The following is a 55,208-nucleotide window of genomic DNA, read 5'->3' as shown; positions in this document are numbered from 1 at the left end:
GCGACGCCGACGCCGCCCGATCCATCACCACCCTCCTCAGCCAGCTCCCCGACACCGAACCCGCCGCGCCCGTCGGCGACTCCACCTCGCTGATCGACACCCTGGCCCGGCTCGCCGCCGAGTCCCTGGACGAACTGCCCGAGGTGGTCCTGGTCCACGAGCGGATCGGACCCGTCCCCGCCCTGGAACTCGTCCGCGAGGTCGCCCTGCGCTTCCCCGCGGTCGGCGTCGTCCTCGTCACCGCCGACGCCGCCCCCGGCCTCTACTCCGCCGCCATGGACTCCGGCGCCCGCGGCCTCATCGGCATGCCCCTGTCGTACGAGGAGCTCGCCCAGCGCGTCCAGTCCGCGGCCGCCTGGTCCGCGGGCGTACGGCGCCACCTCGGACAGGGCGGCGACGTCTTCACCGGGCCGGGCGGCCGGGTCGTCACCGTCAGCGGTGCCAAGGGCGGCGTCGGCACCACCGTCACCGCGGTCCAGCTCGCCCTCGCCGCGCGGGCGTCGGGGCTGAGCGTGGCGCTCGCGGACCTGGACCTCCAGTCCGGCGACGTCGCCTCCTACCTGGACGTGCAGTTCCGCCGGTCCGTCGTGGACCTCGCCGCCATCCAGGACATATCGCCCCGGGTGCTCCAGGACGCGCTGTACGCCCACCAGTCCGGCATCGCCCTGCTGCTCGCGCCGGGCGAGGGCGAGCGCGGCGAGGACGTCACCGACCGGTCGGTCCGCCAGATCGTCAGCGCCCTGCGCAACCGCTACGAGGTCGTCGTCGTCGACTGCGGAACCCAGCTCAACAGCGCCAACGCCGCCGCCATCGAGATGGCCGACACCACGCTGCTGCTGGTCACCCCCGACGTGGTGGCCGTGCGCGCCGCCAAGCGGATGGTCCGGCTCTGGGACCGGCTCCAGATCCGCAAGGCGGAGGAGACCGTGTCGGTGGTCAACCGGCACATCCGCAACTCCGAGATCCAGCCGCCGCTCGTCGAGAAGATCACCGGCACGCGCGTCGCACGGACCGCCGTACCCGCGAATTTCAAGGAGCTCCAGTCGGTCGTCGACGCCGGCCGGATGCAGGACCTGGAAGCCAAGTCCTCCGTCAAGCAGGCCCTGTGGGCGCTCGCCGGCGAACTGGGCATCGTGAAGGCGCCCGAGGGGGAGAACAGGCACGGGAAGTTCCGCGGCGACCGGGGCTCGGTGGGCCTCCGGCGAGCGCGCGGCAAGTAGCCGGAGGGGGCGGGGGTGGGTCATGGAACGCCGTTACGGAAGTGACCGTGGGCAGGTCGCGGTCGAGTTCACCGGGATGGTCCCGGTCGTCCTCGGCGTGATCGTCCTGCTCTGGCAGGCCGCCCTCGTCGGCTACGCCTGGTCGCTGGCCGGCAACGCGGCGGACGAGGCGGCCCGGGCCGGGACGGTCGGCGGGGCCGGCGCGTGCGCCGCGGCCGCGCAGGGCAGCGTGTCCGGGGCGTGGTCGGTCGCGGCCGAGTGCGGCGAGGGCGGCGACCTGTACACGGCCTCGGTCAAGGTGAACATCCCCGTCCTCTTCCCCGGCTTCGACGTCCCCGTACCGGTGACCGGCACGGCGGCCGTGGCGAGGGAGGGCGACGAATGACCCGGTACGCGAGGCGGCGGCGGTCCGTGGCGGGGAAGGGGCGCCGCCCCGGTGACGCCGGCCAGTCGGCTGTGGAGTTCGTCGGCTGGGTCACGGTCCTGCTGATCGCCGCCCTCGCCGCCGTGCAGCTCGGGTTCGTGGCCTACGCCGTCCAGCAGGCGGGTACGGCGTCCAGGGCGGCGGCCCGGGTGGCGTCGCAGGACCCGACAGCGGACGCGGGGGCCGCCGGAGCGGCGGCGACGAGCGACTGGCTCGGCACCGGCGTCACCGTCTCCGGGGCCGGCGGCGAACAGGTCACCGCCACCGCCACCGTCCCCATCCCCTCCGTCATCCCGCTCTTCGGCTTCCCGGACGCGCGGAGGTCCACGACCATGCCCGTCACCACGCCCGCCACCGACTGAGGAGACGAGAGCGACATGAGTCTGCGGGCGCGCATCAGCAGTCCCGAGCCGGCGGGCGGCAAGGGCGAGGACAACCACCTCGTCGGCGTCTACCGCGTCAAGCTCCTGGAGGAGATCGACCTCGCGGAGATGTCCGCCCTCGCGGCGGCCGAGCGCCGCGCCCGGCTGGAACGGGTCCTCGGCCACATCATCAGCCGTGAGGGCCCCGTCCTGTCCTCCACCGAACGCTCCCAGCTCATCCGCCGGGTCGTCGACGAGGCCCTCGGGCTCGGCATCCTCGAACCGCTCCTGGAGGACGCGTCCATCAGCGAGATCATGGTCAACGGCCCGGAACAGGTCTTCGTCGAGCGGCGCGGACGCCTCGAACAGCTGCCGATGCGGTTCTCGTCCACCGAGCAGCTGATGCAGACCATCGAGCGGATCGTCTCCACCGTCAACCGCCGCGTCGACGAGTCAAACCCCATGGTCGACGCCCGGCTCCCCTCCGGCGAACGCGTCAACGTCGTCATCCCGCCGCTGTCCCTCTCCGGCCCCGTCCTCACCATCCGCCGCTTCCCGCGCGCCTTCACGCTCCAGGAGCTGGTCGCCCTCGGCTCGCTCGACGAGCACATGGTGATGCTGCTCGCCGCGCTCGTCCGCGCCAAGTTCAACGTGATCGTCTCCGGCGCCACCGGCACCGGGAAGACCACCCTCCTGAACTCGCTGTCCGGGCTCATCCCCGAGGGCGAACGCATCGTCACCATCGAGGACTCCGCCGAACTCCAGCTCCAGCAGTCCCACGTCATCACCCTCGAAGCCCGCCCGCCCAACGTCGAGGGCAAGGGCCGCGTCACCATCCGCGACCTCGTCCGCAACTCCCTGCGCATGCGCCCCGACCGGATCATCGTCGGTGAGGTCCGCGGCGGCGAGACCCTCGACATGCTCCAGGCCATGTCCACCGGCCACGACGGCTCCCTCGCCACCGTCCACGCCAACAGCGCCGAGGACGCCCTGATGCGGCTCCAGACCCTCGGCTCCATGTCGGAGGTCGAGGTGCCGTTCGTCGCCATCAAGGACCAGATCAACAGCGCGGTCGACGTCATCGTCCAGCTCACCCGGCACGCCGACGGGACGCGCAGGATCACCGAGATCGCGATCGTGGACTCGCACGGCCGGGAGGAGTACCGGATCGCCACCGTCTGCCACTTCGCCGCCCAGCCGATGGCCGCCGACGGGCGCGTCCACGGCCACTTCGTCCACCACCCGCTCCCGCTGCGCGTCGCCGAACGCCTCTACCTCAAGAGCGAGGCGGTACCGGCGGCGTTCGGCGTGGCGCGGACCGACGAACACCTCGCGCTCCGCCGCGCGACGACCATCTGACCGCCTGACCGACCCCTACCTGCCTGACCGCCCGCCCGACCCCTACCCGACCGACCGCCCCGGACTGGACCCGCCACCATGGACAACCTTCCGCTCCTGACGCTCGGCGTCACGCTCCTCGCCTGCGTGCTGGGCGTCGCCGGCGTGCGCGTGTACGCGTCCGGCAAGGCGCAGCGCCAGGCCCTCGTCGCCCGGATGACCCAGACGGGGCAGCTCCCCGCCGGCGGCCGGCGCCGCCGCTTCGTACGCCTCGACCGGCGCCTGCGCGCCACCCGCCCCGGCCGCCGCCTCGAGCGCAGGATCGCCGCCACCGGCCTGGACCTCACGCCCGGCGAGTACGCCGTGTACGCGGCCGTCGCCCTGCTCGGCGTGTACGCCGTCGCCGCCGCCGTGTTCGCCCCCTTCTTCGGCGTCCTCGCCGCCCTCACCGGCCTGTGGGGCGCCGCCGCGTTCCTCAACTGGCAGCGCCAGAAACGCACCGAGGCGTTCATCGGCCAGCTCCCCGAACTGACCCGCGTCCTCGCCAACGCCACCCAGGCCGGGCTCGCGCTGCGTACCGCCATCGCCATGGCCGCCGAGGAACTCGACGACCCGGCCGGCGAGGAGCTGCGCAAGGTCGCCGACCAGCTCGCGATCGGCCACAGCCTGGACGACGCGCTCGGCGACCTCGCCGACCGCCTGCCCTCCCGCGAGCTGGTCGTCCTCGTCTCGACGCTCGTGCTGTCCAACCGGGCCGGCGGCCAGGTCGTCACCTCGCTGCGCAACCTCACCAGCACCCTGGAGGAGCGCAAGGAGACCCGCCGCGAGGTCGTCACCCTGCTCTCCCAGGTCAAGGTCACGGCCTTCGCCCTGCCCCTGCTGGGCCTCGGCTTCCTGCTGATGATCAACGGCATGGCACCCGGCGCCCTCGACCGGATGACCGGCTCCGCCGCCGGCCAGATCGGCTCCGTCCTCGCCTTCGGCCTCTACGCCGTCGGCTTCGTCCTCATCCGCCGCCTCTCCCGCATCCGAGTCTGAGGAAGGAGACACCACATGGGCCTGTTGTACGCGGCCGTCATCGGCCTGTCCGTGTACGGCGTCTTCCACGGCGTCCGCATGTACCGGGCCGACGCCAGACTCCCCGGCGACCTCGTCCTCGCCCTGGAGGTCGGCGCCACCCGCACCACCGCCGTCGGCTCCGGCGTCGACCGGCTCGGCATGCGCTGGGCGCCCGCCGTCCTCGGGATGATGGGCGCCAAGCGGGTCGACGCGCTGCGCCGCCGCCTCGACATGGCCGGCAACCCCGGCGGCATGACCGTCGACCGGTACGCCGCCCGCCGCGCCGTCTACGGCCTCCTCGGCATCCTCGCCGCCCTCGCCATGCTGGCGCGCGGCCAGACCGTCGTCGCCGTGGTCGTGCTGCTGTACGGCCTCACCTGGACCGACGTCCTGCTCCGGCTCGCCATCCGCCGCCGCAAGGACGACATCGAGCGCACCCTGCCCGACTTCCTGGACGTCCTCGCCGTCGTCGTCTCCGCCGGGCTCGGCTTCCGCCAGGCCCTGGAACGCGTCGCCGACAAGTACTCCGGGCCGTGGGCCGACGAACTGCGCATCACCCTGCGCCAGATGGACATGGGCGTCAGCCGCCGCGACGCCTTCGACCAGCTGCGCAGGCGCAACGCCTCCGAGCAGGTCTCCATGTTCGTCACCGCCCTCCAGCAGGGCGAGGAGCTGGGCGCCCCGATCGTCGACACCCTGATCCAGATCGCCAACGACATGCGCCGCACCGACGCGCAGAACGCCCGCCGCAGCGCCGCCAAGGCCGTACCGAAGACCACGCTCGTCGTGACGATGGTGATGCTGCCCGCGACCATGATCCTGATCGCGCTGAGCTTCTACTACGGCTCCGGCGTGGACTTCGCGGACCTCATCGGCGGGTGACGCCATGACCCTGCGGACATCGGATCCGCCGTCCCTGCCCCTGCAGGTCAACGCCCTCCAGGCGCTGTGCCGCCAGGTGTTCGGCTTCCGCCTCGCGATGATCGTGCTGGCGTCGCCGTTCGCCCTCGACGGCGCGGCTCCCGGCATCGGCACCTGGCTGGTGGGTGCCGCCGTCCTCATCACCTTCATGGTGTCGTACGTCGTGCTGCGCGACTGGGAGCGCTTCGGCCGCATCCTGCTGCGCCACCCGGTCGTTCTGGTCGGTGACATGCTGTTCGGCGCCCTGCTGCTGGCCACCGCGTCACCCGAGTCGACGCTGGCGTACGTCACCATCTGCACGCCGCTGCTCGCCGGCCTGCTGTACGGCTGGCGCGGGGCGGCGTTCTTCGCCGTCCTCCAGTCGCTGCTCCTGCTGCTCGCGTACGGCGTCAGCAGGGAGGTGGCGGTGGAGCCGTCCTCGCTCCTCTTCCCCGGCCTGTGCGTGATCGCCGGGGCGGCCGGCTCCGCCCTGCGCGGCCTGATCCTCGACTTCGGCGCCGCGAGCCAGGCCCTGACCGAGGCGCGGGCCCGGCTCGCCGCCGGCGGGGCGGTGGAGGCCGAACGGGCGCGGCTCGCCCGCGAGATGCACGACTCGGTCGCCAAGACCCTGCACGGCCTGGCGCTGGCCGCCGACGGCCTGGCGGCGGGCGCGGGTCACCGCGACCCGGAGACGATCCGCGACCAGGCGCAGCTCGTCGCCCGTTCCGCCCGCCGCGCCGCCGCCGAGTCCCGTGAGCTGCTGGCCGACCTGCGGCGCGAGTCGGGCCTGGACGCGGGGGTGGACGTGGCCGCCGAACTGGCCGCCCGCGCCGACGGCTTCGCTCGCCGCCATGGCGTACGCACCGCCTTCCACCCGCTCGGCTCCACCCCGCCCCGCCTCCCGTACGCGGTGGCCCGCCACCTCCTCGCCATCGCCTCGGAGGCCATGGACAACGCCCACCGGCACGGCCGGCCCACGTCCATCACCGTGTCGGCGGGCGTGACCGGCGACGTCCTGACGCTGCGCGTGTACGACGACGGCCGGGGCCTGCCCGCCGGCACGACGCTCGACGACCTGAAACGGGCGGGCCACTTCGGCCTCGTCGGCATGGTGGAGCGCGCCGCCTCGATCGGCGCCCGCCTGCGCGTCGGACGCGGCCGGGCCGCGAAGGGCACCGAGGTCCGCCTGGAACTGCCGCTCCGGGCGCTGGAGAGGGAGGGTGCACCGCCGTGCCTGAGCAGCTGCGAGTGATCGTCGCCGACGACAACCCCGTGGTCCGGGCCGGGCTGGCCGCGCTGCTGTCCGGCCGCGGGGACATCGAGGTCGCCGCCCAGGCGGCGGACGGCCGCGAGGCGTACGAGGCGGCGGTACGCCACCGCCCGGACGTCATCCTCCTCGACGTCCGCATGCCGAACGTCGACGGCCTGGCCGCCCTGCCCCACCTGGCCGGCCTGGCCCCGGTCCTGATGACCACGTACAGCCGTGAGAGCGCCATCGTCCACGAAGCGCTCGCCCTCGGCGCCCGCGGCTACCTCGTCCACGGCGAGTTCACCGCCGACCAGCTCGTCGACGCGGTCCGCGACGCCCACCTGGGCCGCCCGCACTTCACTTACACGGCCTCGAACGCCCTGCTGGCCACGGTACGGGCGCAATATGCGTCTGCAATGTCTGCCAGGTCGGCAACTTCCTTCGGGATGCGGGACTTCCCCCAAACCCCTTCGCAGCAGCAAGCGAGTGTGGCACATTCATTACTGAGCCAACGGGAGGTGGAGGTGATGGACCTGATCGCGTCGGGCATGACCAATCAGCAGATCGCCGCCACGTGCTTCATCAGCCAGAAGACGGTGAAGAACCACATCAACCGCATCTTCACCAAGCTCAACGCCGAAAGCCGAGGGCAGGCCATCGCCATCTGGCACGGCCTGTCCCACTCCCAGGGAGGCCCCACCCATGGCTGACCACCTCCCCGACCTCCCCGATTGGGCCCCCCATTGGGCCCCCAGGCCCACGCCCACCCCACTCCCCGCGCCGTACGTTCGCCCCAACGACCCGTACCAGCCCGGAGGAGACCACCATGCCGAGCACCATCCTGAAGGCCGCTACCCAGGCCAAGGTGTACGTGGGCACGTGGGCCAACACCACCGCCACGGCCCTCAAGCGCCGCGGCGACCGGGGACAGGGAGCGGTGGAGTACGTCGGGATCATCATTTTGGTGGGCGTGATCATCGCGGCGGTGGTGGGGTCGGGCGTGGGGGACACGATCGCCGCGGGGCTGCTCGCGCGCGTTACCGCGATCGTCGGTGGCGGCTGACACCGGCTTTCCCAGGGACGCGCGACTCAGGGCAGGCTTCGCCCCTCTACATTTTCGTAGTGGCGAGCCTGCTCTTTCTCGCGCTCGCGTTCTTCGCGGTGGGCCAGGCGGGTGCGACGCGCAATGGCGCTCAATCGGCGGCGGACGCCGCAGCGCTTGCGGCGGCCCGGGAGCAACGGGACAGCTTCGACCTGACCATCGATGATCTGGATGACCTACTGAACGGCGTCCTGATTCCCGGAGGCTCGGGTTGCGGAGCCAGTCAGGGCTATGCCGGGCAGAACGGCGCCGATGTGACGGGCTGCGCGCCTCTGTACGACGGCCGCTGGGGCTCGACGGTGAGCGTGTCGTCACAGAAGCCGGTGGGGGACACCATTCTTCCGGGCACCGACAACCTGACTGCCAGCGCACAGGCAACGGCGATCGTCGTGCCCCGGTGCAGTTTCGAGCCCACCGAGGATGCCGATTCGCCCTCGCCGGGGTCGCTGGACTGCGAGGGTGATGTGACGGATCTGGATCCGACGCTCCTCCCGGACATGTCCGACCTCTTCGACGTCCGGCTCGCCGAGGACTGACCGCGAATGAACGTAAGGAATGGCACTCATGAGTAATCGGTACGGGACGGCCGCCCGCAGAGCGGCGGCCGGGGCGACCGCCGTCGCCCTGGCGGTGCTCCTTTCGGGCTGCGGCGGTGATGGCGGCCAGGGCGGTGATGAAGGGGCGAAGGCACCGGAGAGCGCGGGCCGCTCCTCCTCGTCGCCGGCTGGCCAGGACACGCCCACGGCGGATGGCGGGTCCACCGTTCCGGACACCAGCACCACTCTGACCACCATCAACGGCAGCAATGGGTTCCAGTTCGTCATCCACACCGCTGTCAGGGACCAGGGCGGCTTTCTCACCGTCACGGGAAGTCTGAAGAACACCTCGTCCAAGATGCTGATCGCTCCACCACAGTGGAGCGGGCAGGAAGTGAACGTCAAGCAGACGGGCCCGTCCCTCGCCGGGATGACCCTCTTGGACAAGACGGAGAAGAAGCGCTACTACGTACTGCGCGACACCGAGGGCTACCCGTTGACAACCACCGGCGTGACCTCGGTAAAGGCTGGCGAGACCATCGCGATGTTCGCCCAGTTCCCCGCACCGCCTGCCAACGTCACCCAGGTGGACATCCAGATTCCGCAAATGCCGGTCGCGACGATCGAGATCTCCTGATGCGCACCCCCCACCGCACCCCCGCCGCCTCCCTGCTCGCCGTCGTCGTACTGCTCACCGGTGCCCAGCTCACCGCCGCCCCCGGGGCGTACGCCGACGACATCCCCAGCACTCCGCCGGGCACCGAGTCGACGCTGCCGCCGCCGGAGGTGGACGGGAACTCGCCCGGCCTGAAGATGCGTGACGGGGCCACCCTCGCGCCCGCGAAGGTGTTGCCGCTCATCTCGATCGTCGAGTCCGAGGGCGGCGAGGAGCGGCGCGAGGAGACGAGCTCGAACCTGAAGTTCGCCCTGCAGGCGGAGGTCCTGTTCGGCAAGGACAGCGCCAAGCTGACCCCCGAGGCCAACTCCCGTATCGCCACCATCGCCGAGGAGATCAAGAAGCAGAACGCCACGAAGATCCGCGTCTTCGGCTTCACCGACAACCTCGGCTCGTCCGCGCACGGCGACGTGCTGTCCAAGCAGCGCGCGGACGCCGTGCACAAGGTGCTGGCGCCGCTGCTGACCTCGCCCGGATCGGGCGGGATCACGTACGAGATCCGGGGTTACGGCGAGCAGTACCCGATCGCCGACAACAGCACCGAGGAAGGCCGTAAGAAGAACCGCCGAGTGGAGGTGTCCTTCCCGCGCGGCTGAGCCGGCGCGCCCCGGGCGAGGGCGGGCCGAGGTCGTCCACCACCGCAGCAGCCGTTGTCAGACCCGACTGGCAGGGTGCCCCACCATGGACACCTCTGCGTTCTGGACCATCATTGAGGCCGCCCGCTCGGCCGGCGGGCCGGACCGGCCTTTCGGCGAAGCCCTGGTCGATGAGCTGGCCGCCCTCACGAAGGACGGCATCCTCCGCTACCAGGAGCGCTTCGACGAGGTTCATGACGCGGTGTACCGATGGGACGTGTGGGCCGCCGCCTATCTCATCGGCGGCGGCTGCTCGGACGACAGCTTCATGGATTTCCGCGCCGGCCTGATCGCGCTGGGCCGTGACTGGTACGAGAGGGCGGCGGCTTGTCCGGACAGTCTTGCCGAGCACCCGGCAGTGATCGCCGCTGCCGATGTGTACCGCGACGAGGCCCTTTTCTATGAGGAGGTCAACTACGCCGCCAGTGAGGCGTTCGAGCGCATCGCCGGCGATGGTGAGGACTTCTACGAGGCATGGGACGCGTACAGAGCCTCACAGGGCAGTGCCGAAGAGGACTCCGACTCTGAGGACATGGGCGAAGACTTCGACTTCGATGACCCTGACGAGATGCGGCGTCGACTCCCGCGGCTCAGCGCTCTCTACCTTCGTGAGACGTCGTCGCCATGCACCGCATCGGCGGGGGACAGAGGTGGTGAGGGCTGGGGCCAGCCCCCGCATTGAACCGGGTGTCAGCAGGATGGGCGAGGGGTGCGGTGGACCGGCACGCTGGAGCAGGAAGGGCACAGGCGGCAGAAACAGGAGCGACCGGTGAATGCACGTGCGAGGGCTGCGGCGTTGTGGGCGGGGATCCTCGCGGTAGCGGTGTCAGGGATCTTCCCGGCAGCCGCGGCCGCGCCCCCGGCGGAGCGGGCGTCGGCCGCGCCGCCCGCCGGTCTCCAGGAGGCCGTCGAGCAGACGGTCGCGGACGGATTCCCGGGTGTCGTGGCCTATGCCAGGCGCGGAGAGAGGGAGTCACGGGTGGCGGCCGGGCTCGCGGACACGGCGAACGGCCGGCGCGCCCGGCCGGACCAGCGGTTCCGTATCGCCAGTAACACCAAGTCGTTCGTGTCGACAGTGCTTCTGCAATTGGAGGGCGAAGGACGGCTTTCCCTCGACGACAGCGTGGAGAAATGGCTGCCCGGCGTGGTCCGGGGGAACGGCAACTCCGGCAGGGCCATCACCATCCGGCAGCTGCTCAACCACACCTCGGGCGTCTACGACCCCACCGACGAGCCGAACTTCTTCGCCCCATACCTGGAGCGCCACGAATGGGGTTACGTCTACACCCCTCGGGAGGTGATCGCCCGCGCCGTCCGGCACAAGCCGCTCTTCGCGCCCGGCAGTGGCTGGTCGTACTCCAATACCAACTATCTGCTCGCCGGTCTGGTGATCGAGGCGGTCACACGTCACAGCGCGCCCTCCGAAATCCATCGGCGGATTCTCGCCCCTCTCGGCCTGAAGGACACGTCCTTCCCGCTGACCGACCCGGCCATTCACGGCCCTCATCTGCACGGGTACGACCTCACGGGGCGCGATGTGACCCGATTCAGCCCGTCGTACGACTGGACCGCCGGCGCCATGATCTCCACGGTCGACGACCTGGCGCGCTTCCACCGGGCCCTGTTCACCGGCAAGCTGCTGCGCCCCGCCCAGCAGCGTGAACTCCTGACCACGGTGCGGTACCCCGGCGCGCCGGCGTACGGACTCGGCGTGCAGCGCAGGGACGTGCCATGCGGCTCGGAGCCGGAGACCGAGCCGATCAGTACCTGGGCGACCGACGGTGGCGGACCCGGCTTCATCAGCGTGTCTCTCACCACCGCGGACGGTGACCGACAGCTGGTCCTCGCCGGCAACGTCTACGACCTTGGCGCGGACCTGAGGGATGAGCCGCCCGTCCCGCGAAGCAAGGGGCTGATGGAGGCGCAGACGGCAGCCCTGTGTGACTGAGGCGGTGCCACAGGGGCGGCAGGGGCGGCAGGGGGCGGGAGGCAGGACCGGACCGCGTGCGTGTGCCAGTCCCGCCCCGTCCCGCCCCATCCCGCCCCGTCGAGGTCAGTTCTTGACCGGCCACTCCAGAGGCTCCGCGTGGAAGCCCTGCATCAGTTCCACCGCGGCGGCCTTCTGGCCCTCCGGGATGAGGAACGCGGTGCAGATCTTCTCCGACTGGCCCGCGTTCAGCTTCTTCTCGGAGTCCGGCTCCTGGCAGTTCGGCCACTTGGCCTCGCCCATGAGGACGAGGAGGGCGCGGGTGCGCTGCCCCTTGTCCGTCCGGACGACCAGGTCGTCGTCCATGTCGCCGACCTCCATGGCCTTGCCGCTCTTGTGCGTGAGCGTCGACCACACGTAGACCGGCACCTGGGGGCCGTCCTCCTTGTCCTCCTCCAGGCCCGAGCCGGCCATGTCGGCCTTGGTGCCCGTCTGCACCTTGGTCGGCGTGACCGTGTACGTGGCACCGGACGAGGCCTTCATGTCGCTCTCCTGCGCGGGGCTGGCCTCCCCCAGGACGAACGTCCGCTTGCCCTCGTCCGAGGCGCCCTGGGAGGACCCCTCGGAACCGGCACCGCCGCTCCGGTCCTTCCTGCCACCGGAGCCGGAATCGTTGCAGCCGGTCAGGGCCAGTGCCAGGGCCAGGGCGCCGGCCGCCACCGGCACGGTGCGCGTCCACGTTCGCATGTCTTGCTCGCTTTCCCGTTGGGTGTTACGCCCCCGATCCTGTCAGGTCCCTGGCAAGGGTCGGCCCCTGGGTTCCGGTGCGGCGAAGCCCGGCGGGTGACACCGGCGGATGACCCCGGGCCCCCAGGATTCGGCACCTAGGATCCGGAAAAGGGGGAGGGGAGCAGGGGAGCCGGCAGAGAGGACGGACCATGAGGCGCGTCGTGCGGGGCTTCTGGGGGCCCAGGCCCGAGTCGGAAGAGGAGCTGGCCGTCCGCTGGAGCATGTTCCTGACGCGGCTGCGCGAGATCGCCGCTGACGTCTTCGACGCCTGGGAGCCGATCGGGGAGGCGACCGACCCGGAGTCCCTCGCCGCGTACCTGCGTGAACGCAATGCGGGTGACGACTGGTCGGACCGCGAGGGCTACGCCCTGGCCCTGTCCACACCCGCCGAGAACCCCGCCCCGCACCCCGTCGAGGTGACCGTGAGCGGCACCGGGGGAGGGGTGTCGGAAGACCTCCCGATGAGCGTGGTGGTCACGATCACCGGCCCCGGGACGGCGTCCGTCCCGTACGCCGAGGTGCTGCGCGCCCTCGCCGAGTCGTGGGACGCCGACTGGGGGGAGGTGACGGAGACCGAGCTCCAGCTCGCCCTGGGGGAGGACGGCCGCGAGCCGGGACAGCCGTGCGTCGGCTGGGCGGGCTACCTGTCCGAGCATCGCGCCACGATCCTGACCCAGGCGCAGGCGCAGGCGCAGGCGCAGGCGCAGGCGCAGGCGCAGGCACAGGCACAGACCCAGGCGCAGCAACCCGGGACGGGAGCCCCCGCGGTGCACGCCCTGCCGGGCAAGGCGGAGCCGACGGAGCACGGCGGGCTGCTGCTGGACCTGACCGGAACCGCCGCGGACGTGGCCGGGCTGGTCGCCGTCAACCGGGTCGTCCGCGCCACCGGCGCCCTGGAGGCGCTGCCCCGCCCCATGGACAGGGCCAAGCTGTGACGGCCACGGGCACCCCCTTCGACGTGTCCGCGGTCCTCGCCGCCGTCGACGACCTGCTGGGCATGTCCGTGCCGTCGAGCGGGCCCACGGCATGGGAACCGGGACAGGCGGAGGGCTGGAGCGCCAGCCACGGTGACGGGTTCCGGCTGCGACTGCTCTGGAAGAGCCGCGCCTACACGGAGGTCCCCGGCTCCGAGCGGGACGCCGCGCGGGAGGAGGCCGCGGAGTACCTCGCCGCCCTCAAGGAAACCCTCGACGAGCGGTGGGGCGAGCACCGGGTGGTCGGCATGGGAGCGTTCGCGCGCGGCGAGGTCGACGAGGAGTCGGTGCCCCCGCTCTTCGACGAGCTGCGCACCTTCGCCCTGTACGAGGACCTGTTGGTGTGGGGCCCGGTCGGGTCGGATCACGGGCCGCGCTGGGTGGCCGTGACCGTCGGGCAGTGCGACGAGGGAGCGCCCCACCTGATGGTCGCGGGCGTCAGCGCCGTGCCGATCGAGGAGCTGCCCGGCGGCTGACTGTCGGTGGCGACCGCGATAATCGAGCGCATGTCCCCGCACGACGATCGTCCCGCCACCGCAGCCCCCGCCCTCTGGGGGTACGCCGCGGTGCGTGCCGTGGGGCTGGTGGTCCTCGTGGTCGCCGCCGCCGTGGCGGGCGAGGACGCGTGGCACCGGCTGAATGGCCGCTGGGACTCCGTCTGGTACGCGCGGATCGCCGGGCACGGGTATGGGCACGAGGTCACGCTCGCCGACGGCAGCGTCCACTCCGACCTGGCGTTCTTCCCGCTGCTGCCCGCCCTGGAGCGGGGACTGTCGGTGGTCCTGCCGATCGACGTCGCGACGGCCGGGCTGATCGTGTCCTGGGCGGCGTCGCTCGGCGCCGCCTGGGGGATCTACGCGGTGGGGGCGCGGGTCGCCGGGCAGCGCGCCGGGGTGGTGCTGGCCGTGCTGTGGGGCGTGTACCCGACGGCGTTCGTGCAGTCGATGGCGTACACGGAGACGCTGTTCACGGCGTTCGCCGCCTGGTCGTTGTACGCGGTGCTGCGCGAGCGGTGGGTGGCGGCGGGCGTGCTGTGCGTGTGCGCGGGTCTGACGCGGCCGTCGGCAGCGGCGCTGATCGCGGCGATCGGCATCACCGCGGTCATGAGCGTCGTCCGGGAGCGGCGGATCGACGTCAGGACGGCCGCGGGCGTGCTGATCGCGCCGCTGGGCTGGCTGGGGTACGTGGTGTACGTCGCCGTGCGGCGGGGCAGCGCGACCGCGTACTTCGAGGTGCAGGCCGCGTGGGGCAACAACATCGACGGGGGCGTGGCCCTCGCCCGGTTCGTGTGGGAGAACCTCACCGGCCCGGTGCCGCTCGCCGGGGTGGGCCTGCTGGCGGCGCTCGCGCTGGTGGGCTGGCTGGTGTGGCTGTGCGTCAGGCAGCGCCAGCCGCTGCCGGTCCTGGTGTACGGGATCGCGATCGTCGTCATCGGGCTGGTCGGCGCCGCGTACTTCGGGTCCCGGCCACGGCTGATGATGCCGGCGTTCCCGCTGCTGCTCCCGGCGGCGGTGGCCCTCGCGCGGCTGCGGGACCGGCCCCTGGTCGTGGTGCTGGCGGCACTGGCGCTGGCGTCGGGGGCGTACGGGGCGTTCACCCTGCTGGGACCGGGCCCGCCGTGATCGTCAGGAGGGTGCCGGGCCGGACGCCCCAGCTCCGCATCGCCCCCGCCTCGGCCTCCAGGACGTGACGGGCGCGCGGGCGGGGCATCCCGAGGCGGCCGGGCACCATGGTGACCACGTCCACGACGCGCAAGTCCCGGTCCAGGTACGCCACGTCGATGGCGAACCGCATCCGGAAGGTGTGGACGCTGTTGCACGGGCTGAGCAGCAGCGCGCCCGCGATGCCGTCCCGGCCCAGCAGGCCACGTCTGCGGGTGCCGTAGGACGCGGCGATCTCGACGGGCACGGAGACGTCCCGACAGGTCAGCAGGCCGGTGCCGTTGCGCCAGGTGCGCGGGTTCCCCATGGGGGACGACCGTAGCGTGGGCCCGGGCGCGGCGGCAGTGGGCCCGTGGGCCCATGACCGGCCCGGCCGGCCCGCCTAGGGTCGGGCGCGTGTACGCCACGCTGATCGCCGTCGCCGCCCTGTGGGGCGCCGTCACCGGCCTGCTGGTCCCGCGCGCCGCGTACCGCCTGTCCGTGGAGCCGGACGAGCCGTGGCGGGACGCCTGCCCCGCCGGCCACCCGTTCACGGGCCCCGCCCGCGGCTGGCTCGGCCCCCCGCGCTGCGCCCGCTGCACGGCGCCCGCACCGGCGGCACCCCCTCGCCCGCCCGCCGACCCGCCGACACGGCCACCGGCCGACGCGGCGACACGGCCACCGGCCGCCCCGCCCGCCCAACCACCCGCCGGCGTCCAGCCGCCGCACCCGATCGCGTTGCCGCCCACCCCGGTGACGGCCGCGACAGCGACCGTCACCGCGACGGTGCCGACGGTCACCGCTCTGGTCTGCGGGGCGCTCGCCGCCGCGACGGGGCCGCGCCCGGAGTTGGCGGTGTGGCTGGCGGCGGCCCCGGTCGCGGTGCTGCTGGCCCTGGTCGACCGGGCCGTCCACCGGCTGCCGGACCGGCTGACCCTGCCGCTCGCCGCCGGGACGGCCGCCCTGCTCGGGGTGGCCGCGTCGGTGCCCGGGAGCGCGGGCGCCTGGCCGTCCGCGCTGCTGGGCGGTCTCGCGCTGGGCGCGGGCTACTTCGGGCTGTTCCTCCTGAACCCGAGCGGCATGGGCTTCGGCGACGTGAAGCTCGCCCTGGCGCTGGGCGTCGCCCTCGGCTGGTACGGCTGGGGCGTGCTGTTCCTGGGCGCCTTCGCCGGTTTCCTGCTGGGGGCGGCGTACGGCTTCGGCCTGGTCGCGCTGCGCCGGGCCACCCGCAAGAGCACGATCCCGTTCGGCCCCTTCATGATCGTCGGCGCCCTGGCCGGGGTACTGCTGGGCGCCCTCTCCACGACCTCCGCCTCCTGAGCAACCACCCCCGAACCGCCGCGGGTGACCGCCAGGAGGGGGAGATTCCGTACCCCGCCGACAGCACCACGGGCCACGACCGGAGCCGCGCCGGGCCCGCGGCCTAGCATGCGGGCGCATGCGGACATTTCCTGACAATAGTCCCCAATCCGGTGACGGAGCCCTCCGGAGCGCCCCACCCGCCGCCCCTCCCACGCCGCCGGAGGCCTCCGACCCGGCGGCCGCGACGGCCGGCGCGACGGCCGACCGCACCGCGCCGGGGCGCGGCCCGCGGGGTCGGCTGCCGGCGGCGCTGCTTCCCTGGGGCTGGGCCGCGGTGCTCTTCGCGCTGTACGCGACGGTCGCCGTGCGCCGCCACCTCCTGCTCCGCACCACCGGCTACGACCTCGGCATCTTCGAGCAGGCGGTACGCGCCTACGCCGAACTCCGCGCCCCCGTCGTCCCGTTGCGCGGCGAGGGGTTCAACCTCCTCGGCGACCACTTCCACCCCCTGCTCGCCGCGCTCGCGCCGTTCTACCGGCTCTGGCCCTCCCCGCTGTGCCTGCTCGTCGCCCAGTCCGCGCTGCTCGCCGTCGCCGTCGTCCCGCTCGCCCGCTGGGCCGCCCGCGCGCTCGGCCGCCGCCCGGCCCACGCCGTCGCCGTCGCGTACGGGCTGAGCTGGGGCATCGCGTCGGCCGCCGCCTTCGACTTCCACGAGGTCGCCCTCGCCGTACCGCTCCTCGCCTGCTCGCTCGAAGCGCTGGCCCACCGGCGCTGGCGCGCCGCGGTCGCCTGGGCCGCGCCGCTGCTCCTGGTGAAGGAGGACCTGGGGCTCACCCTCGCCGCCGTCGGCGGGTACATCGCGCTGAAGGGCGGGAGCGGCGCCCGCCGCCTCGGGCTCGTCACCGCCGCCGCCGGGGCCGTCGGCTCCTTCGTCGAGATCAAGCTCCTGATGCCCGCCTTCCACCCCCACGGCGGGTACGCGCACGGCGGCAACCTCTCCGAGGGCTACGGTTCGCTGCTCAGCACCCTCGCCCACGCCCCGCTCGACGCGCTGCGCCCCGACGTCAAGGCCATGACCCTGGTCCTGGTGTTCGCGCCGTCCGCCCTGCTCGCGCTGCGCTCGCCGCTCTCGCTGATCGCCGTGCCGACGCTCGCCTGGCGGATGATGTCGGACAACGGTTTCCACTGGGGCACCGCGTTCCACTACAGCGCCGTCCTGATGCCGGTCGTCGTCGCCGGGCTGATCGACGCGCTGACCGTCTGGCGCCGCACCGGCCACCCGCTCGCCTCCCGCCACGTCCGCGCCTCGCTCGCCACCGTCCTCGCGGTGACCCTGGTGATGCTGCCGTCCTTCCCGCTCGCCCAGCTGGCCCAGCGCGCCACCTGGCGCGGCACCCCGCACGTCGGGGCCGCCCGCGCGCTGCTCGCGCGAATCCCGGACGGCGCGACCGTGGCCGCCTCGAACCGGCTGGTCCCGCAGCTCACTTCCCGCTGCACGGTCGTCGTCTTCCCGACGTTCCCGGTGGAGGGGAAGCTCTACCAGTACGACAACAAGCGCCTCCCGCCGCCCACCGCGCAGTGGATCGTCCACGACCGGCGCGCCCCGGAGGCCTGGCCGTACAAGACGGGGCACTGGCCCTACCCCATCGAGCGGCAGGAGGCCGAGCTGGCCGCCGCGCAGGAGCGCCACGGCTACCGGAAGGTCGCCGAGCGTGACGGCATCACCCTGCTGCGGCGGGGCTGAACGCCACCGGCGCGGCCCGTCCGCCCTCCCTCCGGCGGGCCGTCAACGCGGCGCCCTTCCGGCGGGGTCCCCCTTGGGAAGTACACGGCGGCCGCCGGGGCCTGGTGCGGGCACGGGCCGGATTCCCTGCTCCGGGCCCGGTCCCGGCCGGGGCCCGGCCCGGTCACGACCCGGGCTCCGCGAGGCCCCGTTCTTTCGGAGCGCATGTGCGGCATGTCGTGGCACGCAGCATCACTTACGAAGGGTTATGGTGGAAACCCCCCCCTCGGGCCGGTCCGTATCCCCCCCACGGACCGGCCCGTTTTCTTTTCCACCCGTCAGGGCCCCTCGTCAGGCCCGCCCGTCGGGCCCCGCCAGGACCCCGGCAGACCCGTCGGGGCGCGCGGTCCGTCAGCTCCGCGCGGCCCAGATGTTGGTGCCGGCGGTGTCGACCGCGTACGAGTCGATCTCCTTCAGCTCCTCGTCCGTCAGCGGCGGACCGGCCAGCGCGGCGATGTTCTCCTCGAGCTGCTTCACGCTCGACGCGCCGATCAGCGCCGACGTCATCCGCTCGTCCCGCAGCACCCACGTCAGCGCCAGCTGCGCCAGCGACTGGCCGCGCCGCCGGGCGATCTCGTCGAGGCCGCGCAGCCGCCGGACGACCTCCTCGGAGAGCAGGCCCGGGTCCAGGGACTTGCCCTGGGTGGCGCGCGAGCCCTCGGGGATGCCTTGGAGGTACTTGCCCGTGAGCAGGCCCTGCGCGAGCGGCGCGAAGGAGATGCAGCCCATGCCCTGCTCCTCCAGGGTGTCGAGGAGCCCGTCCTCCTCGGTCCAGCGGTTGATCATCGAGTACGAGGGCTGGTGGATCAGCGCCGGGACGCCCATCTCCCGCAGCAGCCGGGCCGCCTCGGCGGTCTGCGCGCCGCTGTACGAGGAGACGCCCGCGTACAGCGCCTTGCCCTGCTGGACGGCGGACGCGAGGGCGCCCATCGTCTCCTCCAGCGGGGTGTCCTTGTCGAAGCGGTGCGAGTAGAAGATGTCCACGTAGTCGACGCCCATCCGCTTCAGCGAGGCGTCCAGTGACGACAGCAGGTACTTGCGGGAGCCCCACTCGCCGTACGGCCCGGGGTGCATCAGGTAACCGGCTTTGGTGGACAGGACCAGTTCGTCCCGGTACGGCGCGAGGTCCTGGGCGAAGATCTTGCCGAAGTTGGACTCGGCCGACCCGGGCGGCGGCCCGTAGTTGTTCGCCAGGTCGAAGTGCGTCACGCCCAGGTCGAAGGCGCGGCGGAGGATCGCGCGCTGCGAGGCGAGGGTGCGGTCGTCGCCGAAGTTGTGCCACAGGCCCAGCGAGACGGCGGGGAGTTTGAGCCCGCTGCGACCGGTACGGCGGTATTCCATGGCGTCGTAGCGGTTGCCGGCGGGGCGGTATGCGGGGGAATCAGTCACGCCTCTCTCCTTATCACGGACTTGTGACAGACCGGGTTGGGCCGCCGTGACCCCCGCGCAGTAATGTGGCGGCTTCGGGGACAGCCGCGGTGCGCCGGGAGCGAGCGGTGCCGCTTCCCCCTGTCTCCCTGGGCCGACGCCGTGGCGGGCCCGTCAGCAATCGAGAGGTGAAATCGGTGAACTTGCGCGACCTGGTGTACAGGCTCTACGCACGCCGGGTGGAGGGCCGCCTCGACCACGCCCAGGTGCCCAAGCACATCGGCGTCATCCTCGATGGGAACCGCCGCTGGGCGAAGGCGTCCGGAGGCACTCCGGAGCAGGGGCACAAGGCCGGCGCGAGCAAGATCCAGGAGCTGCTGGGCTGGTGCGCCGAGACGGACGTCGAGGTCGTCACGCTCTGGATGCTGTCCACCGACAACCTCAACCGGCCCGAGGAGCAGCTGGTGCCGCTCCTCGGCATCATCGAGAACGCGGTCCGCGACCTCGCCGCCGACGGCCGGTGGCGCGTCCACCACGTCGGCACGATGGACCTGCTGCCCGCCCGTACGCAGGCGGTGCTGAAGGAGGCCCAGGAGGCCACCCGCGACCGCACCGGGATACTGGTGAACGTCGCCGTCGGCTACGGCGGCCGCCAGGAGATCGCGGACGCGGTCCGCTCGCTGCTGCTGGAGCACGCCGACAAGGGCACGAGCTTCGAGGAGCTCGCCGAGATCGTCGACGTCGAGCACATCTCGGAGCACCTGTACACGCGCGGGCAGCCCGACCCGGACCTGGTGATCCGCACCAGCGGCGAGCAGCGCCTGTCGGGCTTCATGCTCTGGCAGAGCGCCCACTCGGAGTACTACTTCTGCGAGGTCCACTGGCCGGCCTTCCGCAAGGTCGACTTCCTCCGCGCGTTGCGCGACTACGCCGCCCGCCACCGGCGCTACGGCACCTGACGGGCCGTTCCCCGGAGGTCCGGGGAAGACGCGCCGAGGCGGGTGGACGGCCCCGTCACCCCACGTTCACCCACCCGTCGTCATATGCCATGGCATGGCGGCGGGCGTTCGAGGGAATACCCCTTCCAGTGCGAGCGGCACGCCAGCCCGCTCGCCCGGGAGGCCCTTTGCACCAGGACGACCGTGCAGGACACGCACGGACGACGCGGAGGGCCGGAGCTCGGCCCGCGCATCGTGGCCAGAGCCCGGTCCCATCCCCCCGCGACGCCGTCGAAGTCGCACCCGACCTCACCTGAGGGGGTAGGTCCTTCCGTGGTGAACAGCACAAAGCGCCGCAACGACAGGCGCACCTACGTTCTCGACACCAGCGTCCTGCTGGCCGATCCCGGCGCCATGGCCCGCTTCGAGGAGCACGAAGTCGTGCTCCCGATCGTGGTCGTCACGGAGCTGGAGGCCAAGAGGCACCACCCGGAGCTGGGCTACTTCGCCCGGCAGGCGCTGCGCCTGCTGGACGACTTCCGGATCCGGCACGGCCGCCTCGACGCCCCGCTCCCCGTCGGGGACTTCGGCGGGACCCTGCGGGTCGAGCTCAACCACTCGGATCCCGGCGTGCTCCCGGCCGGCTACCGCCTCGGTGACAACGACTCACGGATCCTGGCCGTCGCGCGCAACCTCCAGGCCGAGGGGTACGACGTCACCGTCGTGTCGAAGGACCTGCCCCTGCGCATCAAGGCGTCCTCCGTGGGCCTCCTCGCCGAGGAGTACCGGGCGGAGCTCGCCATCACGGACTCCGGCTGGACCGGAATGTCCGAACTGACCCTGTCCGCCGAGCAGGTCGACCTGCTGTTCACGGAGGAGAGGCTGTACGTCCCGGAGGCGGCCGAGCTGCCCGTGCACACCGGGCTGGTCCTCCAGTCCGAGCGGGGCAAGGCGCTCGGCAGGGTCACCGCGGAGGGGAACGTCCGCCTGGTCAGGGGCGACCGGGAGGCGTTCGGCATCCGCGGCCGCAGCGCCGAGCAGCGGATCGCGCTCGACCTGCTCCTGGACCCGGACGTCGGCATCCTCTCGATGGGCGGCCGGGCGGGCACCGGCAAGTCGGCGCTCGCGCTGTGCGCCGGCCTGGAGGCGGTCCTGGAGCGCCGGCAGCACCAGAAGGTGATGGTCTTCCGGCCGCTGTACGCGGTCGGCGGCCAGGAACTCGGCTACCTCCCGGGCACCGAGGCCGAGAAGATGAGCCCCTGGGCGCAGGCGGTGTTCGACACGCTGTCGGCGGTGGCGGGGCGCGAGGTCATCGAGGAGGTGCTGAGCCGGGGCATGCTGGAGGTCCTCCCGCTCACCCACATCCGGGGCCGCTCGCTGCACGACGCGTTCGTCATCGTCGACGAGGCGCAGTCCCTCGAACGCAACGTCCTGCTGACCGTGTTGTCCCGTATCGGGGCGAATTCCCGAGTCGTACTGACGCACGACGTGGCGCAGCGCGACAACCTCCGGGTCGGCCGGTACGACGGAGTCGTCGCCGTGGTCGAGAAACTGAAGGGGCATCCGCTCTTCGCGCACGTCACCCTGACCCGCTCGGAGCGTTCGCAGATCGCCGCCCTCGTGACCGAAATGCTGGAGGACGGTCAGATTTAACGCCCCAAATCCGACATGGAATTGGCGCCGCCCGGCAAAGCGCGAGAGCTTAGCCGGGCGGCGCCGTGCTGTGCGACGCAATCCGCAAAACTCCTGGGACGGCTGGGGTGTGAGCTTTCACACGCAGCGAAGAATTGCCTTGCGGTATCGGCTTCCGGCAGAGTCTTGCTTCCGTCAGGCCCCGCATACGGCACACCTGTCATCACATGACACAACTCAACAGTCGCTCGCCGTATGCCGCCCGCAGCACCACGCGGCTCTCCCGCAAGGGAGTTGCCCACCGGGCCCGCGTCCCCCGTGACCCAGCAGTGGGGGGACCAGTGTCAGGGGCAAGATTTTCGCCCGTGAGGTCACCTAAGCGGGCGATGCTGGAAGGAAACCGTGTGAGCCGGATCTCGGTCCGGGGATTCGCGGTGGCTTCGGCCACTGCGGTCACCACCGTCGGCGCCGTCGTGGGCGTCGCTTCGGGCGACACCCAGCCCTCGAACGACAACATCGAGGCCGCTGCCGCCGACGCGACCCTCCTCGCGGACATCCCTGTCGGCCAGCAGGCCCAGGTACAGGTCTCGTCGCTGACGCAGCAGGCAGAGGCCCAGGCCGCCGCCGCGGACTCGGCGGCGCAGAAGTCCGCCGAGGAAGCCGCGCGCATCCAGGCCGCCAAGGACGCCCAGGCCAAGAAGGCCGCCGCGGACGAGGAAGCCGCCAAGGCCGAGAAGGCCAAGGCGGAGGAGGAGCGCAAGCAGCGCGAGGCCGAGGAGCGGGCCAGCCGCGACGAGGTCCGCAGTGCCTCCAGCTTCGCCCCGCAGTCCTCGTACAGCGTCTCCGAGGTCCAGGCGATGGCCCGTCAGATGGTGCCGGGCGACCAGTTCCAGTGCTTCAGCAACATCGTGGACCACGAGTCCACCTGGAACTACCGCGCGCAGAACCCGTCCTCGGGCGCGTACGGCCTGGTCCAGGCGCTCCCCGGCTCCAAGATGGCCTCCGCCGGCGCCGACTGGCAGACCAACCCCGCCACGCAGATCAAGTGGGGCCTGAACTACATGAACGAGCGCTACGGCAGCCCCTGCGGCGCCTGGGACTTCTGGCAGGCCAACAACTGGTACTAGGCCCAACCGGGTCGTACCGGGCCGCGCCACCGGCTCAACTCCGCGGAGCCCCTCACCGTCCTACGGTGAGGGGCTCCGTGCGTGTACCGTCGGGGCCGTAACTCCCGGGGGGAGTGGTGGGGGGAAGAGAGAAGATCATGTCGAAAGTGCCAGGGTGGCTCGGCAGACTGGGAGCCGGCCTGACCCGGATGGGACAGCGGTTGGACGAGCGCCGAGCCGCGGGCGAGTCCGGGCAGGAGCCCGGCGACGAGCCGGCCGCCGTACCGGACAGCGTTCCCGCGCCCCCCACGTACGCCCCCGCCGTCGCCGCACGGCCGGATCCTGTCGACGCCATCCCCTGGGGGATGCGGGTCGCCGCGGAGGCGGGCTGGCGGCTGCTGGTCCTCGCGGGCACCCTGTGGGTGCTGATGAAGGCCATCAGCGAGGTCCAGCTGGTGGTCCTCGCCTTCGTCGCCGCGTTGCTGATCACCGCCCTGCTCCAGCCCACCGTGGCCCGGCTTCGGACCTTCGGCCTGCCGCGCGGGCTCGCCACGGCCGTCACCGCCATCACCGGCTTCGTCATCATGGGGCTGGTCGGCTGGTTCGTCGTCTGGCAGGTGATGGACAACCTGGGCGACATCTCCGACCGCGTCCGTGACGGCATCGACGAACTCAAGGCGTGGCTGCTGGACAGCCCGTTCCACGTCACCGAGCAGCAGATCAACGACATCGCCAAGAACCTCAGCGACACGATCGGGACGAACACCGAGGAGATCACCACCGCCGGCCTCCAGGGCGTGACCGTCATGGTGGAGATCCTCACCGGCATCCTGCTGACGATGTTCTCCACGCTCTTCCTGCTGTACGACGGCAAGAAGGTGTGGACCTGGTGGCTGAAACTGGTCCCCGCCCAGGCCCGTCCCGGCGTCGCGGGCGCCGGCCCGCGCGCCTGGCGCACCCTCACCGCCTATGTGCGCGGAACGGTGATCGTCGCGCTGATCGACGCCATCTTCATCGGCCTCGGCATCTACTTCCTCGACGTGCCGCTCGCCGTGCCGCTGGGCGTGTTCATCTTCCTGTTCTCCTTCATCCCACTGGTCGGAGCGGTCGTCTCGGGCGCGCTCGCGGTGATCGTCGCGCTGGTGACCCAGGGCGTGTTCACCGCGCTGATGGTGCTCCTGGTGGTGCTCGCGGTCCAGCAGATCGAGGGCCACGTGCTCCAGCCGTTCATCCTGGGACGCGCGGTACGGGTGCACCCCCTCGCGGTCGTCCTCGCCGTCGCCTCGGGCGGTCTGGTCGCCGGGATCGGCGGCGCCGTAGTGGCGGTCCCGCTGGTCGCCGTCACCAACACGGTTGTCGGCTACCTGCGCGCGTACAGCCAGGAACAGGCGCTGCGCGCCGCCCCCGTGGCGCACGGGTCCACGGTCCACAACGGAACCGGGACGCCGCCCGCGAAGGGGGACGCGCCCCGGGAGGGCGAGTGATATCCGAGCCGGAACTCGTGGGCGGCGACGGGGACGCGCCGATACCGCCGCCGTACGGTCCGCCGCCGTACGGTCCGACGCCGCCCGCCGGCGACGCCCCGGCGGAGGACCTCCCGGGCGGAGGCGGTGAGCGGCGGGCCCGGCCGCCCTGGCTGTGGGCGCTCGGCGGCGTCCTCGTGTCCTCGGCCCTCTGGGCGGGCGGACTCTACGCGTACCAGGCCATGGGGCCCTCGCTGGGCGGCTACCGCACGAGCGACAACCTGTGCGACGCGGCGGACCTGCCGGCGCTGCGGGCGAAGTACGGCGAGCGCGCCGAGGGTACCGACGAGGGGCAGAACCGGCACGAGGCGCTGGACCAGGCGCTCTGCTCGGTGACCCTGTCCGCCGCCGGCGACGACGACGGCCCGGGGTACGGCATCGACGTCACCTACGACCTGCACAAGGTGACCGACCCGGGGCCGGAGTTCGAGCCGTTCGCGACCGGCTCCGGCTGGGACGGGTGGGACTGGAAGCCCGTCGAGGGTCTGGGGGAGCGGGCGTTGTTCGCCCAGGACGACGAGGGGTACGCCGCACTGCGCGTGCTGGACGGGCAGGCGGTGCTCAGCATGATGTTCAGCGTCCAGGCGGAGTACGACCCGGACCAGGAGGATCCCCCGCCGGGGCCCGACGCCTCCGCCACACGCGGGGTCAAGGACCTCATGGTCAAGGACATGAGGACGCTCATGGCCGAACTCAAGCGCTGAACGGCCGGGCGCGGGCGACCCGCGCGGGCGCACGAAAGCGGGCGCACGAAAGGGGGGCCCACCGGATGGTGGGCCCCCCTTCACGGGCGCCGGGGACGCGGGCGGACTACACCGCCGGGACGGCCTCGGAGAGGACGGCCTCGGCGTCGAGCGTCGCGCCGACCGCCTGGATCACCGAGGCGATCTTGAACGCCTCCTGGACCGTGTCGCGGTCGACACCGGCCTTGCGCAGCACCTGCTCGTGCGAGTCGAGGCACATGCCGCAGCCGTTGATCGCGGAGACGGCGAGCGACCACAGCTCGAAGTCGACCTTCTCCACGCCCGGGTTGCCGATGACGTTCATCCGCAGACCGGCGCGCATCGTCCCGTACTCCGGGTCGGAGAGCAGGTGGCGCGTGCGGTAGAAGACGTTGTTCATCGCCATGATGGCGGCGGCGGACTTGGCCGCCTGGTACGCCTCGGGCGAGAGGTTCGCCTTGGCCTCGGGCTCCAGCTCGCGCAGGACCTTCGGCGAGCGCGAGGCGATCGCGCAGGCCAGGACCGTGCCCCACAGCTGCTGCTGCGGGAGCTCGCTGTTGCCGATGACCGAGCCGAGGTTCAGCTTCAGGTCCTTGGCGTAGTCCGGTATGGCGGACTTCAGCTCGTCGAGGGCCATGTCACTCACCGGCCAGGAGCTTGACCGGGTCCAGGGTCTCTTCGCCCGACTTCCAGTTGCACGGGCACAGCTCGTCGGTCTGCAGGGCGTCCAGCACCCGCAGGACCTCCTTGGGGTTACGGCCGACGGAGCCGGCGGTCACCATGGTGAACTGGATCTCGTTGTTGGGGTCGACGATGAAGACGGCACGCTGCGCGAAGCCGTCCTCGCCCTCGACGCCGCAGTCGCGCATCAGCTCGTGCTTCGAGTCCGCGAGCATCGGGAAGGGCAGGTCACGCAGGTCGGCGTGGTCCTTGCGCCAGGCGTGGTGCACGAACTCGGAGTCGCCGGAGACGCCGAGGATCTGGGCGTCACGGTCGGCGAACTCGTCGTTCAGCTTGCCGAAGGCGGCGATCTCGGTGGGGCAGACGAAGGTGAAGTCCTTCGGCCAGAAGAACACCACGCGCCACTTGCCCTCGTAGGACTTGTGGTCGATCTGCGCGAACTCCTTGCCGCTCTCCAGCGACACACAGGCGGTCAGGTCGTACGTGGGGAACTGGTCACCGACAGTGAGCACACGCTCTCCTTGCAGCAGGGAAGTCCCTTTTGAGGTCTTCCGTGAGGGTTGGACGGAGCCCCAGCATGGCACGGCGTGCATTGATCAGTGAAATAGCTAGACTGGGTCGTGTTGATCGAAGGTGGTTATCAGTGGTGTCCATATATAAGGGTAAGCAGCCCAGTCTGGCCCAGCTCCGGGCGTTCGCGGCGGTGGCCGAGCACCTGCACTTCCGGGACGCCGCAGCCGCGATCGGCATGAGCCAGCCGGCCCTCTCGGGCGCGGTTTCGGCCCTCGAAGAGGCACTCGGTGTCCAGTTGCTGGAGCGCACGACGCGCAAGGTGCTGCTCTCGCCGGCGGGCGAGCGGCTCGCGGTGCGGGCCCGGGCCGTGCTGGACGCGGTCGGGAAGCTCATGGAGGAGGCCGAGGCCGCGCACGCGCCGTTCACCGGCGTGCTGCGGCTCGGGGTGATCCCCACCGTCGCGCCCTACCTGCTGCCGACCGTGCTGCGACTGGTCCACGAGCGGTACCCGGCGCTCGACCTCCAGGTCCACGAGGAGCAGACCTCGTCCCTGCTGGAGGGACTGGCCGCCGGGCGGCTCGACCTGCTCCTCCTCGCCGTCCCCCTGGGCGTACCCGGTGTCACCGAACTGCCCCTGTTCGACGAGGACTTCGTCCTGGTCACGCCCGAGGACCACTGGCTGGGCGGGCGCACCGACATCCCCCGCGACGCGCTGCGCGAGCTGCGGCTGCTGCTCCTCGACGAGGGGCACTGCCTGCGCGACCAGGCGCTCGACATCTGCCGCGAGGCGGGGCGCGAGGACGGCGCGGCGGTCACCACCACCGCAGCCGGCCTGTCCACGCTGGTCCAGCTGGTCGCCGGCGGCCTCGGGGTGACCCTGCTGCCGCGTACTGCCGTGACGGTCGAGACCGGTCGCACCGACCACCTGGTCACCGGCTGGTTCGCCGACCCGGCCCCCTCCCGCCGCGTCGCGCTCGCCATGCGCACGGGCGCCGCCCGCCAGGCCGAGTTCGAGGAGCTGGCGGACGCGCTGCGCGAGGCGATGCGGGCCCTCCCGGTCCGGGTGCTGGGGGCCGAGGGCTGATCCGCGGGCCTGATCCGGGGCGGTGATCCGGGGTCGTGATCCGGGGTCGTGTGGGGGGTTCTGATTCGGGTCCCGGTGGTCACTCCGTACGCAGGCCGTCCGGGCGCATCATCCGCCACAGCGGTGGCAGGCTCAGCAGGGTCACCGCCATGATCAGCGCCGCGCCGACCCCGGTGACCGGCCAGAAGACCCCCCAGTCGGTCACGCTCTTGCCGATCATCCGCAGCAGCAGGCAGCCCAGTCCCAGCCCGCCCGCGACCGCCAGGACCATGCCCAGCGCGACCGGTACGGCGGTCTGCCACAGCACCGACCAGGCCAGCGTCGAGCGCCGCGTACCGAAGGCGACCAGCACCGACAGCAGCCGCCTGCGGTCGCGCAGCTGCTCCACCATCGACACCAGCAGGGAGACCGCGACCAGCGCCATCGTGAGCGTGGCGCACGCGAACACGCCCTGGCGGACACTGGTGAAGCGCTGGTCCCGCTCCATGTTCTGGATCGTGTCCACCTGGATGAGCGGGCTGATCCCGGCGGCGGCGTTGCGGGCGTGCTCGGCCGCGTCCGGCACGGCCGGGTCCAGGACCGCCCACGCGGCCAGGGTCGGCCGGTCCAGCGTCCGGGCGTCGATCGCCGACGGGGTGGCGAGAACGCCGAACGCCCCCCAGCCCATGGGGTCGCGCCGTCCGTCCACCGTGCGGGCGTCGCCCGGAACGCGCCACAGCAGCGGCGTCCCGCCCTCCCCGCGGAGGTCGACCGTGGCCCCCGGACGGGCCGTCTCGGCCAGGTAGGCGTCGTCCGGGCCGTCCCCGCCGGGCGCCCGCGCGATGAACACGTCGCCGTCCCGGCACGAGGGCAGGTGGGCCAGTTCCCGCAGCGACGGGCAGTCGGCGACCGTGAGCGAGGTGGAGGGGGCGAAGTCCTCGCCCGCGCGGACCGGACCGGGGCGCCGTACCGACGTCTCCAGGATCGCGCTCACCCCGGTGACGCCCTTCGCCGCCGACAGCTCGCGGATCAGCTCACGCGGTTCGTCCGCCCCGTTCCCGTGGCCGCGCAGGCTGAGCTGCGCGCGCGCCTCGTCCATGTTCGTCGGCCGCATGAAGTCGCTCTGCACCGCGCCGAACAGCATCTGGAGCGCGATCGCCCCGGCCGCCGCGACCACGATGCCGCTGACCGCCCTGGCCGCGGTGCCGCTGCCCATCTGGAGCCGGCGCACCGCCAGCTGCCACGGCACCGGGCCGCCCCGCAGCCACCGCACCACCGTCTCGGTCAGCCACGGCAGCAGCGTCGTCACCCCGGTCAGCGCCAGCAGCGCCCCCGCCGCGACCGGCGCCACGTCCAGCGACGTCTCCGCGAACGTCACCGGCCCCGCCGCCAGGAGCAGCGCCAGACCGGCGACCACCAGCAGCAGCCGCCACCACACCCGGCGCGGCCGGGGCGTCGACTGCCGCGCGACCCCCAGCGGTTCGATCACCACACCGCGCAGGGCCACCAGCGTCACCACCACCGCGCACAGCGGCACCACCACGCCCACCAGCGCCGCCAGTGCGGGCACCGGAGTGACGTCCGCCGGGAACGCGTTGACGTCCCACACGGTCACCCGCCCCGCGAACAGCCGCGCCACGGCGAACAGCCCGGCCCCCACCAGCAGCCCCATCAGCGCACCCTCGAGCGACTCGCCCGCGGCGATCCGCCGGGTCGTCGCCACGTCCGCGCCGACCAGCCGCAGCGCGGCCAGCCTGCGGTCGCGCTGCTCGCCGCCGAACCGGGCGGCGGTGGCGACGAAGACGAGCACCGGCAGCAGCAGCACCACGCACGCCACCACGATCAGCAGCAACAGGAAGGCGCTGGAGGGCCGGTCGGCCCCGACGTTGTGGCCGAAGGCGGCGGCGCGTCCGTCCGCCGTCGCGGCGGTGAGGTCGCCGCCGTACGCGTAATAGACCAGCTCCCCGGGCCCGACCAGCCCCTCCTCGCCGATCCCGCCCCCGGCGTCGTACGGCAGGCGCGCCTTCAGCAGCGCGCCCTCAGGCGAGGCCAGCAGCCGGCCGAGGGCCGGTGACACCACCATCTTCCCGGGCCCGGGCACCGCGTCCACCCCGGGCGGTGCGGGCGCGCCGGCGCCGTCGGGACGCAGGAGCATCCCGCGCACGGGCCGGTCGTGGAAGAGCGTGGAGGTGGCCGCGTAGAGGAAGGAGCGGTCCGAGCGGGGCGCGTCGGACTCGCTGGAGGTCAGGTCACGGGCCTGATGGCGGGCGTCGCGCCCGTCGAGGACGCTCGGTACGGACGCGGCGAGCAGCAGCAGCGTCACCCCGGCGCCCACCCCGAGGGCGGTCAGCACCGTCCGCACCCACCCGGCCCGCCCGCCGGTCACCGCGAACCGCGCACCGAGGAGGAGGTCGCGGATCATACGGCGCCCCCGGCCCGCCCTGCCGAAACCCCCGGCCCGCCGGCTCGCGCCGCGCGGAGCCGTACGGCGCGGGCGCGTCCGAGGGGCCGCCGCGTCGCCGCGTGGGGCGCGGCTGGGGGCGGCGCCGGGTGGTGGGGGCGGGTGGCCGTGGCTGGGCGCCGGGTCGTGGGACCGCCCGGGTTTCGCGGCGTCACCGCGCGGCGCGTGGCCCGCGGCGCCGGCCGGGCGGGGCGGGGCGGCGTGCGCGGGGTCATCGGGCGGGTGCCAGGTCGCGTATGCGGCCGTCACGTACGACGACCTCGCGGTCCGCGTACGCGGCGACGCGGGCCTCGTGCGTGACGAGGACCACCGCCGCGCCGGTGTCCCGGGCGGCGTCACCGAGCAGCTGCATCACGCGCTCGCCGTTGAGCGAGTCGAGGGCGCCGGTCGGCTCGTCGGCGAAGACGACGCGCGGCGCCGTGACGAGCGCGCGGGCCACGGCGACGCGCTGGGCCTGGCCGCCCGACACCTCGCCGGGGCGCTTCCCGCCGACGTCGGCGGCCTCCAGGCGCTCCAGCCACGCGAGGGCCTCGCGCTCGGCGGGCTTGCGGCGCCGCCCGTTCAGACGGAGCGGCAGGGCGACGTTCTCGGCGCAGGACAGCTCGGGGACGAGCCGGCCGAACTGGAACACGAACCCGAACTCGCTCCGGCGCAGCGCGCTGCGCCGGGCGTCGGACAGGGCGGTCAGGTCGCGGCCGTCGTAACGGACGGTCCCGGTGTCGGGGCGGACGATGCCGGCCAGGCAGTGCAGCAGGGTCGACTTGCCGGACCCCGAGGGGCCCATGACCGCGACGACCTCGCCGGCGCGGACGGTGAGGTCGACGTCCACCAGTGCCGGGGTCGGGCCGTACGCCTTGCCGATCCGCTCGGCCCGCAGCAGCGCGGTCATCGCGCGGTCCCGCCGACCGCTTCGGCGAGCTGCCCGAGCCGGGCGGCGGTCAGCTCCAGCCAGCGGAGGTCGGCCTCCAGGTGGAACAGGGCGTGGTCGCAGATCAGCTGGTCGGCGAGGTCGCCGTCCTTCTTGCGCCGGGTCAGCTCGCGCATCAGCCGCAGGTGCTCGGCGCGCTGCGTGTCGAGCAGCTCGGTGGCGCTGCGGCCGGTGAGCAGGGCGAGGACGACCTTGGTGTAGAGCGTCGACTGGAGGTACGGCTCGGGCTTCTCGGCCTGGGTCAGCCACCGCTCGACGTCGGTGACGCCCGCCTCGGTGATCGCGTACCGCTTCCGCTCGGGGCCTTCGCCGGGTTCGATGCCCTCGACCTCCACGAGGCCGTGCTTCAGCAGCCGGGACATGGTCGAGTAGACCTGCCCGTAGTGCAGGGGCCGGTCCTGGCCGAACCTCGCGTCGAAGGCCCGCTTGAGGTCGTAGCCGTGCCGGGGGCCGGATTCCAGGATGCCGAGGAGGGCGTGACCGATGGACATGGCGGCGACTCTACCCGGCGCGTATACACGGGATGTATAGAGGAGGGTTTGCGCCCGCCCCGCACGGTCACCCGCACCCGTCGCCCCGCACCGTCGCGCTGCGGTGCGGGGCGGGGCGTTCGGGGCGGGCCGTCAGCCGGGCGGCTCGGGGTTCTTCGGCGGGCGGCCGCGGCGGGGCAGGGGGCCCGGCGCCGGCGGGAGGCGGCCCGCGTCGGAGAGGGCCTTGCGCAGCAGGAACTCGATCTGGGAGTTCGCGCTGCGCAGCTCGTCCGCCGCCCAGCGCGCCAGTGCCTCGTACACCGCCGGGTCGAGGCGCAGCAGCACCTGCTTGCGCTGGCGGCGGTCCGGCGGCGGCGTCACTGGTACAGCGTGCCCGTGTTCAGCACCGGCTGGGCCGCCCGGTCGCCGCACAGGACCACCATCAGGTTGGAGACCATCGCGGCCTTGCGCTCCGGGTCGAGCTCCACGATGTCCCGTTCCTCCAGCCGGTCCAGCGCCGCCTCGACCATGCCGACCGCGCCGTCGACGATCTGCCGCCGCGCGGCGACGACCGCGCCCGCCTGCTGGCGCTGGAGCATCGCGGACGCGATCTCCGGGGCGTACGCGAGGTGCGTGAAGCGGGACTCGATGATGCGGACGCCGGCCGCCTTCACGCGCGCGTGGAGCTCGGCGGCCAGCTTCTCGGTGATCTCCTCGGCGTTGCCGCGCAGGGACAGTTCCGCCTCGTCGTGCGCGTCATAGGGGTACTCGATCGCGATGTGCCGTACGGCCGCCTCCGTCTGCGTGGAGACGAACACCCGGAAGTCGTCGACCTCGAACATCGCCTGCGCGGTGTCCTCGACCCTCCACACGACCACCGCGGCGAGCTCGATCGGGTTGCCGTACGCGTCGTTGACCTTCAGCACCGGCGTCTCGTGGTTGCGCACCCGGGTCGAGATCTTCATGCGCGAGGTGAACGGGTTGACCCAGCGCAGCCCGTCGGTGCGGATCGTGCCCCGGTACCGGCCGAAGAGCTGCACCACCCGGGCCTCGCCGGGCGCCACCATGTTCAGCCCGCACATCGCGAGGAAGGAGGCGATCACGACCAGGACCCCGGCCACGATCAGTGCCACCTTCAGGCCCGCCGAACCGCTGGCCGCGCCCGCGACCACCATGCAGACACCGGCCGCCAGGCCGGCGAGGCCGAGCAGCAGGGCCAGCCCGCCGCCGATGCTCTGCGCCGCGAACTCGCGTACGCGTGGCGCGGGCATGTCGGGCAGGTCCTCCGCGAGTGCGGCGCGGTCGGCGCGGTCGTTCGTCGTCATGGTCGTCCCCGTTCCCTCGTCGCCGGCCTCGTCCGGCCGGTCTAGCAAAGTGATATCACTTTAATGCACGCAGCAACCCTTGGCACCCCTGAGGAGTCGGTTCCCTAGAGACGGGTGCTCATTGTCACGTCCGGAAAAGACCGGATCCGTTGAGCTTTGTCAGTACCCGTGGTGTTAGTTTGCTGAGCTGATTTGCGTATCGGGCAGAGCGGAGCGACGGAGCGATGGGTCGAGCGGTAGCGCGACAGGCGCGGGAACGCGGGGCGCGCGGGGCGAAGACCGAAGGCGGGGGCATACGCCGCTTCTTCACGTGGAGGAAGCTGCTGGGCACCTTCTTCGGACTGTGCCTGCTCGCGATGGGCGCGTTCTACGTCGTGTACCTGCTGGTCCCGGTGCCCTCCGCCAACGCCCAGGCGACGATGCAGAGCAACGTCTACCGGTACAGCAACGGCAAGATCCTCGCCCGTACCGGTGAGATCAACCGCGAGATCGTCGGCCTGGACAAGATCCCGGACGACGTGGAGAAGGCGTTCGTCGCGGCCGAGAACAAGACCTTCTACCAGGACTCCGGCGTCGACTTCGTGGGCACCGCCCGCGGTGTGCTGAACACGCTGCGCGGCCAGGGCAAGCAGGGTGGCTCGACCATCACCCAGCAGTACGTCAAGAACTACTACCTGGACCAGGACCAGACGGTCAGCCGCAAGCTCAAGGAGCTGGTGATCTCCCTCAAGGTCGACCAGCGCATGAGCAAGGACGACATCCTCGCCGGCTACATGAACACCAGCTACTACGGCCGCGGCGCCTACGGCATCCAGGCCGCCGCGCGGGCCTACTACGGCGTCGACGCCGAGAAGCTGACCGTCTCCCAGGGCGCCTACCTCGCCGCCCTCCTCCAGGCCCCCAACCAGTACGACTGGGCCATCGCCAGCCCCACCGGCCGCAAGCTCGCCACCGAGCGCTGGAACTACGTCCTGGACAACATGGTCGAGGAGGGCTGGCTCGACCGGTCGAAGCGCGCCGGGCAGAAGTTCGCCGTCCCGCAGAAGCCCAAGGCCGCGCCCGGCATGGAGGGGCAGACCGGCTACCTCGTCGCCGCCGCCAAGCAGGAGATGGTCCGGCAGGGCATCAGCGAGGAGGACATCGACGCCGGCGGCTGGAACATCACCCTCAACATCGACGAGAAGCGCCAGAAGAAGCTGGTCAAGGCGGTCGACGAGCAGCTGGAGGACCGTCTCGACCGCAAGAACAACAAGGTCGACGCCACCGTCCAGGCCGGGGCGACCTCCGTCGACCCCAAGACCGGCAGCGTGGTCGCGCTGTACGGCGGCGCCGGCGCCACCGAGCACTGGATGTCCAACGCCACCCGCCGCGACTACCAGCCCGCCTCCACGTTCAAGCCTCTTGTCTTCGCCTCCGCCCTGGAGAACGGCGCCACCACCCAGGACGGCGACGAGATAGGCCTGAACACGCTCTACGACGGCACCAGCCGCCGCCCCGTCGAGGGCAGCGACACCCCCTTCGGCCCCGAGAACGAGGACAACCGCAGCTACGGGCCCGTCACCGTCCAGCAGGGCATGAACAAGTCGATCAACTCGGTCTTCGCCCAGATGATCGTGGACGCCGACCCCTCCAAGGTGAAGAAGACCGCGCTCGCCCTCGGGATGAAGGACGACGAGAGCTTCGTCGAGCAGCCCGCGATGTCCCTCGGCACCATGGGCGCCTCCACCTGGGACATGGCGGGCGTGTACGCCACCCTTGACAACCACGGCAAGAAGGTGACGCCGACGATCGTGAAGTCGGCCGAGCACAAGGACCGCACGTTCGAGCGGGTGGAGCCGCCCGTCGGCGAGCGGGTCATCAGCCGCGAGAGCGCCGACACCGTCACCCACGCCCTCACCGGGGTCGTCAGGAACGGCTCCGGCCACGAGGCGAACACGTCCGCCTACCAGGCGGCCGGCAAGACGGGCACCTCGGAGAACAACAAGTCGGCCTGGTTCGCCGGTTACACGCCCGAGCTGACGACGGTCGTCGCCCTCTTCGGCGAGGACGCCGACAAGGGCCGGCAGGTCACCCTCACCGGTACCGCCAACTCCGGCCGCGCCAACGGCGGTGGCTTCCCCGCCCGCATCTGGGCCGACTACACGCTCGGCGCCCTCGGCGGCGGCTCCGACGCCCGGTTCGACCTGGACCTCGCCGAGACCGCCCCGCCCGAGCCGACCGAGACCGAGTCGCCCACCGAGGAGCCGACCGAGACCGAGTCGCCCACGGACGAGCCGACCGAGACCGAGTCGCCGACCGAGGAGCCGACCGAGACCGAGTCGCCCACCGAGGAGCCGACCGCGACGCGCACGCCCCCCACGCCCCCGACCCGCACGCCGACGGACGACCCGACCGAGGGCGAGACCGGCGGGAACAGCGGCGGTGACACCGGCGGCGACGGCGGGGACGGCGGTGTGACCGGCGACCCGGGCGGCGGCGACACCGGAGGCGACCTGAAGCCGCCGAAGCCATGACGCAAGACGTGACGTGACACGACGACGGTGGCCGGGCCCCTGAGGAAGGGGCCCGGCCACCGTCGTCACCTCGTTCCGCCGACGCGCCTCAGATTCGCGTCGGCAGCTCGAACCAGACCACCTTGCCGGTAGACAGCCGGGTCGCGCCCCACCGCCGCGCCAGCCGGTTCACCAGGAACAGCCCGCGCCCGCCCTCGTCGGTGTCCCGGGCCCTGCGCTGGCGCGGGAGCTGCGGGGCGTCGTCACCGACCTCGCAGCGCAGCACGTCCGTCCGCAGCAGCCGCAGCGTCACCGGCCGCTCCGCGTACCGGACGGCGTTGGTGACCACCTCGCTGACCAGCAGCTCGACGCTGTCGGACAGCTCCTCCAGGTCCCAGCGGGCCAGCGCCCGCCGCGCCAGGCGCCGCGCCCGGCCGGGCGCCTGCTCCTCCGGCTCCAGGAACCAGTAGGCGACGTCGCTCGGCGCGATGCCGTCGAACCGGGCGGCGAGCAGCGCGATGTCGTCGTCCCGGTCGCCCGGGCCGAGCATGTCCAGCACGTCGTCGCAGAGCGCCTCCAGCGGCGGCGAGTGGTCCGGGCCGGTCAACTGGGCGGTGGCGGCCAGCCGTTCGCGCAGCTGCTCTATCCCGGTCCACACGTCGCGCAGCCGCGACTCGACGAGCCCGTCGGTGTAGAGGAGCAGGGTCGCCCCGGCCGGGGCGTCCAGCTCGACGGCCTCGAAGTCCACTCCGCCCACGCCGATGGGCGCGCCCGGCGGGACGCGCAGCACCTCCGCCCGGCCGCCGAGGTGGAGCAGTATCGGCGGCGGGTGACCCGCGTTGGCGATGGTGATGCGGTGCGCGACCGGGTCGTACACCGCGTAGAGGCAGGTCGCCATGCGGTTCTCGCCGAGCCGCTGGGCCTGCTCGTCGAGGTGGTGGAGCACCTCCTGCGGCGGCAGGTCGAGCCCGGCGAGGGTCTGCGCGGTGGTCCGCAGCTGGCCCATGATCGCGGCGGACGTCATGGAGTGGCCCATCACGTCGCCCACGACCAGCGCGACCCGGCTGCCGGGCAGCGGGATGGCGTCGTACCAGTCGCCGCCGACCCTCGCGGTCTCCGCCGCCGGGAGGTAGCGGGAGGCCAGCTTGACGCCGGTCGGCTGCGGCAGGTTCTCCGGCAGCATGGTGCGCTGCAGCTCGTCGGCGATGTAGGCCTCGCGCCCGTACAGCACGGCCTTGTCGATGCCGAGCGCCGTGTGCGTGGCCAGCTGCGCGGCGACGAGCAGGTCGTTCGGCTCGAACGGCGGCCGGTCGGGGCGGCGCAGGAACACGGCCGCGCCGATCACCCGGCGCCGGCCGCGCAGCGGCGCCAGGATCGCCCGGTGCCCGGACGGTACGCAGCGCCCGTCGCCGAGCAGTTCGGGCAGCGCGGCGCGGGCGGCCGCCGAGTCGCCGAAGACCGGGCGTACGCCGCGCAGGACCTCCGCGAGGGCGCCGCCGGCCTGCACCTCGCACAGCTCGGCCGCCGGGCCGAGGTCGAGGCCGGTGTCCGGGTCGGCCGCGGACAGGCCGAGTTCGGAGTCGTCCTCCGTTAAGCGCAGCCGGTCGGTGCGGCGCAGGCGCAGGACGAACGGGTCGACGGGCCGCTCGTCGCCCACCGGGAGCGGGTCGCGGAGGTAGACGAGGATCGCGTCGGAGAACGTCGGCACGGTGGCCCGGCACAGGCCGAGGACGATCTCGTCGAGGTCGATGCCGCGGGCGATCCGCCGCGTGGCGGCGCCGACGAACCGCAGCCGGTCGCCCTCGCGCCTGGCGGCCATCACCGGCTCGTGGCCCGGGCCCGCGGCGGCTCCGGCCTGCGCGGGCAGCCCGCCGAGCGGCGTCGCCACACCGGTGGGCACGCCGACGCCCGGCCCGGGGGCGGCTCCGCTACCGGGCGGGGAGCCCTCCGGACCGCCGCCGTGTCCCGGGCCGTGCCCGGAGCCGGTCCCGCCGCCACCGCCGCGGCCGCTCCCACGGCCACCGCCGGGGCCGGACCCACCGCCGGACCCGTGCCCACCGCTGCCCGCGCCGGTGGTGTGGGCGGAGGCGCCCGTGGCCTGCCCGGCGGCTCCGGCCGGATGCCCGCCGGGGCGCCCGGGCGTACCGGCGGTGCCGGCGGTGCTCCCGCCGGTGGTGTCCGTGGTGCCGCCGGTCGTGCCGGGGGTGCTCGTCGTGCTCCCGGCCGGGCGCGCGGAGGCGTCGCGGGCCGTTCCGCCGGGGCCCGCCGGTGCGGCGGCCGTCCCGGACGGGGCGGTGGACGGGGCGCCGGGGTGCGGGGCGGAGGACGGGGCCGCGGCGGCGCCGGCGCAGGGCCCCGGGGCGGGCGCGGGCGCGGTCCCGGGCGGCGCGGCGGGGGACGGGGGCGTCTCCCGCCGTGGCCGGGTGCGTTCCTGCGGCCGGGCAGCGAGAGGCTGCCGGCCTTCGTGGGAGGTGGGATGCTCCGTCACGCGTGGGATTCCGTCCGTCCGGGCCGGTGGTGCGATGCGATCGCTCTGTCAGGCGCTATACCCGCTCCGGGAGCGGCGCCGACAAGGGGTGACGGATCCGGGCACGGATCAGGCACGGTCCACCCCCTCATGGATGACTTACGGTCAGTTCCTGGTCTCTGCTCAGTCGTTCCTGCTCCGCGAATGTGCGGAGGACGATCCTACGTTTGCACCCCTGGGGCGCATCAAGGGTCTCACGGAGCCGTGTGCGCCGGGGTGTGATCCCAGTCCGCGGGCAATTCCGGAACCGTCCAGTCCGGGTCCGGTCGCCAGTGCTCCCAGCCGTCCGCGAACGGAGCGCCCCAGGCGCGGATCACCTCGACCGCCGCCCGCCCGGCCTCCCGCACCCGCCGGGCCTGCGCCGGGCCCACCAGGCCGCTGCGCTGCGCCTGGGCGAACTCGTCCTCGTCCCGCCACAGCCAACTGCGATCGGGGTACACCGAGATGTCCAGGAAGTGGTCCACGGAGTCCACCCCGTCCGCCCATCGGGTGCGGGGCTCCTCCAGGTTGACGTACCAGCTGCGGAACTGCCAGCCGTGATCCCAGAACAGCCACACCGACCAGGGTTCACCCGGCCGGGCCAGCTTCAGCACGCCTGTGCCCTCCCACCGGGTGCGCACGGTGGTGCGGGGGGCGGTGTACCGGGTGGCGAGCGGCTCCTCGTGGACGGGGGTGCCGTCGGCCAGGACCGGCTTGACGCACTCCGTGCCCGGCGCCATCCACACGGCCAGCAGGTCGTCGGTGTCCTCGACGACCGTCACGGGCCGGCAGATGTGGATGTGACCGCCGCCGTTGTCGCGGTAGCGCCACAGGATCCGGGCGCCCGGCGCCCAGTGCGCGCCGCCGGAGCGCGCCCCTCTCCCTGTCGTCGTCTCGGCTGTCATGCGCAGATCTTAGAGGTGCCCGCCGGGCGCCGCCGCGACACAGATCACGTCAAACGGGCGCCCGCGGCCCACGAAACGCCAGGTCAGGGCCGGGTCATACGCAGGACGTCCAGGGCCTCGTCGAGCTGCTGGAGCGTCAGGTCGCCGCGCTCCACGTACCCCGATGCGATGACGACCTCGCGGATGGTCCGGCGTTCCGCCAGGGACTTCTTGGCCACCTTCGCGGCCTCCTCGTACCCGATGTACTTGTTGAGCGGCGTGACGACGGAGGGGGACGACTCGGCGTACTCGCGCGCCCGCTCCACGTTGGCGGTGATGCCGTCGACCGTGCGGTCCGCCAGCAGGCGCGAGGCGTTGGCGAGGAGCCGGACCGACTCCAGCAGGTTCTTGGCGATGACGGGGAGCATCACGTTCAGCTCGAAGTTCCCGGCGGCGCCGGCCGTCGCGACCGTGGCGTCGTTCCCGGTGACCTGGGCGGCGACCATCAGGACGGCCTCCGGGACGACCGGGTTGACCTTGCCGGGCATGATCGAGGACCCGGGCTGGAGGTCGGGGAGGTTGATCTCGGCGAGCCCGGTGCGCGGCCCGGACGCCATCCAGCGCAGGTCGTTGGAGATCTTGGTCAGGGACACCGCGATCGTACGGAGCTGTCCCGACGTCTCGACCAGCCCGTCCCGCGCGCCCTGCGCCTCGAAGTGGTCGCGGGCCTCGGTCAGCGGCAGCCCGGTCGCGGCGGCGACCTCGGCGATCACGGCGGCGGCGAACCCGGGCGGGGTGTTGATGCCGGTGCCGACCGCCGTGCCGCCCAGCGGCAGCTCGGCCAGGCGCGGCAGCGACGCGCGCAGCCGTTCGGTGCCGTACCGGACCTGTGCCGCGTAACCGCCGAACTCCTGACCGAGGGTCACCGGGGTGGCGTCCATCAGGTGCGTACGACCGGACTTGACGACGTCCGCGAATTCGGCCGATTTCCGCTCCAGGGCGGCGGCCAGGTGGTCCAGCGCCGGGATCAGGTCCCGGGTCACGGCGGCGGTGGCGGCGATGTGGATGGAGGAAGGGAACACGTCGTTGGACGACTGGGACGCGTTGACGTGGTCGTTGGGGTGCACGGCGTCGGGCCGGCCGAGGCGCCCGGCGAGCCGCTCCCCGGCCAGGGTGGCGAGGACCTCGTTCATGTTCATGTTGGACGACGTGCCGGAGCCGGTCTGGAAGACGTCCACGGGGAAGTGCTCGTCCCACCTGCCGCCGGCGACCTCCTCCGCGGCCTCCTGGATCGCGGCGGCCCGCTCCTCGTCCAGGACGCCGAGCCGCGCGTTGACCTTCGCCGCGGCGGCCTTGATCCGGGCCAGGGCCTCGATGTGGGCCCGCTCCAGACGCTGCCCCGAGACGGGGAAGTTCTCCACCGCCCGCTGGGTCTGCGCCCGCCATTTGGCGTGGGCGGGGACGCGCACCTCGCCCATGGAGTCGTGCTCGGTCCGGTAGTCAGTCTCGTCCGTCATGGTCGTCGAACCTCCTGGATAAGTTGAGCACTTGTCTTGTTCCGCGTATTCCCAAGCCATGTACCGGCCAGTAAAAACCGTGGGTAACCCCACTTCCAGGAGGCGCAATGACGCGCACCGGTACCAGAGCCCGGTTCGGACTCCGATGTACGGTCGCGGCGGCCGCCGCGCTCGCGACCACCTTCGGCGGGATGACCGCCCAGGCCGCGGCGGACACCGCCACCGTCACCGCACCCCGTACCGCCACCGCATCCGTACCACTGCCGCCCGAGCTGGAGGCCATACGCGCCGCCGAGGCCACCAAGCTGTACGGTTCTCCCGCCGAACGGCCGCTCGCCGAACGGAAGACCGGCCTGATCTCGCTGGGCGACAGCGAGATCTCGGGCGAGGGCATCGGCACCTACGAGCCCCCGACCAACGGCCCCACCAACTGGTGCCACCGCTCTCCCCAGGCGGCCATCCACCGCACCGGCATCCCCGCGGACGTCACCTACAACGTCTCCTGTTCTGGGGCGTCCACGCCCAACATCCGCATCGGCGGCAGCAAGCAGCACGCGGACGAACTGGTCCAGAGCGACAACCTCGCCATCAAGGCCCGCAACACCCGCATCAAAATGGTGCTGCTGGTGGCGGGCGCCAACGACGACCTCCAGTTCGGTCCCGTGATGACCGACTGCGTCCTGCGCTTCATCACCTTCCAGGGCCCGTGCGAGCCCAAGTACGCGCCCGGCTGGCAGGCCCGCGTCGACAACCTCGTACCGAAGGTCGAACAGACCATCCGCGACCTGCGCACCGTGATGACCGACGCCGGGTACGCCGACGGCGACTACAAGCTCGTCGTCATGGGTTACCCCAGCCCCATCGGCCCCGACTTCCACGACAACCCGAACTTCCCCGGCAAGATCGCCTGCGGCGGCCTCGGCTACGACTCCGACACCGTCTGGGGCCGCAACACCGCCGTACCCGCCTTCGAACGCGGCATGCGGCGCGCGGCGGCGAACACCGGAGCCGTCTACCTCGACAACTCCCGGCTCTTCCACGGGCACGAGGTCTGCATGGACGACTCGTGGGCGCGCGGTCTCTACATCGACCTGTCCAAGCCGGGCCTGCCGGACGCGAACTCCGTCCGCCAGTCCTTCCACCCGAACGCGGCCGGGCACGCCGCCTTCGCCTCCTGCCTGACCCAGCTCCACGCGACGGACGTCCGCGAGGCGAGCTGCGCCGACCCCGCGTCGACGGGCAGACCGGAACTGCTGCCGGGCGCGTGGGACGACAAGTTCGCCCCGCTGCGCGGCGAGGCCACCGGCACCTGCCTCGATGTCGCCGGGTCGGTCACCCGCAACGGCACGGCGGTCGGCGGCTGGGACTGCCACCAGGGCCGCAACCAGGACTGGTGGTACGACCCGGCGCGCGGCTCCCTGCACACGGCGCTGACCCACGACCGGTGCCTGGACGTGCCGGGCGGCGCGTACGAGGCGGGCAAGGCGCTGGTGGTGTGGAACTGTTCCGGCGCCGCCAACCAGCGGTTCGTCCGCCAGGACGGGACGATCCGCCCGGCGGCGGCGACCGGCCTGTGCGTGACGCTGGGCGCGGCCAGGGACCCGCTGCGGCTCCAGGCCTGCGACGGGACGGCGAAGCAGCGGTTCGCCTGAGGCACGCGTACGTACCCGTGCACGCGCGCGTGGACCCGGCCCGGGCCCACGCGCGCGTGGCTCACGCCAGGCCGGGGCCGCGCACCGGGATGGAGGTGAACGTCGGAGCCGGGGCCGGGTCCTGGAAGAAGTCGTTGCCCTTGTCGTCCACCACGATGAACGCCGGGAAGTCCTCGACCTCGATCTTCCAGACCGCCTCCATGCCGAGCTCCTCGTACTCGACGACCTCGACCTTCTTGATGCAGTCCTGCGCCAGGCGGGCGGCCGGGCCGCCGATCGAGCCCAGGTAGAAGCCGCCGTGCGTGCCGCACGCGTCGGTGACCTGCTGGGAACGGTTGCCCTTGGCGAGCATGACCTTGGAGCCGCCCGCCGCCTGGAACTGCTCCACGTAGGAGTCCATCCGGCCGGCCGTCGTCGGGCCGAAGGAGCCGGAGGCGTACCCCTCGGGCGTCTTCGCCGGACCGGCGTAGTACACCGGGTGGTCCTTCAGGTACTGCGGCATCTCCTCGCCCGCGTCGAGCCGCTCCTTGATCTTGGCGTGCGCGATGTCGCGCGCCACGACCAGCGGACCGGTCAGCGACAGCCGGGTCTTCACCGGGTACTTGCCCAGCTCGGCCAGGATCTGGTCCATCGGCTGGTTGAGGTCGATGCGGACCACGTCGCCTTCCTCGGCGAGCTGCTCGTCCGTCGTGTCCGGGAGGAAGCGCGCCGGGTCGGTCTCCAGCTGCTCCAGGAAGACCCCCTCCGCGGTGATCTTCGCGACGGCCTGGCGGTCCGCCGAGCAGGACACGGCGATCGCGACGGGGCAGGACGCGCCGTGCCGGGGCAGCCGGACCACCCGGACGTCGTGGCAGAAGTACTTGCCGCCGAACTGCGCGCCGATGCCGATCTTCTGGGTCAGCTCGAAGACCTTGTCCTCCAGCTCCTTGTCCCGGAAGCCGTGGCCGAGGACCGAGCCCTCCTCCGGCAGCTCGTCCAGGTAGTGCGCCGAGGCGTACTTCGCGGTCTTCAGCGCGTACTCGGCGGAGGTGCCGCCGACGACGATCGCCAGGTGGTAGGGCGGGCACGCGGCCGTCCCCAGGGAGCGGATCTTCTCCTCCAGGAACCGCATCATGGAGGCCTCGTTGAGGACCGCCTTGGTCTCCTGGTAGAGGAACGACTTGTTGGCGGAGCCGCCGCCCTTGGCCATGAAGAGGAACTTGTACGCGCCGCCGTCGGTCGCGTACAGCTCGATCTGGGCGGGGAGGTTGGTGCCGGTGTTCTTCTCCTCCCACATGGTGAGCGGAGCCATCTGCGAGTAGCGCAGGTTCAGGTTCTTGTACGCGTCGTGGATGCCGTGCGACAGGGCCTTCTCGTCCTCGCCCTCGGTGAGGACGTTCTGGCCGCGCTTGCCCATGACGATCGCCGTGCCGGTGTCCTGGCACATGGGCAGGACGCCGGCGGCCGCGATGTTCGCGTTCTTGAGGAGGTCGAGCGCGACGAACTTGTCGTTGGCCGAGGCCTCCGGGTCGTCGATGATCTTGCGCAGCTGGGCGAGGTGCGCCGGGCGGAGGAAGTGCTGGATGTCGTGGATCGCCTCTTCGGCGAGCTTGCGCAGCGCCTCCGGCTCGACCTTGAGGAACGTACGGCCGTCGGCCTCGAAGGTGGAGACACCCTCGGCGGTCACCAGGCGGTAGGGCGTGGTGTCCTCTCCCAGCGGGAGCAGATCGGAGTACTGGAACGCAGGGTTGGGCGGGCGGGAGACAGGGGGCATTGCGGCCATTCCTCACTCGGCAGACAGCGGCACGGCCTCCATTGGCCGACGCGCCCACAAGCGTAGAACGCCCGGCGCCGCCCGAACCTGTGAGGTAAGGCTCAGTTGCCGGGACGCAGTGCGCCGGTTCGTCGTGGCGCCGGTTCGTCACGCCGACCCCTGGTCGCGATGTATCGCGTTTCGCTAGGCTGAGGACGTGGACCTCGAAAAGCAGCCTCAGAAGCCCGTCGCGCCCGCCGAACCCGCGCTCAGGGCCTCGGACGCCGACCGGGACCGGATCGCGGACATCCTGCGGGACGCCCTCGCCGAGGGCCGGATCGACGCCGAGGAGCACGGGGAGCGCATCGACGCCGTCTACCGCGCCAAGACCCTCGGCGAGCTCGAACCCCTCGTGCGGGACCTGCCCGCCGCGCGCCCGCGGGCCGAGCCGTCGCAGCGGTCGTACGTGCCCGGGTACGCGCACGAGGGCGAGGGCGGCGACCCGGCCGCCCCGGCGGACAAGCTGGTCGCCGTCTTCTCCAGCAGCACCCGCAAGGGCCGCTGGCGCGTCGGGCGGCGGACCAACGCCTTCGCGGTCTTCGGCAGCGTCGAGATCGACCTGACCGAGGCGATCTTCACCCAGCGCCTGACCACGATCAACGCCGTGTCGGTCTTCGGCGCCATCGAGGTGCGCGTCCCCGAGAACGTCACCCTGCGCGGCGCCGGCACCGGCGTCTTCGGCGCCTTCGAGGTGGCCACCCTGGAAGCCGCCGACCCCGAGGCCCCGGTCGTGGTGATCAACGGGTACGCCGTCTTCGGCGCCGTCGAGGCGCGTCCCAAGGCGGGCCGGCGCATCGCCGACCTCCACGCCAAAATGCGTAAGCACCTTGGGGGTTGAGGCGCCGTGCCCCGATCCGGCCGGTCGGATTCCGCCCCTCGGACCGGAGGGCCACGCAGTGCATAGGCACGCGCACAGCGGGTAGGGCTTGCTGCATCGTCTCTCGCTCGCGAAGCCGTCGTCAGGAGTAGACCGTGCTGCAACTGCCGCCTCAGCCCCTCCAGGTCGCCGCCGCCGCCACCTCCCAGCGTCTTCCGGCGCGGGAGGACCAGGCCGGTCCGTGGCACACGGAGGCGGTGTGCCGCCGGGACGAAGCAGGCTTGTTCTTCGCCCCGTCAAAGGAGCCAACGGCCGCCCGGCTGGCGCGCGAGGAGGCCGCGAAGCGGGTCTGCGCCCGCTGCCCGGTCATGGTCGAATGCCGGGAGCACGCCCTGCTCCAGCCGGAGCCGTACGGCGTGTGGGGCGGGCTGACCGCGGCCGAGCGGCGCGTCGTCCTGGCCCGCCGCCGGCGCCGCGAGGTGGAGCTGAAGAAGGCCGCCTCGACCGGCCCGCGCATCGCCGCCGCGGGCTGACCCGGCACGCCGACCCGGTACTGGGCGGCCGGCCCGGCCGCACGGAGAGGGGCGCTCCCACCGCACATGGGGGCGCCCCTCTTCGTACGCACCGCACTGTCCGGCGCGTGTGGCTGGCGGCGCGTACCGCTCCTCGCGCGCCGCGTCGTACCGGACTACTTCGCGCGGTCGAAGTCGATCTGGCTGTACGCGCGCAGCTTCGACAGCCGGTGCGTGGAGTCGATCTGCCGGATCGTGCCCGACTTGGAGCGCATGACCAGGGACGAGGTCGTCGCCGTCTCCGCGCGGTAGCGGACCCCGCGCAGCAGCTCGCCGTCCGTGATGCCGGTCGCGACGAAGAACACGTTGTCGCCGCTGACCAGGTCGTTCGTGGACAGGACGCGGTCCAGGTCGTGACCCGCGTCGATCGCGCGCCCGCGCTCCTCGTCGTCCTTGGGCCACAGCTTGCCCTGGATGACGCCGCCCAGGCACTTGATCGCGCAGGCGCTGATGATGCCCTCGGGCGTACCGCCGATGCCCATCAGCAGGTCCACGCCCGTGCCCTCGCGCACCGCCATGATCGAACCGGCCACGTCGCCGTCCGAGATGAACCTGATGCGCGCGCCCGTCTCGCGGATCTCCTTGACGATGCCCTCGTGGCGCGGACGGTCCAGGATGACGACGGTGACGTCCTCGGGCGAGGAGTGCTTCGCCTTGGCGACGCGGCGGATGTTCACGGACACCGGGGCGTTGATGTCGACGTAGTCGGCGGCCTCCGGGCCGGTGACGAGCTTGTCCATGTAGAAGACCGCGGACGGGTCGAACATGGTGCCCCGGTCGGCGGCGGCCAGCACGGCGATCGCGTTGGGCATGCCCTTGGCGGTGAGCGTGGTGCCGTCGATCGGGTCCACGGCGATGTCGCACTCGGCGCCGGTCCCGTCACCGACCCGCTCGCCGTTGAACAGCATCGGGGCTTCGTCCTTCTCGCCCTCACCGATCACCACGACGCCGTTCATGGAGACCGTGGAGACGAGGGTCCGCATGGCGCGCACCGCCGCGCCGTCGGCGCCGTTCTTGTCGCCGCGGCCGACCCAGCGGCCGGCGGCCATGGCGGCGGCCTCGGTGACCCGGACCAGTTCGAGGGCCAGGTTGCGGTCGGGAGCCTCGGGGGAAACCTCGAGCTCGGACGGCAGATGGTTGTCGGTCATCGGAACGCACCTTTCTGTACGGCGACGGCCGCAAGTGAAGAGGGTGCTGCGACTCTATCGGTAGGTCGACATATTGAGCAGAGGGGCCCACGTATGAGCAGGCCACGCTGATGCGACCATAGGGGGCGTGGCAGGTATGCGTGGCAAGCAGACAGTGCGCGGGATGTTCCAGTCGATGGCGGTCATCTGCGCCGCGGCGGGCGTGATCTATCTCTTCATCCCGCACGACGAGAAGGCCGACCCGATCAGGGCGGTCGACTACCGGGTCGAGCTGGTGACGGCACAGCGCGCGGCGCCCTACCCGGTGCTGGCGCCGGAGGGGCTCGCGAAGGACTGGACGCCGACCTCGGTCGCGTACGACCGCGAGGAGGGCAACGCCTGGCACCTGGGCTTCCTGACCCCCGACCGGCAGTACGTGGCGGTGGAGCAGTCGACGGCGGCGTCGGGGAAGTACATCGCCGGGGTGACCCATGACGCCCGGGACACGGGCCGCACGCAAGCGGTCGCGGGCCGGGCCTGGCAGCGCTGGGAGGGCCCCAAGTACGACGCCCTCGTGCTGCGCGACAAGGGCGTCACGACGGTCGTGACCGGTACGGCGACGTGGGAGCAGCTCGCGCGCATGGCGTCGGCGCTCCGGCCGGCGGAGGTCCCGGGGGCCACGGGTGCGCCCTCGGCCGCGGGTACGCCGCCGGTGACGAACGCGCCCTCGGCCCCGGCCACGCCCTGACCGCTCCGCACGGGCGGACGGACGAACGGCGACGGCCCCCGGCACCTGATCGAGGTGCCGGGGGCCGTCGCCGTGTCCGGGAAGTGCGGGGACCGCGCGTCAGACGGTGGTGATGACCTCGTCGTACGCCAGGCGCGGGGAGCGGGGGAACGAGGCGTCCTCGCCCGGCTTGCCGATGTTGACGATCATCAGCGGGGTGTGGTCGTCGTCGAGGAACTCCTTCTGGACGCCCGGGAAGTCGAAGCCGGTCATGGGGCCGGCGGCGAGGCCCGCGGCGCGCACGCCCACGATGAAGTACGCGGCCTGGAGCGCGGCGTTGAGGCCGGCGGACCGCTCGCGGACCGGGCGCTCGGCGAAGAACGCGTCCTTGGCCTGCGGGAAGTGCGGGAACAGGCCGGGCAGCTCCTCGTGGAACTCGTTGTCCGCGGCGAGGATCGCGACCAGCGGGGCGGCCGCGGTCTTGGCGCGGTTGCCCTCCGCCATGAGCGGGGCCAGGCGCTCGCGGGCCTCCGCCGAGCGGACGAGGACGATGCGCAGCGGCGTCTGGTTGAAGGCGGTCGGGCCGTACTTCACCAGGTCGTAGATCGCCTGGACCTGCTCCTCGGTGACCGGCTCGTCGGTGAAGGTGTTCGCGGTGCGGGCCTCACGGAAGAGAAGGTCCTGGGCGGCGGGGTCAAGAACGAGGGACATGCTGCGTACCTTTCGAGCGTGCTCGAGTGTGCAAAGGATCAAGCGATGTGCTCCACCGTACGCCCGAGATAGGTTAAGTTTCAACTAAACCGCGCCCAAGCGGTCCGTGAGCCCCGTCACACTCCGATTCCGGAGGGTCACTCCTCCTGGCCGGCCGGAGCCTCCTGCTCGGCCAGCGCCGCGTCCAGCCGGGCGCGGGCGCCCTCCAGCCAGCGGCGGCACACCTTGGCCAGCTCCTCGCCCCGCTCCCACAGTGCGAGCGACTCCTCCAGCGTCGTCCCGCCCGCCTCCAGCCGGCGCACGACCTCGATCAGCTCGTCGCGCGCCTGCTCGTACCCGATCGCCGCTTCCGTCGTCTCCGCTGCCATGCCCCCCACCCTACGGGCGGGGTACGACATCGCCGGCGGCCACGCGCACCGGGAACTCGCCCTCCGCGACCCGCGCGCGCAGCTCCTCGTCCGGCGCCACCTCCTCCGCCGACCGGACCACCGACCCGTCCGCCCGCTGGAGCACCGCGTACCCCCGCTCCAGCGTCGCCGCCGGGGAAAGTCCCACCACGCGCGCGTGGGTGTGCCTCAGCTCGGAGTCCGCCCGGTCCAGCAGGTGGCCCAGGCAGCGGCGGCTGCGCGCCAGCAGGGCGTCCACCTCCCGCTCCCGCTCCTCCACCATCCGCCGCGGGTGCTCCATGACGGGCCGGGCGAGCGCGTGCGTCAGGCCCCGCTCCTCGCGGTCGAGCAAGCCCCGCACCGTACGCAGCGCGCGGTCCCGCAGGCCCCGGACCCGCTCCAGCTCCTCGCCCACGTCCGGGACGACCTTCTTCGCGGCGTCGGTCGGGGTGGACGCCCGCAGGTCCGCCACCAGGTCCAGCAGCGGCGCGTCCGGCTCGTGCCCGATGGCGGACACCACCGGCGTACGGCACTCGGCGACCGCCCGGACGAGCTGCTCGTCCGAGAACGGCAGCAGGTCCTCCACGCTGCCGCCGCCCCGCGCGACGACGATCACGTCCACGTCCGGGTGCTCGTCCAGCTCCTTCACCGCCTGCACCACCTGCGGCACGGCGTGGACGCCCTGCACCGCCACGTTCCGCACCTCGAAGCGGACCGCCGGCCACCGGCGCCGCGCGTTCTCCAGCACGTCCCGCTCCGCCGCTGAGGCGCGCCCGCACACCAGGCCGACCAACCGCGGCAGGAACGGCAGCGGCCGCTTGCGGTCGAGCGCGAACAGCCCCTCCGCGCCCAGGGACCGCTTCAGCATCTCCAGCCGGGCCAGCAGCTCGCCGATCCCGACCGGCTTCATCTGCGCGGCCCGCAACGACAACTGCCCCCGCGGGGCGTACCACTCCGGCTTCGCGTGCACCACGACACGGGCGCCCTCGGACACGACGTCCGCGACCGCGTCGAACACCTGGCGGTAGCAGGTGACGCTGACGGAGATGTCGTACGACGGGTCGCGCAGCGTCATGAACACCACACCCGCGCCCGGCCGCCGCGACAGCTGGGTGATCTGGCCCTCCACCCAGACGGCACCGAGCCGGTCGACCCAGCCCCCGATGAGCCGCGACACCTCACCGACGGGCAGGGGAGCTTCGGCAGACGTATTCAGACCCATGCAGGCGAGCGTACGCGCCACGACCGACAACGCCCCCGGCCCCGCGAGGCCCGCCCGGGAAGCCCTCGCCCGGGACGCTACGCCGCTCCGTTCCGCCGCCCCCACTGCACCGCCAGCACCACCAGGCCCACCGCCAGCCACAGCGAACCCACCACCAGGGCCGAGGTGGCCGCCTCGACGATGACGGCGACCAGGATCACCGCGCCCACCACCGGCAGCACCACGTGCCGCAGCCGGTCCGGACGCGCCCCCGTGCCCGACCTCCGTACCGCGAACCACCCCACCACGCTCGCGTGCAGCAGGACGAACGCCGTCAGCGCCCCGATGTTGACCACCGACACCAGGTGGTCCATCCCGTCGTCGCGCCGCGCCGCCCACACGGCGGCCACCATCGTCACCGTGGCCGCCAGCAGCAGCGCCACGCGCGGCACCCCCGCGTCGGTGCGCGCCAGCACCCCCGGCAGCCGCCGGTCGCGGGCCATCGCGAACAGCAGCCGGCCCGCCGCCGCCTGCCCCGCGAGCGCCGCGAACGCCGCACCGATCGCCTTGCTCGTCGCCACCAGGTCGTGCAGCCAGCCCCCGACGGAGGCGTCCACGGCGTCGTAGAACGCCGAACCCTGCCGCGCCGGCTCCGCCGCCAGCTCCGCCGACGACACCGGCTCCAGCAACGCCACCAGGTACGTCTGCGCCACGAACAGCACACCCGCCAGCGCCATGCAGAACAGCACCGCCCGCGCCACCCTCGCCGAGCCCCCCGTCACCTCCTCCGCGAACGACGCGATCGCGTCGAAGCCCAGGTACGACAGCACCGCCACGGACACGGCGCCCAGGACCGCGCCCAGGGAGAAGCCGGTGTCACCCGTCAGCGGCGACAGCCAGCCGCGCTGCGCCCCGTCCCGTACCAGCACCACGACCGCCGACACCACGAACACCAGCAGCACGACGATCTCCATCGCCAGCACCGCGAAGCCGACCCGCGCGGCCGCCCGCACGCCCCACAGGTTGAGCAGCGTCGTGAGCACCACCGCGAGCACGGTCCACACCCACCGGTTCACCGCCGGGACCAGCGCCTCCATGGCGATCCCCGCGAAGAGGTACGCCACGGCCGGGATCAGCAGGTAGTCGAGCATCGCCATCCACCCGGCGACGAAACCCGGCCCCTCGCCCAGCCCCTTGCGCGCGTACGCGAAGACCGACCCCGCCTGAGGGGCCACCCGGACCATCTGGGCGTAGCTGAATGCGGTGAACGCCATCGCCACCGTCGCCACCAGGTAGACCAGCGCGACGGCCCCGCCCGAACGGGCGTCCAGGGTGCCGAAAATGCCGACCGGCGCCATAGGGGCGATGAAAAGCAGCCCGTAGACGACGAGGTCGCGGAAGCCCAGCTCCCTCCGCAGCCCGCTGTGCCCGTCGGTCTCCCGCGTCCTGGTGGTGCCGGTCATGCCCACAGTCTCAGCCACCTGGCGGATCTTCGGCCGCTCATACACGCCCTTACGATGGGAACCATGACTGCTACGCCTGCCAGCCCGTCGTCCGACAAGCGCGTGCTCCTCGCCGCTCCGCGTGGTTACTGCGCGGGCGTGGACCGTGCTGTGATCGCCGTGGAGAAGGCCCTGGAGCAGTACGGCTCGCCGATCTACGTCCGGCACGAGATCGTGCACAACAAGTACGTCGTACAGACCCTGGAGAAGAAGGGCGCCATCTTCGTCGACGAGACGGCGGAGGTCCCCGAGGGGTCCATCGTCATGTTCTCGGCGCACGGTGTGGCGCCGACCGTCCACCAGGAGGCGGCCGAGCGCAGGCTCGCGACGATCGACGCGACCTGCCCGCTGGTGACCAAGGTCCACAAGGAAGCGGTCCGGTTCGCGAACGAGGACTTCGACATCCTCCTGATCGGCCACGAGGGCCACGAGGAGGTCATCGGCACCTCCGGCGAGGCCCCGGACCACATCACGCTGGTCGACGGCCCGGACGACGTCGACAACGTCACCGTCCGCGACGAGTCGAAGGTCGTCTGGCTCTCCCAGACCACCCTGTCGGTCGACGAGACCATGGAGACGGTCGACAGGCTGAAGGAGAAGTTCCCGCAGCTGATCTCCCCGCCGAGCGACGACATCTGCTACGCCACCCAGAACCGCCAGATCGCCGTCAAGCAGATGGGCGCCGAGGCGGACCTGGTCATCGTCGTCGGCTCGAAGAACTCCTCCAACTCCGTCCGGCTCGTCGAGGTCGCCCTCGGCGCCGGCGCCAAGGACGCCCACCTGGTGGACTTCGCCGACGAGATCGACGAGGCGTGGCTGGAGGGGGTCGCCACGGTCGGTGTCACCTCCGGCGCGTCGGTCCCCGAGGTGCTCGTCGAAGGGGTCCTGGAGTGGCTGTCGCAGCGCGGCTTCGAGGACGTGGAGCTGGTGAAGTCCGCCGAGGAGTCGATCACCTTCTCGCTGCCCAAGGAACTCCGCCGCGACCTGCGCGCCGAGGCCGCCGCCCTGCAGGAAAAGCAGTAACCGTCAGCGCCGCACCGTAACGTTGGGTCCATGAACGTCTTCGGAGTGGACATCGGCGGGTCGGGCATCAAGGGCGCTCCCGTGGACCTGGAGCGCGGAGATCTGGCCGAGCCCCGCCACAAAGTACTGACACCGCACCCCGCGACACCGGACGACGTCGCGGGGTGCGTCGCCGAGGTCGTCGGCCATTTCGGCTGGTCGGGCCCCATCGGCGTCACCTTTCCCGGTGTCGTCACCGGCTCCACCGTCCGTACGGCGGCGAACGTCGACAAGAGCTGGGTCGGCGTCGACGCGGCCGCCCTGCTGGGCGACCGGCTGACCGGGATGCCGATCACCGTCCTCAACGACGCCGACGCCGCCGGGATCGCCGAGATGACCTTCGGCGCGGGACGCGGCCGCAAGGGCGTGGTCGCCCTGCTGACGTTCGGCACCGGCATCGGCAGCGCCCTGTTCATCGACGGCAAGCTCGTGCCCAACACCGAGCTGGGCCACCTGGAGCTGGACGGCCACGAGGCGGAGAAGCGCGCGTCGACGAAGGTCAAGGAGGACAAGGACCTGAGCTGGGAGGACTGGGCCCACCGCGTCCAGAAGTACCTGGCCCATGTCGAGATGCTGTTCTCGCCGGAGCTCTTCATCGTGGGCGGCGGAGTGAGCCGCAAGGCGGAGAAGTTCCTCCCGCTGATCAAGCACGTCCGCGCCGAGATCGTCCCGGCGGAACTCCAGAACAACGCGGGCATCGTCGGCGCGGCGATGGCGGCAGGCGCCCGCTGACACGCGTGACGGCCCGGGGCCGGATGGCGCTGGGCGGGACGGTGCCGGGCCGGATGCGCGCGGCCGGGCGCGGTGGTCCGCCCGGTACCGATGGCCCGCCCGGGTCAGCGCTCGGGGACGCGGGCGGCGGGGGCGGTGGTGCGCTGACGTCGCCCCATCAGGCGGATCTTGCGTACGGAAGTGATCAGGCCGGCGACCAGCGTGCCGCCGTACAGCCAGCCGGCGTGGACGGCGAGCGCGGTGACCACGGCCATGATCCGGCCGCCGAGGCCCTCCGTGCCCCCGGCGATCGGCACGACGCCCACGGCGAACGCGATGGGGACGCTGATCGGAGCGGTGACCAGGTCCGCGGACCGCACCCAGAGCGCGGTCAGGGCGCTGACGGGCAGGAAGAGCAGCCCGTACACCAGCGGGGAACCGTCGAACAGCAGCCGGTCCAGGCACCCGAGCACGAACATCGACGCGGCGGCGAACAGCCCGGCGCCCAGCCCGGTCAGCCGGGGCGAGGGCAACCTGCGCAGGGCGAGGACGACGGGCGGTACGGACCGCCGCCCGGGCCCGGCACTCGGCCGCCTGGGGCCGCCGGCCGGTTTGCCCCCGGGCCCGCCCCCGCCGGGCCCGCCCCCGCCGGGGCCGCCCGCCCCACCGGCCGGCCGGCCGCCGCCGGGGACGACGCCCGACACGCCGCCGGGTGTCGTCCGGCCGCCCGGTCTGGCCGGTGGCCGCGCCGGACGTGCCCCGACGGGGCGTACGCCCGCGCCGTCGACGAGCGCGCCGGAGGGCAGGGCGCCCGGCGACGGTGCCGACGCGGCCGGGGTCACCGGGCCCGCCGGCGGCTGCGGCCGGTCCCGGCGCTGAGGGGGACTGTTCCTGTGCTGGTCCACCCGGACAACGTAGGTCGCGGGGGGCCGGGAGCCCGGCATCGGACACGCGCTTTGGACGACCTTGGCCAAGAGTTCGCCCAACGGCCGCCGTCACTGCCCGGTCCGCCACGCCCGTAAACTGGGGGGTCGGCCCACCATCCTCACTTCTAGGGAAGTCGCCAACGTGTCGCTCACGATCGGAATCGTCGGCCTGCCGAATGTCGGCAAGTCGACCCTGTTCAACGCCCTGACCAAGAACGACGTGCTGGCGGCCAACTACCCGTTCGCCACCATCGAGCCCAACGTCGGCGTCGTCGGCGTCCCCGACAGCCGCCTCACCAAGCTGGCCGAGATCTTCTCGTCGCAGCGCGTCCTGCCGGCCACGGTCGACTTCGTCGACATCGCGGGCATCGTGCGCGGCGCGAGCGAGGGTGAGGGCCTGGGCAACAAGTTCCTGGCGAACATCCGCGAGTCCGACGCGATCTGCCAGGTCATCCGTGCCTTCAAGGACGAGAACGTCGTCCACGTCGACGGCAAGGTCTCGCCCAAGGACGACATCGAGACGATCAACACCGAGCTGATCCTCGCCGACCTCCAGACCATCGAGAAGGTCCTGCCGCGCCTCCAGAAGGAGTCCCGGATCAAGAAGGACGTCGCCCCGAAGGTCGCGGCGGTCGAGGCGGCCAAGGAGATCCTGGAGAAGGGCGACACCCTCTTCTCGCAGGGCATCGTCCAGGGCTCCGAGAAGGCCGAGCTGCTGCACGACCTGCACCTGCTCACCACCAAGCCGTTCCTCTACGTCTTCAACGTCGACGAGGACGAGCTGACCGACGACACCTTCAAGGACGAGCAGCGCGCCCTGGTCGCCCCGGCCGAGGCGATCTTCCTGAACGCCAAGCTGGAGGCGGACCTCGCCGAGCTCGACGAGGAGGACGCCATGGAGCTCCTCCAGTCCGTCGGCGCCGAGGAGCCGGGCCTCGCCACCCTCGCCCGCGTCGGCTTCAACACCCTGGGCCTCCAGACCTACCTGACGGCCGGCCCCAAGGAGTCCCGCGCCTGGACGATCAAGAAGGGCGCGACGGCCCCCGAGGCGGCCGGTGTCATCCACACCGACTTCCAGAAGGGCTTCATCAAGGCCGAGGTCATCTCCTTCGCCGACCTCGTCGAAACGGGCTCCGTCGCCGAAGCCCGCGCCGCCGGCAAGGCCCGCATGGAGGGCAAGGAGTACGTCATGCAGGACGGCGACGTGGTGGAGTTCCGCTTCAACGTGTGACGGCTCGTCAAAACCTGTGCCCGACCCGCTTGTTGGCGGGCCGGGCACAGGTTTCTGTCCGCGGGGAGCTTCGCCCCGCGATGTGGGGCATTGACAAGTCTGGTCGGCGTGAGACTGCCTCAGACCTTGACGACCTCCACGGCAGAGCCGCACAGGAGTGTCAGATCCTCGGGGTCGGACGTGAGGACCGTGACCGGCCGGGGTGCGTTACGGGCGATGACGGCGAAGGCGGCATCGATGGCGTACTTGTGGCCGTGGAGGTGATGGGTGCGCAGAAGCGCGGCGGCCTGGTCGGTGACCTCCTTGGTGACGTCATGGACGTCGACGCGGGAGAGGACCCACTTGATGCGGGCCGGGTGGATGCGCTCGTAGTCGGCCTCAAGCGTGGTCATGGCGCTGGTGGCGACGCGGACGCCCTCCTCCGACGCCGCCTGGACCAGGGCCACCACGGTGCGGTCCTTGCGGTAGAGCTTCGAGAGTCCTTCGCTGTCGAGCAGGAGGGTGCCGGGCATCAGGCGGCGGCCCCGCCGGCCTGCCGGTGGTCGTGGCGCAGCAGCGCCCGGGCGGCCTCGACCTCCTCGCGGGTGAGAGCTTCGTTGTCGGTCTCGAAGTCGACGACGATCTCCCGCAGCTTGTCCATGGCGACCCGCTGTTCGAGTGCCTCGGCGACGTAGGCGGAGAAGCCGCCGGGGCCCACGTGGGCGCGTACGGCCTCGGCGAGGTCCTCGGGCAGGCTGATCGAATAC

At 72.3% G+C, this 55,208-nt stretch carries 54 protein-coding genes and 1 pseudogene (2 of these 55 cut by a window edge); 33 read left to right on the top strand and 22 right to left on the bottom strand.

The annotated features are described in order from the left end of the window. The 14 genes from EIZ62_RS11515 to EIZ62_RS11450 all read left to right on the top strand — a co-directional run. Positions 1-1,220, top strand: partial view of a CpaE/TadZ family protein gene (locus tag EIZ62_RS11515; protein WP_156692616.1) — the 3' portion only. It extends 28 nt beyond the left edge of the window; the window shows 1,220 of its 1,248 coding nt (coding positions 29-1,248); the start codon falls outside the window, past its left edge; the stop codon is at positions 1,218-1,220. Positions 1,221-1,242: 22 nt separating this feature from the next. Further along, the gene (locus EIZ62_RS11510) at positions 1,243-1,605 is read left to right on the top strand and encodes a TadE family protein (RefSeq protein WP_156692615.1); all 363 of its coding nucleotides are present in this window, start codon (positions 1,243-1,245) and stop codon (positions 1,603-1,605) included. Further along, positions 1,602-2,006 (top strand): TadE family protein, encoded by a 405-nt coding sequence (locus tag EIZ62_RS11505; RefSeq protein WP_156692614.1) that lies wholly within the window; start codon positions 1,602-1,604, stop codon positions 2,004-2,006. Before EIZ62_RS11510 ends, EIZ62_RS11505 begins: the two co-directional genes overlap by 4 nt. A 15-nt stretch (positions 2,007-2,021) precedes the next feature. Beyond that, on the top strand, positions 2,022-3,365 hold the full coding sequence (locus EIZ62_RS11500) for a TadA family conjugal transfer-associated ATPase (RefSeq protein ID WP_156692613.1): 1,344 nt from the start codon (positions 2,022-2,024) through the stop codon (positions 3,363-3,365). A gap of 78 nt (positions 3,366-3,443) precedes the next feature. Then, on the top strand, positions 3,444-4,382 hold the full coding sequence (locus EIZ62_RS11495) for a type II secretion system F family protein (RefSeq protein WP_156692612.1): 939 nt from the start codon (positions 3,444-3,446) through the stop codon (positions 4,380-4,382). A gap of 15 nt (positions 4,383-4,397) precedes the next feature. After that, positions 4,398-5,285 (top strand): DUF5936 domain-containing protein, encoded by an 888-nt coding sequence (locus EIZ62_RS11490; protein ID WP_156692611.1) that lies wholly within the window; start codon positions 4,398-4,400, stop codon positions 5,283-5,285. Between the two features lie 4 nt (positions 5,286-5,289). Continuing rightward, the gene (locus EIZ62_RS11485; RefSeq protein WP_156692610.1) at positions 5,290-6,555 is read left to right on the top strand and encodes a sensor histidine kinase; all 1,266 of its coding nucleotides are present in this window, start codon (positions 5,290-5,292) and stop codon (positions 6,553-6,555) included. Continuing rightward, positions 6,534-7,262: a response regulator transcription factor gene (locus EIZ62_RS11480; RefSeq protein WP_156692609.1), complete on the top strand. Its 729-nt coding sequence runs from the start codon at positions 6,534-6,536 to the stop codon at positions 7,260-7,262. The genes EIZ62_RS11485 and EIZ62_RS11480 overlap by 22 nt, the downstream gene beginning before the upstream one ends. A gap of 116 nt (positions 7,263-7,378) precedes the next feature. Further along, positions 7,379-7,615 (top strand): hypothetical protein, encoded by a 237-nt coding sequence (locus tag EIZ62_RS11475; protein WP_156692608.1) that lies wholly within the window; start codon positions 7,379-7,381, stop codon positions 7,613-7,615. After that, entirely contained in the window at positions 7,612-8,190 is a 579-nt protein-coding gene (locus EIZ62_RS11470) for a pilus assembly protein TadG-related protein (protein WP_156696340.1), read from the top strand. The genes EIZ62_RS11475 and EIZ62_RS11470 overlap by 4 nt, the downstream gene beginning before the upstream one ends. 28 nt (positions 8,191-8,218) lie before the next feature. Further along, a complete protein-coding gene (locus EIZ62_RS11465) occupies positions 8,219-8,827 on the top strand; it encodes a hypothetical protein (protein WP_156692607.1) in 609 nt (202 codons plus the stop codon). Beyond that, positions 8,827-9,462, top strand: coding sequence for an OmpA family protein (locus tag EIZ62_RS11460; RefSeq protein WP_156692606.1), 636 nt, complete (start codon positions 8,827-8,829; stop codon positions 9,460-9,462). The genes EIZ62_RS11465 and EIZ62_RS11460 overlap by 1 nt, the downstream gene beginning before the upstream one ends. 85 nt (positions 9,463-9,547) lie before the next feature. Beyond that, entirely contained in the window at positions 9,548-10,183 is a 636-nt protein-coding gene (locus EIZ62_RS11455; RefSeq protein ID WP_156692605.1) for a DUF4240 domain-containing protein, read from the top strand. 87 nt (positions 10,184-10,270) lie between these two features. Beyond that, positions 10,271-11,449: a serine hydrolase domain-containing protein gene (locus EIZ62_RS11450; protein ID WP_244375616.1), complete on the top strand. Its 1,179-nt coding sequence runs from the start codon at positions 10,271-10,273 to the stop codon at positions 11,447-11,449. Between the two features lie 105 nt (positions 11,450-11,554). Here EIZ62_RS11450 and EIZ62_RS11445 read toward each other — a convergent pair whose 3' ends face one another. After that, positions 11,555-12,175, bottom strand: a complete 621-nt coding sequence (locus tag EIZ62_RS11445) for a hypothetical protein (RefSeq protein WP_156692604.1) — start codon at positions 12,173-12,175, stop codon at positions 11,555-11,557. Between the two features lie 191 nt (positions 12,176-12,366). Between EIZ62_RS11445 and EIZ62_RS11440 the strand changes: the two genes are divergently transcribed. The 3 genes from EIZ62_RS11440 to EIZ62_RS11430 are packed head-to-tail and all read left to right on the top strand — an operon-like array spanning position 12,367 to position 14,813. Continuing rightward, entirely contained in the window at positions 12,367-13,152 is a 786-nt protein-coding gene (locus EIZ62_RS11440) for a hypothetical protein (RefSeq protein WP_156692603.1), read from the top strand. Further along, positions 13,149-13,667: a hypothetical protein gene (locus tag EIZ62_RS11435; protein WP_156692602.1), complete on the top strand. Its 519-nt coding sequence runs from the start codon at positions 13,149-13,151 to the stop codon at positions 13,665-13,667. The genes EIZ62_RS11440 and EIZ62_RS11435 overlap by 4 nt, the downstream gene beginning before the upstream one ends. A gap of 30 nt (positions 13,668-13,697) precedes the next feature. Further along, entirely contained in the window at positions 13,698-14,813 is a 1,116-nt protein-coding gene (locus EIZ62_RS11430) for a glycosyltransferase family 39 protein (protein ID WP_156692601.1), read from the top strand. Here the strand turns inward: EIZ62_RS11430 and EIZ62_RS11425 are convergent. Continuing rightward, a complete protein-coding gene (locus tag EIZ62_RS11425) occupies positions 14,785-15,159 on the bottom strand; it encodes a DUF192 domain-containing protein (protein ID WP_156692600.1) in 375 nt (124 codons plus the stop codon). The genes EIZ62_RS11430 and EIZ62_RS11425 overlap by 29 nt on opposite strands. Before the next feature lie 89 nt (positions 15,160-15,248). Here EIZ62_RS11425 and EIZ62_RS11420 point away from each other — a divergent pair, with 89 nt between their 5' ends. Both EIZ62_RS11420 and EIZ62_RS11415 read left to right on the top strand, forming a co-directional pair. After that, the gene (locus EIZ62_RS11420) at positions 15,249-16,151 is read left to right on the top strand and encodes a prepilin peptidase (RefSeq protein WP_208827886.1); all 903 of its coding nucleotides are present in this window, start codon (positions 15,249-15,251) and stop codon (positions 16,149-16,151) included. A gap of 118 nt (positions 16,152-16,269) precedes the next feature. Then, a complete protein-coding gene (locus EIZ62_RS11415; RefSeq protein ID WP_244375614.1) occupies positions 16,270-17,877 on the top strand; it encodes a DUF2079 domain-containing protein in 1,608 nt (535 codons plus the stop codon). Positions 17,878-18,267: 390 nt separating this feature from the next. Here the strand turns inward: EIZ62_RS11415 and mgrA are convergent, their stop codons facing one another. Then, the gene (gene mgrA / locus EIZ62_RS11410) at positions 18,268-19,305 is read right to left on the bottom strand and encodes an L-glyceraldehyde 3-phosphate reductase (protein ID WP_156692598.1); all 1,038 of its coding nucleotides are present in this window, start codon (positions 19,303-19,305) and stop codon (positions 18,268-18,270) included. A gap of 176 nt (positions 19,306-19,481) precedes the next feature. On the opposite strand from mgrA, the gene EIZ62_RS11405 reads away from it, so the two are divergent. The 5 genes from EIZ62_RS11405 to EIZ62_RS11385 all read left to right on the top strand — a co-directional run bounded on the left by EIZ62_RS11405 (position 19,482) and on the right by EIZ62_RS11385 (position 25,187). Further along, positions 19,482-20,243: an isoprenyl transferase gene (locus EIZ62_RS11405; protein WP_156692597.1), complete on the top strand. Its 762-nt coding sequence runs from the start codon at positions 19,482-19,484 to the stop codon at positions 20,241-20,243. 312 nt (positions 20,244-20,555) lie between these two features. Continuing rightward, the gene (phoH2, locus tag EIZ62_RS11400) at positions 20,556-21,875 is read left to right on the top strand and encodes an RNA 5'-3' helicase PhoH2 (RefSeq protein WP_156692596.1); all 1,320 of its coding nucleotides are present in this window, start codon (positions 20,556-20,558) and stop codon (positions 21,873-21,875) included. A gap of 383 nt (positions 21,876-22,258) precedes the next feature. Further along, positions 22,259-22,981, top strand: a complete 723-nt coding sequence (locus EIZ62_RS11395) for an aggregation-promoting factor C-terminal-like domain-containing protein (RefSeq protein WP_156692595.1) — start codon at positions 22,259-22,261, stop codon at positions 22,979-22,981. A 137-nt stretch (positions 22,982-23,118) separates the two neighbouring features. After that, positions 23,119-24,444 (top strand): AI-2E family transporter, encoded by a 1,326-nt coding sequence (locus tag EIZ62_RS11390; protein ID WP_156692594.1) that lies wholly within the window; start codon positions 23,119-23,121, stop codon positions 24,442-24,444. Further along, complete coding sequence (locus tag EIZ62_RS11385; RefSeq protein ID WP_156692593.1) at positions 24,441-25,187, top strand: hypothetical protein; 747 nt, start codon at positions 24,441-24,443, stop codon at positions 25,185-25,187. The genes EIZ62_RS11390 and EIZ62_RS11385 overlap by 4 nt, the downstream gene beginning before the upstream one ends. Positions 25,188-25,293: 106 nt before the next feature. Here the strand turns inward: EIZ62_RS11385 and EIZ62_RS11380 are convergent, their stop codons facing one another. Both EIZ62_RS11380 and EIZ62_RS11375 read right to left on the bottom strand, forming a co-directional pair. Continuing rightward, a complete protein-coding gene (locus EIZ62_RS11380) occupies positions 25,294-25,842 on the bottom strand; it encodes an alkyl hydroperoxide reductase (protein ID WP_156696337.1) in 549 nt (182 codons plus the stop codon). 1 nt (position 25,843) lies between these two features. Continuing rightward, positions 25,844-26,398: a peroxiredoxin gene (locus EIZ62_RS11375; RefSeq protein WP_156692592.1), complete on the bottom strand. Its 555-nt coding sequence runs from the start codon at positions 26,396-26,398 to the stop codon at positions 25,844-25,846. Positions 26,399-26,529: 131 nt separating this feature from the next. Here EIZ62_RS11375 and EIZ62_RS11370 point away from each other — a divergent pair, with 131 nt between their 5' ends. Next, a complete protein-coding gene (locus EIZ62_RS11370) occupies positions 26,530-27,483 on the top strand; it encodes a LysR substrate-binding domain-containing protein (RefSeq protein ID WP_156692591.1) in 954 nt (317 codons plus the stop codon). A 79-nt stretch (positions 27,484-27,562) separates the two neighbouring features. On the opposite strand, the gene EIZ62_RS11365 is transcribed toward EIZ62_RS11370, so the two are convergent. The 5 genes from EIZ62_RS11365 to EIZ62_RS11345 form a co-directional block, all read right to left on the bottom strand. Then, the gene (locus EIZ62_RS11365) at positions 27,563-29,884 is read right to left on the bottom strand and encodes an ABC transporter permease (protein ID WP_156692590.1); all 2,322 of its coding nucleotides are present in this window, start codon (positions 29,882-29,884) and stop codon (positions 27,563-27,565) included. A gap of 250 nt (positions 29,885-30,134) precedes the next feature. Continuing rightward, a complete protein-coding gene (locus EIZ62_RS11360; RefSeq protein WP_156692589.1) occupies positions 30,135-30,812 on the bottom strand; it encodes an ABC transporter ATP-binding protein in 678 nt (225 codons plus the stop codon). Then, positions 30,809-31,342 (bottom strand): PadR family transcriptional regulator, encoded by a 534-nt coding sequence (locus EIZ62_RS11355; RefSeq protein WP_156692588.1) that lies wholly within the window; start codon positions 31,340-31,342, stop codon positions 30,809-30,811. Before EIZ62_RS11355 ends, EIZ62_RS11360 begins: the two co-directional genes overlap by 4 nt. Before the next feature lie 132 nt (positions 31,343-31,474). After that, positions 31,475-31,702: a type II toxin-antitoxin system antitoxin gene (locus EIZ62_RS11350; RefSeq protein WP_156692587.1), complete on the bottom strand. Its 228-nt coding sequence runs from the start codon at positions 31,700-31,702 to the stop codon at positions 31,475-31,477. Then, positions 31,699-32,646 (bottom strand): SPFH domain-containing protein, encoded by a 948-nt coding sequence (locus EIZ62_RS11345; RefSeq protein WP_156692586.1) that lies wholly within the window; start codon positions 32,644-32,646, stop codon positions 31,699-31,701. The genes EIZ62_RS11350 and EIZ62_RS11345 overlap by 4 nt, the downstream gene beginning before the upstream one ends. Before the next feature lie 224 nt (positions 32,647-32,870). Between EIZ62_RS11345 and EIZ62_RS11340 the strand changes: the two genes are divergently transcribed. Then, a complete protein-coding gene (locus EIZ62_RS11340) occupies positions 32,871-35,159 on the top strand; it encodes a transglycosylase domain-containing protein (RefSeq protein ID WP_156692585.1) in 2,289 nt (762 codons plus the stop codon). A gap of 88 nt (positions 35,160-35,247) precedes the next feature. Here EIZ62_RS11340 and EIZ62_RS11335 read toward each other — a convergent pair whose 3' ends face one another. The 3 genes from EIZ62_RS11335 to EIZ62_RS11325 form a co-directional block, all read right to left on the bottom strand. Further along, positions 35,248-37,626: a SpoIIE family protein phosphatase gene (locus EIZ62_RS11335; RefSeq protein WP_156692584.1), complete on the bottom strand. Its 2,379-nt coding sequence runs from the start codon at positions 37,624-37,626 to the stop codon at positions 35,248-35,250. 233 nt (positions 37,627-37,859) lie between these two features. Next, positions 37,860-38,549 (bottom strand): cytidylyl-2-hydroxypropylphosphonate hydrolase, encoded by a 690-nt coding sequence (gene fomD, locus EIZ62_RS11330; protein WP_156692583.1) that lies wholly within the window; start codon positions 38,547-38,549, stop codon positions 37,860-37,862. An 83-nt stretch (positions 38,550-38,632) separates the two neighbouring features. Next, complete coding sequence (locus tag EIZ62_RS11325) at positions 38,633-40,045, bottom strand: class II fumarate hydratase (RefSeq protein WP_156692582.1); 1,413 nt, start codon at positions 40,043-40,045, stop codon at positions 38,633-38,635. A 107-nt stretch (positions 40,046-40,152) separates the two neighbouring features. On the opposite strand from EIZ62_RS11325, the gene EIZ62_RS11320 reads away from it, so the two are divergent. Continuing rightward, on the top strand, positions 40,153-41,697 hold the full coding sequence (locus tag EIZ62_RS11320) for a ricin-type beta-trefoil lectin domain protein (RefSeq protein ID WP_156692581.1): 1,545 nt from the start codon (positions 40,153-40,155) through the stop codon (positions 41,695-41,697). Between the two features lie 61 nt (positions 41,698-41,758). Here EIZ62_RS11320 and EIZ62_RS11315 read toward each other — a convergent pair whose 3' ends face one another. Beyond that, entirely contained in the window at positions 41,759-43,450 is a 1,692-nt protein-coding gene (locus EIZ62_RS11315) for a fumarate hydratase (protein ID WP_156692580.1), read from the bottom strand. A 196-nt stretch (positions 43,451-43,646) separates the two neighbouring features. On the opposite strand from EIZ62_RS11315, the gene EIZ62_RS11310 reads away from it, so the two are divergent. Continuing rightward, complete coding sequence (locus tag EIZ62_RS11310; protein WP_156692579.1) at positions 43,647-44,327, top strand: DUF1707 SHOCT-like domain-containing protein; 681 nt, start codon at positions 43,647-43,649, stop codon at positions 44,325-44,327. A 134-nt stretch (positions 44,328-44,461) separates the two neighbouring features. After that, on the top strand, positions 44,462-44,839 hold the full coding sequence (locus tag EIZ62_RS11305) for a WhiB family transcriptional regulator (protein ID WP_156692578.1): 378 nt from the start codon (positions 44,462-44,464) through the stop codon (positions 44,837-44,839). 155 nt (positions 44,840-44,994) lie between these two features. On the opposite strand, the gene glpX is transcribed toward EIZ62_RS11305, so the two are convergent. Then, complete coding sequence (glpX, locus tag EIZ62_RS11300) at positions 44,995-46,026, bottom strand: class II fructose-bisphosphatase (RefSeq protein ID WP_156692577.1); 1,032 nt, start codon at positions 46,024-46,026, stop codon at positions 44,995-44,997. 127 nt (positions 46,027-46,153) lie between these two features. On the opposite strand from glpX, the gene EIZ62_RS11295 reads away from it, so the two are divergent. Further along, entirely contained in the window at positions 46,154-46,753 is a 600-nt protein-coding gene (locus EIZ62_RS11295) for a DUF4245 domain-containing protein (protein WP_156692576.1), read from the top strand. Positions 46,754-46,852: 99 nt separating this feature from the next. On the opposite strand, the gene EIZ62_RS11290 is transcribed toward EIZ62_RS11295, so the two are convergent. From EIZ62_RS11290 to EIZ62_RS11275, 4 genes are all read right to left on the bottom strand, one after another. Further along, positions 46,853-47,443: a malonic semialdehyde reductase gene (locus tag EIZ62_RS11290; protein WP_156692575.1), complete on the bottom strand. Its 591-nt coding sequence runs from the start codon at positions 47,441-47,443 to the stop codon at positions 46,853-46,855. 137 nt (positions 47,444-47,580) lie between these two features. Then, positions 47,581-47,811 carry an exodeoxyribonuclease VII small subunit gene (locus tag EIZ62_RS11285; RefSeq protein WP_156692574.1) on the bottom strand — a complete coding sequence of 77 codons (231 nt, stop codon included), beginning with the start codon at positions 47,809-47,811 and terminating at the stop codon, positions 47,581-47,583. 10 nt (positions 47,812-47,821) lie between these two features. Further along, positions 47,822-49,051 carry an exodeoxyribonuclease VII large subunit gene (xseA, locus tag EIZ62_RS11280; protein ID WP_156692573.1) on the bottom strand — a complete coding sequence of 410 codons (1,230 nt, stop codon included), beginning with the start codon at positions 49,049-49,051 and terminating at the stop codon, positions 47,822-47,824. Positions 49,052-49,128: 77 nt separating this feature from the next. Continuing rightward, the gene (locus EIZ62_RS11275) at positions 49,129-50,493 is read right to left on the bottom strand and encodes an APC family permease (RefSeq protein ID WP_156696336.1); all 1,365 of its coding nucleotides are present in this window, start codon (positions 50,491-50,493) and stop codon (positions 49,129-49,131) included. A gap of 63 nt (positions 50,494-50,556) precedes the next feature. Between EIZ62_RS11275 and EIZ62_RS11270 the strand changes: the two genes are divergently transcribed. Then, positions 50,557-51,555 carry a 4-hydroxy-3-methylbut-2-enyl diphosphate reductase gene (locus tag EIZ62_RS11270; protein ID WP_156692572.1) on the top strand — a complete coding sequence of 333 codons (999 nt, stop codon included), beginning with the start codon at positions 50,557-50,559 and terminating at the stop codon, positions 51,553-51,555. Positions 51,556-51,585: 30 nt separating this feature from the next. After that, positions 51,586-52,326, top strand: a complete 741-nt coding sequence (gene ppgK, locus EIZ62_RS11265; RefSeq protein WP_156692571.1) for a polyphosphate--glucose phosphotransferase — start codon at positions 51,586-51,588, stop codon at positions 52,324-52,326. Between the two features lie 131 nt (positions 52,327-52,457). Here the strand turns inward: ppgK and EIZ62_RS11260 are convergent. Beyond that, positions 52,458-52,847: pseudogene (locus EIZ62_RS11260) on the bottom strand (DUF6542 domain-containing protein); the annotation flags it as partial. Positions 52,848-53,373: 526 nt separating this feature from the next. Between EIZ62_RS11260 and ychF the strand changes: the two are divergent. Next, positions 53,374-54,462 carry a redox-regulated ATPase YchF gene (ychF, locus tag EIZ62_RS11255; RefSeq protein WP_156692570.1) on the top strand — a complete coding sequence of 363 codons (1,089 nt, stop codon included), beginning with the start codon at positions 53,374-53,376 and terminating at the stop codon, positions 54,460-54,462. A gap of 119 nt (positions 54,463-54,581) precedes the next feature. Here the strand turns inward: ychF and EIZ62_RS11250 are convergent, their stop codons facing one another. Together EIZ62_RS11250 and EIZ62_RS11245 are read right to left on the bottom strand one after the other, a co-directional pair. Beyond that, positions 54,582-54,974 carry a DNA-binding protein gene (locus EIZ62_RS11250; protein WP_156692569.1) on the bottom strand — a complete coding sequence of 131 codons (393 nt, stop codon included), beginning with the start codon at positions 54,972-54,974 and terminating at the stop codon, positions 54,582-54,584. After that, positions 54,974-55,208: the 3' portion of a hypothetical protein gene (locus EIZ62_RS11245; RefSeq protein ID WP_156692568.1), read on the bottom strand. 17 nt of this gene lie beyond the right edge of the window; the window shows 235 of its 252 coding nt (coding positions 18-252); its start codon lies beyond the right edge, outside the window; it ends in the stop codon at positions 54,974-54,976. Before EIZ62_RS11245 ends, EIZ62_RS11250 begins: the two co-directional genes overlap by 1 nt.

Origin of the sequence: Streptomyces ficellus (assembly GCF_009739905.1) — a bacterium.
Lineage (GTDB): Bacteria > Actinomycetota > Actinomycetes > Streptomycetales > Streptomycetaceae > Streptomyces > Streptomyces ficellus_A.
The sequence above is the reverse complement of the archived record's forward strand: the minus strand, read 5'-3'. Positions and strand labels throughout refer to the sequence as shown.

What these genes read in the sequence shown, in the direction of transcription:
- EIZ62_RS11455 (WP_156692605.1), top strand. Translation starts at nt 9,548, where the DNA reads ATGGACACCTCTGCGTTCTGGACCATCATTGAGGCCGCCCGCTCGGCC.
- EIZ62_RS11275 (WP_156696336.1), bottom strand. Translation starts at nt 50,493, where the DNA reads ATGACCGGCACCACCAGGACGCGGGAGACCGACGGGCACAGCGGGCTG.
- ppgK (WP_156692571.1), top strand. Translation starts at nt 51,586, where the DNA reads ATGAACGTCTTCGGAGTGGACATCGGCGGGTCGGGCATCAAGGGCGCT.
- EIZ62_RS11430 (WP_156692601.1), top strand. Translation starts at nt 13,698, where the DNA reads ATGTCCCCGCACGACGATCGTCCCGCCACCGCAGCCCCCGCCCTCTGG.
- EIZ62_RS11290 (WP_156692575.1), bottom strand. Translation starts at nt 47,443, where the DNA reads ATGTCCCTCGTTCTTGACCCCGCCGCCCAGGACCTTCTCTTCCGTGAG.
- glpX (WP_156692577.1), bottom strand. Translation starts at nt 46,026, where the DNA reads ATGACCGACAACCATCTGCCGTCCGAGCTCGAGGTTTCCCCCGAGGCT.
- EIZ62_RS11365 (WP_156692590.1), bottom strand. Translation starts at nt 29,884, where the DNA reads ATGATCCGCGACCTCCTCCTCGGTGCGCGGTTCGCGGTGACCGGCGGG.
- EIZ62_RS11250 (WP_156692569.1), bottom strand. Translation starts at nt 54,974, where the DNA reads ATGCCCGGCACCCTCCTGCTCGACAGCGAAGGACTCTCGAAGCTCTAC.
- EIZ62_RS11485 (WP_156692610.1), top strand. Translation starts at nt 5,290, where the DNA reads ATGACCCTGCGGACATCGGATCCGCCGTCCCTGCCCCTGCAGGTCAAC.
- EIZ62_RS11390 (WP_156692594.1), top strand. Translation starts at nt 23,119, where the DNA reads ATGTCGAAAGTGCCAGGGTGGCTCGGCAGACTGGGAGCCGGCCTGACC.
- EIZ62_RS11355 (WP_156692588.1), bottom strand. Translation starts at nt 31,342, where the DNA reads ATGTCCATCGGTCACGCCCTCCTCGGCATCCTGGAATCCGGCCCCCGG.
- EIZ62_RS11325 (WP_156692582.1), bottom strand. Translation starts at nt 40,045, where the DNA reads ATGACGGACGAGACTGACTACCGGACCGAGCACGACTCCATGGGCGAG.
- EIZ62_RS11415 (WP_244375614.1), top strand. Translation starts at nt 16,270, where the DNA reads ATGCGGACATTTCCTGACAATAGTCCCCAATCCGGTGACGGAGCCCTC.
- EIZ62_RS11270 (WP_156692572.1), top strand. Translation starts at nt 50,557, where the DNA reads ATGACTGCTACGCCTGCCAGCCCGTCGTCCGACAAGCGCGTGCTCCTC.
- EIZ62_RS11360 (WP_156692589.1), bottom strand. Translation starts at nt 30,812, where the DNA reads ATGACCGCGCTGCTGCGGGCCGAGCGGATCGGCAAGGCGTACGGCCCG.
- fomD (WP_156692583.1), bottom strand. Translation starts at nt 38,549, where the DNA reads ATGACAGCCGAGACGACGACAGGGAGAGGGGCGCGCTCCGGCGGCGCG.
- EIZ62_RS11505 (WP_156692614.1), top strand. Translation starts at nt 1,602, where the DNA reads ATGACCCGGTACGCGAGGCGGCGGCGGTCCGTGGCGGGGAAGGGGCGC.
- EIZ62_RS11475 (WP_156692608.1), top strand. Translation starts at nt 7,379, where the DNA reads ATGCCGAGCACCATCCTGAAGGCCGCTACCCAGGCCAAGGTGTACGTG.
- EIZ62_RS11315 (WP_156692580.1), bottom strand. Translation starts at nt 43,450, where the DNA reads ATGCCCCCTGTCTCCCGCCCGCCCAACCCTGCGTTCCAGTACTCCGAT.
- EIZ62_RS11320 (WP_156692581.1), top strand. Translation starts at nt 40,153, where the DNA reads ATGACGCGCACCGGTACCAGAGCCCGGTTCGGACTCCGATGTACGGTC.
- EIZ62_RS11340 (WP_156692585.1), top strand. Translation starts at nt 32,871, where the DNA reads ATGGGTCGAGCGGTAGCGCGACAGGCGCGGGAACGCGGGGCGCGCGGG.
- EIZ62_RS11490 (WP_156692611.1), top strand. Translation starts at nt 4,398, where the DNA reads ATGGGCCTGTTGTACGCGGCCGTCATCGGCCTGTCCGTGTACGGCGTC.
- EIZ62_RS11380 (WP_156696337.1), bottom strand. Translation starts at nt 25,842, where the DNA reads ATGGCCCTCGACGAGCTGAAGTCCGCCATACCGGACTACGCCAAGGAC.
- EIZ62_RS11445 (WP_156692604.1), bottom strand. Translation starts at nt 12,175, where the DNA reads ATGCGAACGTGGACGCGCACCGTGCCGGTGGCGGCCGGCGCCCTGGCC.
- xseA (WP_156692573.1), bottom strand. Translation starts at nt 49,051, where the DNA reads ATGGGTCTGAATACGTCTGCCGAAGCTCCCCTGCCCGTCGGTGAGGTG.
- EIZ62_RS11510 (WP_156692615.1), top strand. Translation starts at nt 1,243, where the DNA reads ATGGAACGCCGTTACGGAAGTGACCGTGGGCAGGTCGCGGTCGAGTTC.
- EIZ62_RS11500 (WP_156692613.1), top strand. Translation starts at nt 2,022, where the DNA reads ATGAGTCTGCGGGCGCGCATCAGCAGTCCCGAGCCGGCGGGCGGCAAG.
- EIZ62_RS11285 (WP_156692574.1), bottom strand. Translation starts at nt 47,811, where the DNA reads ATGGCAGCGGAGACGACGGAAGCGGCGATCGGGTACGAGCAGGCGCGC.
- EIZ62_RS11460 (WP_156692606.1), top strand. Translation starts at nt 8,827, where the DNA reads ATGCGCACCCCCCACCGCACCCCCGCCGCCTCCCTGCTCGCCGTCGTC.
- EIZ62_RS11465 (WP_156692607.1), top strand. Translation starts at nt 8,219, where the DNA reads ATGAGTAATCGGTACGGGACGGCCGCCCGCAGAGCGGCGGCCGGGGCG.
- EIZ62_RS11345 (WP_156692586.1), bottom strand. Translation starts at nt 32,646, where the DNA reads ATGACGACGAACGACCGCGCCGACCGCGCCGCACTCGCGGAGGACCTG.
- EIZ62_RS11425 (WP_156692600.1), bottom strand. Translation starts at nt 15,159, where the DNA reads ATGGGGAACCCGCGCACCTGGCGCAACGGCACCGGCCTGCTGACCTGT.
- EIZ62_RS11495 (WP_156692612.1), top strand. Translation starts at nt 3,444, where the DNA reads ATGGACAACCTTCCGCTCCTGACGCTCGGCGTCACGCTCCTCGCCTGC.
- EIZ62_RS11440 (WP_156692603.1), top strand. Translation starts at nt 12,367, where the DNA reads ATGAGGCGCGTCGTGCGGGGCTTCTGGGGGCCCAGGCCCGAGTCGGAA.